The sequence below is a fragment of the Nonomuraea sp. NPDC001831 genome (assembly GCF_042892035.1).
Lineage (GTDB): Bacteria > Actinomycetota > Actinomycetes > Streptosporangiales > Streptosporangiaceae > Nonomuraea.
The window spans coordinates 228556-284522 of the sequence record NZ_JBIATU010000005.1; the positions used below are offsets into that span (position 1 = coordinate 228556).

46 protein-coding genes and 5 tRNA genes (1 of these 51 running past the window's edge) are annotated in these 55967 nt (G+C 73.9%); 21 read left to right on the forward strand and 30 right to left on the reverse strand.

Features of this window, described 5'->3' with window-relative positions; all coding sequences use genetic code 11:
- A protein-coding gene (locus tag ACFYYW_RS18930) for a crotonase/enoyl-CoA hydratase family protein (RefSeq protein WP_352324227.1) crosses the window boundary here: on the forward strand, positions 1 to 657 show its 3' portion. 87 nt of this gene lie to the left of the window's left edge; the window shows 657 of its 744 coding nt (coding positions 88-744); its start codon lies beyond the left edge, outside the window; its stop codon occupies positions 655 to 657.
- A 39-nt stretch (positions 658 to 696) separates the two neighbouring features.
- On the opposite strand, the gene ACFYYW_RS18935 is transcribed toward ACFYYW_RS18930, so the two are convergent.
- The gene (locus ACFYYW_RS18935) at positions 697 to 1677 is read right to left on the reverse strand and encodes a helix-turn-helix transcriptional regulator (RefSeq protein WP_387650240.1); all 981 of its coding nucleotides are present in this window, start codon (positions 1675 to 1677) and stop codon (positions 697 to 699) included.
- A gap of 62 nt (positions 1678 to 1739) precedes the next feature.
- Here ACFYYW_RS18935 and ACFYYW_RS18940 point away from each other — a divergent pair, with 62 nt between their 5' ends.
- Positions 1740 to 2912 carry an epoxide hydrolase family protein gene (locus ACFYYW_RS18940; RefSeq protein WP_387650242.1) on the forward strand — a complete coding sequence of 391 codons (1173 nt, stop codon included), beginning with the start codon at positions 1740 to 1742 and terminating at the stop codon, positions 2910 to 2912.
- 5 nt (positions 2913 to 2917) lie between these two features.
- Positions 2918 to 3361, forward strand: coding sequence for a DNA glycosylase AlkZ-like family protein (locus tag ACFYYW_RS18945; RefSeq protein ID WP_387650244.1), 444 nt, complete (start codon positions 2918 to 2920; stop codon positions 3359 to 3361).
- Positions 3362 to 3366: 5 nt separating this feature from the next.
- Here ACFYYW_RS18945 and ACFYYW_RS18950 read toward each other — a convergent pair whose 3' ends face one another.
- On the reverse strand, positions 3367 to 4647 hold the full coding sequence (locus ACFYYW_RS18950) for an FAD-binding oxidoreductase (protein ID WP_387650245.1): 1281 nt from the start codon (positions 4645 to 4647) through the stop codon (positions 3367 to 3369).
- 55 nt (positions 4648 to 4702) lie between these two features.
- Between ACFYYW_RS18950 and ACFYYW_RS18955 the strand changes: the two genes are divergently transcribed.
- Positions 4703 to 7903, forward strand: coding sequence for a BTAD domain-containing putative transcriptional regulator (locus tag ACFYYW_RS18955; protein ID WP_387650247.1), 3201 nt, complete (start codon positions 4703 to 4705; stop codon positions 7901 to 7903).
- 29 nt (positions 7904 to 7932) lie between these two features.
- Complete coding sequence (ligD, locus tag ACFYYW_RS18960) at positions 7933 to 9129, forward strand: non-homologous end-joining DNA ligase (RefSeq protein WP_387650249.1); 1197 nt, start codon at positions 7933 to 7935, stop codon at positions 9127 to 9129.
- A 21-nt stretch (positions 9130 to 9150) separates the two neighbouring features.
- Here the strand turns inward: ligD and ACFYYW_RS18965 are convergent, their stop codons facing one another.
- The 3 genes from ACFYYW_RS18965 to ACFYYW_RS18975 form a co-directional block, all read right to left on the reverse strand.
- Positions 9151 to 10569 carry an FAD-binding oxidoreductase gene (locus ACFYYW_RS18965; RefSeq protein WP_352324236.1) on the reverse strand — a complete coding sequence of 473 codons (1419 nt, stop codon included), beginning with the start codon at positions 10567 to 10569 and terminating at the stop codon, positions 9151 to 9153.
- On the reverse strand, positions 10566 to 11237 hold the full coding sequence (locus tag ACFYYW_RS18970) for a helix-turn-helix domain-containing protein (RefSeq protein WP_387650250.1): 672 nt from the start codon (positions 11235 to 11237) through the stop codon (positions 10566 to 10568). The genes ACFYYW_RS18965 and ACFYYW_RS18970 overlap by 4 nt, the downstream gene beginning before the upstream one ends.
- Before the next feature lie 156 nt (positions 11238 to 11393).
- A complete protein-coding gene (locus ACFYYW_RS18975; RefSeq protein ID WP_364390048.1) occupies positions 11394 to 12281 on the reverse strand; it encodes an SDR family oxidoreductase in 888 nt (295 codons plus the stop codon).
- 87 nt (positions 12282 to 12368) lie between these two features.
- Here ACFYYW_RS18975 and ACFYYW_RS18980 point away from each other — a divergent pair, with 87 nt between their 5' ends.
- Positions 12369 to 14135, forward strand: a complete 1767-nt coding sequence (locus ACFYYW_RS18980) for a thiamine pyrophosphate-dependent enzyme (RefSeq protein ID WP_387650252.1) — start codon at positions 12369 to 12371, stop codon at positions 14133 to 14135.
- Between the two features lie 18 nt (positions 14136 to 14153).
- Here ACFYYW_RS18980 and ACFYYW_RS18985 read toward each other — a convergent pair whose 3' ends face one another.
- Complete coding sequence (locus ACFYYW_RS18985; protein ID WP_352330259.1) at positions 14154 to 14906, reverse strand: IclR family transcriptional regulator; 753 nt, start codon at positions 14904 to 14906, stop codon at positions 14154 to 14156.
- 80 nt (positions 14907 to 14986) lie between these two features.
- On the opposite strand from ACFYYW_RS18985, the gene ACFYYW_RS18990 reads away from it, so the two are divergent.
- Both ACFYYW_RS18990 and ACFYYW_RS18995 read left to right on the forward strand, forming a co-directional pair.
- Entirely contained in the window at positions 14987 to 16147 is a 1161-nt protein-coding gene (locus ACFYYW_RS18990) for a 4-hydroxybenzoate 3-monooxygenase (protein WP_387650254.1), read from the forward strand.
- 66 nt (positions 16148 to 16213) lie between these two features.
- Positions 16214 to 16519: a DUF6401 family natural product biosynthesis protein gene (locus ACFYYW_RS18995; protein WP_357706747.1), complete on the forward strand. Its 306-nt coding sequence runs from the start codon at positions 16214 to 16216 to the stop codon at positions 16517 to 16519.
- A 79-nt stretch (positions 16520 to 16598) separates the two neighbouring features.
- Here the strand turns inward: ACFYYW_RS18995 and ACFYYW_RS19000 are convergent, their stop codons facing one another.
- The 3 genes from ACFYYW_RS19000 to ACFYYW_RS19010 form a co-directional block, all read right to left on the reverse strand.
- A complete protein-coding gene (locus tag ACFYYW_RS19000) occupies positions 16599 to 17438 on the reverse strand; it encodes a hypothetical protein (protein ID WP_387650589.1) in 840 nt (279 codons plus the stop codon).
- Positions 17439 to 17560: 122 nt separating this feature from the next.
- Positions 17561 to 18109: a hypothetical protein gene (locus ACFYYW_RS19005; protein WP_387650255.1), complete on the reverse strand. Its 549-nt coding sequence runs from the start codon at positions 18107 to 18109 to the stop codon at positions 17561 to 17563.
- On the reverse strand, positions 18106 to 19482 hold the full coding sequence (locus tag ACFYYW_RS19010; RefSeq protein WP_387650257.1) for an NAD(P)/FAD-dependent oxidoreductase: 1377 nt from the start codon (positions 19480 to 19482) through the stop codon (positions 18106 to 18108). Before ACFYYW_RS19010 ends, ACFYYW_RS19005 begins: the two co-directional genes overlap by 4 nt.
- Positions 19483 to 19646: 164 nt before the next feature.
- Here ACFYYW_RS19010 and ACFYYW_RS19015 point away from each other — a divergent pair, with 164 nt between their 5' ends.
- Positions 19647 to 19808, forward strand: coding sequence for a hypothetical protein (locus tag ACFYYW_RS19015; RefSeq protein WP_352329725.1), 162 nt, complete (start codon positions 19647 to 19649; stop codon positions 19806 to 19808).
- On the opposite strand, the gene ACFYYW_RS19020 is transcribed toward ACFYYW_RS19015, so the two are convergent.
- The 4 genes from ACFYYW_RS19020 to ACFYYW_RS19035 are packed head-to-tail and all read right to left on the reverse strand — an operon-like array spanning position 19791 to position 23392.
- The gene (locus ACFYYW_RS19020; protein ID WP_387650259.1) at positions 19791 to 20426 is read right to left on the reverse strand and encodes a VOC family protein; all 636 of its coding nucleotides are present in this window, start codon (positions 20424 to 20426) and stop codon (positions 19791 to 19793) included. The genes ACFYYW_RS19015 and ACFYYW_RS19020 overlap by 18 nt on opposite strands.
- Entirely contained in the window at positions 20404 to 21231 is an 828-nt protein-coding gene (locus ACFYYW_RS19025) for an alpha/beta fold hydrolase (RefSeq protein WP_387650260.1), read from the reverse strand. The genes ACFYYW_RS19020 and ACFYYW_RS19025 overlap by 23 nt, the downstream gene beginning before the upstream one ends.
- Positions 21228 to 22151 carry a Rieske 2Fe-2S domain-containing protein gene (locus ACFYYW_RS19030; RefSeq protein ID WP_387650262.1) on the reverse strand — a complete coding sequence of 308 codons (924 nt, stop codon included), beginning with the start codon at positions 22149 to 22151 and terminating at the stop codon, positions 21228 to 21230. Before ACFYYW_RS19030 ends, ACFYYW_RS19025 begins: the two co-directional genes overlap by 4 nt.
- Positions 22148 to 23392 (reverse strand): flavin monoamine oxidase family protein, encoded by a 1245-nt coding sequence (locus ACFYYW_RS19035; protein ID WP_387650264.1) that lies wholly within the window; start codon positions 23390 to 23392, stop codon positions 22148 to 22150. The genes ACFYYW_RS19030 and ACFYYW_RS19035 overlap by 4 nt, the downstream gene beginning before the upstream one ends.
- A 51-nt stretch (positions 23393 to 23443) precedes the next feature.
- Here ACFYYW_RS19035 and ACFYYW_RS19040 point away from each other — a divergent pair, with 51 nt between their 5' ends.
- The gene (locus ACFYYW_RS19040) at positions 23444 to 24643 is read left to right on the forward strand and encodes a cytochrome P450 (RefSeq protein ID WP_387650266.1); all 1200 of its coding nucleotides are present in this window, start codon (positions 23444 to 23446) and stop codon (positions 24641 to 24643) included.
- A 13-nt stretch (positions 24644 to 24656) separates the two neighbouring features.
- Here the strand turns inward: ACFYYW_RS19040 and ACFYYW_RS19045 are convergent, their stop codons facing one another.
- The 3 genes from ACFYYW_RS19045 to ACFYYW_RS19055 are packed head-to-tail and all read right to left on the reverse strand — an operon-like array spanning position 24657 to position 26882.
- Complete coding sequence (locus ACFYYW_RS19045) at positions 24657 to 25514, reverse strand: ABC transporter permease (RefSeq protein ID WP_352326161.1); 858 nt, start codon at positions 25512 to 25514, stop codon at positions 24657 to 24659.
- Positions 25511 to 26467, reverse strand: coding sequence for an ABC transporter ATP-binding protein (locus ACFYYW_RS19050; RefSeq protein ID WP_387650268.1), 957 nt, complete (start codon positions 26465 to 26467; stop codon positions 25511 to 25513). The genes ACFYYW_RS19045 and ACFYYW_RS19050 overlap by 4 nt, the downstream gene beginning before the upstream one ends.
- Positions 26468 to 26507: 40 nt before the next feature.
- Positions 26508 to 26882, reverse strand: a complete 375-nt coding sequence (locus ACFYYW_RS19055; protein ID WP_357706732.1) for a hypothetical protein — start codon at positions 26880 to 26882, stop codon at positions 26508 to 26510.
- Between the two features lie 306 nt (positions 26883 to 27188).
- On the opposite strand from ACFYYW_RS19055, the gene ACFYYW_RS19060 reads away from it, so the two are divergent.
- The 3 genes from ACFYYW_RS19060 to ACFYYW_RS19070 are packed head-to-tail and all read left to right on the forward strand — an operon-like array spanning position 27189 to position 29493.
- Positions 27189 to 28445 carry a cytochrome P450 gene (locus ACFYYW_RS19060; protein WP_387650270.1) on the forward strand — a complete coding sequence of 419 codons (1257 nt, stop codon included), beginning with the start codon at positions 27189 to 27191 and terminating at the stop codon, positions 28443 to 28445.
- Positions 28442 to 29311 (forward strand): class I SAM-dependent methyltransferase, encoded by an 870-nt coding sequence (locus ACFYYW_RS19065; RefSeq protein ID WP_387650271.1) that lies wholly within the window; start codon positions 28442 to 28444, stop codon positions 29309 to 29311. The genes ACFYYW_RS19060 and ACFYYW_RS19065 overlap by 4 nt, the downstream gene beginning before the upstream one ends.
- Positions 29308 to 29493 (forward strand): hypothetical protein, encoded by a 186-nt coding sequence (locus ACFYYW_RS19070; protein WP_352326166.1) that lies wholly within the window; start codon positions 29308 to 29310, stop codon positions 29491 to 29493. Before ACFYYW_RS19065 ends, ACFYYW_RS19070 begins: the two co-directional genes overlap by 4 nt.
- Positions 29494 to 29515: 22 nt before the next feature.
- Here the strand turns inward: ACFYYW_RS19070 and ACFYYW_RS19075 are convergent, their stop codons facing one another.
- The 7 genes from ACFYYW_RS19075 to ACFYYW_RS19105 all read right to left on the reverse strand — a co-directional run bounded on the left by ACFYYW_RS19075 (position 29516) and on the right by ACFYYW_RS19105 (position 40172).
- Positions 29516 to 29860 (reverse strand): YciI family protein, encoded by a 345-nt coding sequence (locus ACFYYW_RS19075; protein WP_352326167.1) that lies wholly within the window; start codon positions 29858 to 29860, stop codon positions 29516 to 29518.
- 69 nt (positions 29861 to 29929) lie between these two features.
- Positions 29930 to 30256, reverse strand: coding sequence for a YciI family protein (locus tag ACFYYW_RS19080; RefSeq protein ID WP_387650273.1), 327 nt, complete (start codon positions 30254 to 30256; stop codon positions 29930 to 29932).
- A 19-nt stretch (positions 30257 to 30275) separates the two neighbouring features.
- Positions 30276 to 33203 (reverse strand): NHLP bacteriocin export ABC transporter permease/ATPase subunit, encoded by a 2928-nt coding sequence (locus tag ACFYYW_RS19085; protein ID WP_387650274.1) that lies wholly within the window; start codon positions 33201 to 33203, stop codon positions 30276 to 30278.
- A 63-nt stretch (positions 33204 to 33266) separates the two neighbouring features.
- A complete protein-coding gene (locus ACFYYW_RS19090) occupies positions 33267 to 35591 on the reverse strand; it encodes an NHLP family bacteriocin export ABC transporter peptidase/permease/ATPase subunit (protein ID WP_387650275.1) in 2325 nt (774 codons plus the stop codon).
- Between the two features lie 42 nt (positions 35592 to 35633).
- Positions 35634 to 36446, reverse strand: a complete 813-nt coding sequence (locus ACFYYW_RS19095; RefSeq protein WP_352326172.1) for an HlyD family efflux transporter periplasmic adaptor subunit — start codon at positions 36444 to 36446, stop codon at positions 35634 to 35636.
- A 54-nt stretch (positions 36447 to 36500) separates the two neighbouring features.
- Positions 36501 to 37850: a SagB family peptide dehydrogenase gene (locus ACFYYW_RS19100; protein WP_387650276.1), complete on the reverse strand. Its 1350-nt coding sequence runs from the start codon at positions 37848 to 37850 to the stop codon at positions 36501 to 36503.
- Between the two features lie 39 nt (positions 37851 to 37889).
- Positions 37890 to 40172: a TOMM precursor leader peptide-binding protein gene (locus ACFYYW_RS19105; RefSeq protein ID WP_387650277.1), complete on the reverse strand. Its 2283-nt coding sequence runs from the start codon at positions 40170 to 40172 to the stop codon at positions 37890 to 37892.
- Positions 40173 to 40457: 285 nt separating this feature from the next.
- Between ACFYYW_RS19105 and ACFYYW_RS19110 the strand changes: the two genes are divergently transcribed.
- Positions 40458 to 43328, forward strand: coding sequence for an AAA family ATPase (locus ACFYYW_RS19110; protein ID WP_387650279.1), 2871 nt, complete (start codon positions 40458 to 40460; stop codon positions 43326 to 43328).
- Positions 43325 to 43855 carry a tetratricopeptide repeat protein gene (locus tag ACFYYW_RS19115; RefSeq protein ID WP_387650281.1) on the forward strand — a complete coding sequence of 177 codons (531 nt, stop codon included), beginning with the start codon at positions 43325 to 43327 and terminating at the stop codon, positions 43853 to 43855. Before ACFYYW_RS19110 ends, ACFYYW_RS19115 begins: the two co-directional genes overlap by 4 nt.
- A gap of 26 nt (positions 43856 to 43881) precedes the next feature.
- Here ACFYYW_RS19115 and ACFYYW_RS19120 read toward each other — a convergent pair whose 3' ends face one another.
- From ACFYYW_RS19120 to ACFYYW_RS19145, 6 genes are all read right to left on the reverse strand, one after another.
- The gene (locus ACFYYW_RS19120) at positions 43882 to 45117 is read right to left on the reverse strand and encodes a serine hydrolase domain-containing protein (RefSeq protein WP_387650283.1); all 1236 of its coding nucleotides are present in this window, start codon (positions 45115 to 45117) and stop codon (positions 43882 to 43884) included.
- Between the two features lie 641 nt (positions 45118 to 45758).
- Positions 45759 to 45830: transfer RNA gene (locus ACFYYW_RS19125), tRNA-Val, on the reverse strand.
- Between the two features lie 19 nt (positions 45831 to 45849).
- Positions 45850 to 45921 (reverse strand) — tRNA-Gly (locus ACFYYW_RS19130).
- A 48-nt stretch (positions 45922 to 45969) separates the two neighbouring features.
- Positions 45970 to 46040: transfer RNA gene (locus tag ACFYYW_RS19135), tRNA-Cys, on the reverse strand.
- Between the two features lie 15 nt (positions 46041 to 46055).
- A tRNA-Gly gene (locus ACFYYW_RS19140) sits at positions 46056 to 46127 on the reverse strand.
- A gap of 90 nt (positions 46128 to 46217) precedes the next feature.
- Positions 46218 to 48482 carry an N-acetylmuramoyl-L-alanine amidase gene (locus ACFYYW_RS19145; protein WP_387650285.1) on the reverse strand — a complete coding sequence of 755 codons (2265 nt, stop codon included), beginning with the start codon at positions 48480 to 48482 and terminating at the stop codon, positions 46218 to 46220.
- Between the two features lie 201 nt (positions 48483 to 48683).
- Between ACFYYW_RS19145 and ACFYYW_RS19150 the strand changes: the two genes are divergently transcribed.
- The 6 genes from ACFYYW_RS19150 to ACFYYW_RS19175 all read left to right on the forward strand — a co-directional run bounded on the left by ACFYYW_RS19150 (position 48684) and on the right by ACFYYW_RS19175 (position 54174).
- On the forward strand, positions 48684 to 48971 hold the full coding sequence (locus ACFYYW_RS19150; protein WP_352328428.1) for a hypothetical protein: 288 nt from the start codon (positions 48684 to 48686) through the stop codon (positions 48969 to 48971).
- Between the two features lie 13 nt (positions 48972 to 48984).
- Complete coding sequence (glmS, locus tag ACFYYW_RS19155; RefSeq protein ID WP_352328429.1) at positions 48985 to 50805, forward strand: glutamine--fructose-6-phosphate transaminase (isomerizing); 1821 nt, start codon at positions 48985 to 48987, stop codon at positions 50803 to 50805.
- Between the two features lie 61 nt (positions 50806 to 50866).
- Positions 50867 to 51640 carry an SAM-dependent methyltransferase gene (locus ACFYYW_RS19160; protein ID WP_387650287.1) on the forward strand — a complete coding sequence of 258 codons (774 nt, stop codon included), beginning with the start codon at positions 50867 to 50869 and terminating at the stop codon, positions 51638 to 51640.
- Positions 51641 to 51749: 109 nt separating this feature from the next.
- On the forward strand, positions 51750 to 52700 hold the full coding sequence (locus ACFYYW_RS19165; protein WP_352328431.1) for a tripartite tricarboxylate transporter substrate-binding protein: 951 nt from the start codon (positions 51750 to 51752) through the stop codon (positions 52698 to 52700).
- Between the two features lie 87 nt (positions 52701 to 52787).
- Complete coding sequence (locus ACFYYW_RS19170) at positions 52788 to 53876, forward strand: mechanosensitive ion channel family protein (protein ID WP_387650288.1); 1089 nt, start codon at positions 52788 to 52790, stop codon at positions 53874 to 53876.
- A 222-nt stretch (positions 53877 to 54098) separates the two neighbouring features.
- A tRNA-Pro gene (locus ACFYYW_RS19175) sits at positions 54099 to 54174 on the forward strand.
- A 128-nt stretch (positions 54175 to 54302) separates the two neighbouring features.
- On the opposite strand, the gene ACFYYW_RS19180 is transcribed toward ACFYYW_RS19175, so the two are convergent.
- A complete protein-coding gene (locus ACFYYW_RS19180) occupies positions 54303 to 55643 on the reverse strand; it encodes an amidase (protein ID WP_387650289.1) in 1341 nt (446 codons plus the stop codon).
- Positions 55644 to 55967: the final 324 nt, after the last annotated feature.

Sequence of the window (55967 nt, forward strand, 5' to 3'; positions counted from 1 at the left end):
GCCGACGCGCTCACCGACGCGTTCGCCGGCTTCGAGCGCTCCGACGCGGCCGTGGCGGTGTTGTGGGGCGAGGGCGGCACGTTCTGCGCCGGGGCCGACCTCAAGGCGCTGGACAACCACGTCGGCGAGGACGGCGACGGCCCCATGGGGCCCACCAGGATGCGCCTGTCCAAGCCGGTGATCGCGGCCGTCGCCGGGCACGCCGTGGCCGGCGGGCTGGAGCTCGCCCTCTGGTGCGACCTGCGGGTGGCCGAGCAGGACGCGGTGTTCGGCGTCTTCTGCCGCCGCTGGGGCGTGCCGCTGATCGACGGCGGCACGGTGCGGCTGCCCCGGCTCGTCGGCGCCTCCCGCGCCATGGACATGATCCTGACCGGCCGCGCGGTGAGCGCCCCGGAGGCCCGTGACATGGGCCTGGTCAACCGCCTGGTGCCCACCGGCACGGCCCGGCGGGAGGCCGAGGAGCTGGCCGCGCGGATCGCCGCGTTCCCGCAGGCGTGCCTGCGCGGCGACCGCATGTCGCTGCTGGAGCAGCACGGCCTGCCCGAGGACGAGGCCATGCGCAACGAGCTGCGCCACGGCCTGGTCTCGCTGCCGGACGCGGCGGAGGGCGCCGCCAGATTCGCCGCCGGCGCCGGCCGCCACGGCGCCCCCGCCTGACACGGCGCCGGCCGGCGTCGCCTGGCCGGGCGCGGCCTTCTAAGGCGTGCCGGGTGGCTGGTCGGCGGCGTCGATCGCGCGCTGGTAGCGGGTCGTCAGCGTGCGCAGCGCGGCCACCAGCTCCGGCGAGTCCTCGACCGTGAAGTCCGCCTCCAGCATGCCCAGGTGGAGGGCGAGCATCACCGGGTGGTCCGAGCCCGGCTCGAACACGCACCGGTCCTCGCCCAGCGGCCGCACGTCCACTGGGATCGGCAGCCGGTCGCGCACGTGCGAGGCGGGCGCGTGCACGATCACCCGCGCGCGGTAGCGCCAGGTCGCCTCGCCGGCCCCGCGGGCCACCCGCGCCGTGATCTCGTGGTCGGGCGGCAGCTCGCGGGGCGTGAAGCGCGGGCCCGTCGGCGTCCGCGGTTCGATCCGGTCGGCCCGGAAGGTGCGCCAGTCGTCCCGGTCGAGGTCCCAGGCCACCAGGTACCAGCGCCGCCGGTCGTGCACCAGGCGGTACGGCTCCACCGAGCGCCTGCCGGCCGCCCCGGAATGCGCCCGGTAGTCGAACCGCAGCCGCTCATGGTCGCGGCACGCGCTCGCGATCACGGTCAGCACGTCCGGATCCACCTGCGCGCCGCGCGACGGCATCGGCAGCGCGTACGACTGGAAGGCGCTCACCCGGTGCCGCAGCCGCGCGGGCAGCACCTGCTGGAGCTTGGCCAGCGCCCGCATCGAGGTCTCCTCCATCCCCGCGATCGAGCCGCTCGCGGCGGTGCGCAGGCCGATCGCGACGGCCACCGCCTCGTCGTCGTCCAGCAGCAGCGGAGGCAGGGCGCCGTCCGAGCCGAGCCGGTAGCCGCCGGCCACGCCCGGCCGCGCGTCGACCGGGTAGCCGAGCGCGCGCAACCGGCCGACGTCGTTGCGGACGGTGCGGGTGGTGACGCCGAGCCGGGCGGCCAGCTCGGTGCTCGTCCAGTCGCGCCGGGCCTGGAACAGGGACAGCAGACGCAGCAGCCGCGCCGAGGTTTCCAGCATTCTTCGATCCTGACGACAATCTAGGAACGATCCTTTCCGCGAATGTTCCTAGTGTTCTCCGCATGAGCGCAAGAGCACTCATGGCCCTGCCGTTCACGAGGAGAAGCGCCGTGCGCGACGACATCCAGCCCTTCCGCGTCGAGATCCCCCAGGCCGACGTCGACCACCTGCACGACCGGCTCGCCCACGCCCGCTGGCCCGCCGAGCTGCCCGGGGTGGGATGGACCCGCGGCGTGCCGCTCGGCCACCTGAAGGAGCTCGCCGGATACTGGCGCACGCGGTACGACTGGCGCGCCCAGGAGGCGCGGCTCAACCGGTTCCCGCAGTTCACCACCGAGATCGACGGCCAGCGCATCCACTTCCTGCACGTCAGGTCCGACCGGCCCGACGCCAGGCCGCTGCTGATCACCCACGGCTACCCGAGCTCCGTCGCCGAGTTCCTGCACCTGATCGAGCCGCTGGTCGACCCGGACGAGGGCCCGGCCTTCCACGTCGTCGCGCCGTCCCTGCCCGGCTACGCCTTCTCCACGCCGCTGGGCGGGACCGGCTGGTCGATGGGGCGCACCGCCCGCGCCTGGGCCGAGCTGATGGCCCGGCTCGGCTACCAGCGGTACGGCGTGCACGGCGGCGACGTCGGCGCGGGCGTGTCCGGCCTGGTCGCCGGCCTCGACGGCGAGCACGTCGTCGGCGTGCACGTGGTGACCGATCCGTTCACCGCCGCGAACGTCGCCACCTTCATGCCGGGGATCGCCGACCGGCTCGACGCCGGCGACCCGGTCGACAAGCTGATCCTGAGCCGGATGCACGCCTTCCAGCAGGACGGCTCCGGCTACCTGGCCATCCAGAACACCAGGCCGCAGACCATCGGCTACGGCCTGGCCGACTCGCCGCTGCTGCAGCTCGCCTGGATCGCCGAGAAGGTCCACGAGTGGACCGACCTGCCGGTCGACCGCGACCAGCTGCTCACCACGGTCAGCCTGTACTGGTTCACCGGCTCGGGCGCCTCCGCCGCGCACACCCTGTACGAGCAGGCCCACTCCGCCGACTGGGGCGCGCCGCCCGCCGTGCCGCAGGGGTTCGCGGTCTTCGGCGCCGACGAGACCGTGCGCAGGCTGGTGCCCGCGCCGGCCGGCGCGCACTGGAGCGAGTTCGAGCGCGGCAGGCACTTCCCCGCGATGGAGGCCCCCGCCCTGCTGGCGGCCGACCTGCGGGCCTTCTTCGGGCCGCTGCGATGAGCGACGTGCTGAGCCGGCGTCGCCTCAACCGGGCCACGCCGGCCCGCCAGTACCTGCTGGAACGCGCGCCGGAACGGGCGATCGACGCGATCGAGCACCTGGCCGGCATGCAGTCCCAGGCGCCGCTGGCCCCGTACGTGGGGTTGTGGACCCGTCTGCAGGGCTTCGCGCCGGACGAGCTGTCGGCGCTGACCGAGCGGCGCCAGGTGGTGCGGCTGCACCTGATGCGCAACACCGTGCACCTCGTCAGCGCGCGCGACTGCCTGGGCTGGCGCGCGCTGTCCGGTCCGCTGCACGCCGCCGGCTTCCGCGCGCACTTCCGTGACGGCCTCGGCGACGCGGACCGCGAGGCGCTGCTCGAACAGGCCGGGCGGCTGCTGGCCGAGGGGGCGACCGCCCCGTCCCGCTCCCCCCGGGCGACGTGCGACCTGGTCCTCGACGAGCCGTAGGCCGCTCAGCCCAGCACCGGGAAGTTGGACCTGATGACGCTCAGCGGGTCGCGGGCGCGCTTGAGGTCGCGCAGCCGGGCCAGCGTCTCCGGCGAGAACGCCGCCGCCGCCTGCTCCCCGCCGTGCAGCATGGTGAACGGACGCCGCCCGCTGCTGAACGGCACCAGCGACTTGCCGAGCCGCTCCATCCGCTCCGACACCTCCGGCGACGGCAGGCCCAGCGCGTGCACGAGGTACGGCTCCGCCAGCCGCTCCACCGCGCCCCCGCCCTCGACCGGCCTGGCCACGGCCCCGCCCAGGTGCCGGACCTGCACCGCCAGCAGCGGCTCGATGGGCTCGCCGGCCAGCACGCCGGCGACCTCGTCGTCCAGCCTGGTCAGCAGCTCGGTGTGGCCCACTCCCGGGCTCGGGTCGACCGGCTCGTCGCAGATCGAGGCCAGCTCGGCCACCGGCAGCTGCCGCCTGGTGTCGGCGATCGCCCCGCCCACCGCCTCGAACGGCCGCAGCAGCGCCCCGGGGTCGGCCCCGAGGTAGGTGCAGTCGGCCATGACGAAGCCGGGGGCGCCGGGCGGCGTCAGCAGCTGGAACCACACCGACAGCTCCTCCGGCGCGCCGGCGGTGACCTCGCGGAAGGCCGCCATGACCTGCTCGGCGCGGTCGGCCGGCCAGATGATGCGGCCGCCGTACAGGAAGGGCGCGGGCTGCAGGTCGAACTCCAGCGCCGTCACGATCGCGAAGTCGCCGCCGCCGCCGCGCAGCGCCCAGAACAGGTCGGGGTCGCGCTCGGCGGTCACCCTGACCCGGCCGCCGTCGGCGTCCACGGCCTCGACGGCGCGCACGGTGTCGGCGGCGAAGCCGTACTTGCGGCTGAACCAGCTCAGACCGCCGCCCAGGGTGTAACCGGTCACGCTCACCACCGGCGAGCTGCCCGCCAGGCCGGTCAGCCCGAGCGGGCTCGCGGCCGCCAGCACCTCGCCCCACTTCACGCCCGCGCCGACGCGCGCCACGCCGTCGCGGATCTCCACCCCGCCCAGCCGGCCGGTACGCAGCAGGATCGTCCCCTCGGTGTCGCCGGACGCGCCGTGGCCGCTCGGCTGCGCGGTGACCGCCAGGCCGTGCAGGCGGGCGTAGCCGATCACGGCGGCCACGTCGTCGGCGTCGGCGGCCTCGACCACCGCGCGCACCTGCTGGTCCACCGCCAGGTTCCAGGGCCGTCGCGCCTGGTCGAAGCCGTCGTCGCCGGGCAGCAGCACCGGGCCGGCCGTCATGTTCCGCAATTCGTTCATGTGATCGATGATGCCTTGTCCCACTTGCGTGGGAATTGGGGTTGACTTGAGGTCCGTGGAGTTCAGACTTTTCGGGCCGCTCGAGGTGGACGACGCCGACGGCGTCCGCCTCGACCTCGGCACCCGCAAGCAGCGCGCGGTGCTGGCCATGCTCGCGCTGGAACCGGGCCGCATCGTGCCGCTCGACCGGCTGATCGACGAGCTGTGGGCGGGGGAGGCCCCGGCCAGGGCCACCGCCACGCTCCAGGCGTACGTGTCGCACCTGCGGCGGGTGCTCGAACCCGGACGCAGGCCGCGCACGCCGCCCCGCGTGCTGCTCACCCGCGAGCCCGGCTACCTGCTGGACATCGCGCCCGGCCAGACGGACGTCGCCCGCTTCGCCTCCTGGACGGCCGACGGCGCCCGGCTGGTGCGGCAGGGACGGCACGGCGAGGCGGCGCGGGTGCTCGACCGGGCGCTCGGCCTGTGGCGCGGCGAGCCGCTGGCCGAGTTCCCCGGGCTCGCGCCCGAGGTGCCGGCCCGGCTGGAGCAGCTTCGGCTGGCGGCCGAGGAGGACCGGCTGGAGGCGCGGCTGGAGCTGGGCGAGGCCACCGTGCCCGACCTGGAGGCGCTGACCGAGGCGTACCCGTACCGGGAGCGGGCGTGGCGGCTGCTGGTGCTCGGGCTCTACCGGGCGGGCCGGCAGGCCGACGCGCTGGCCGCCCTGCGCCGGGTGCGCGGCCTGCTGGCCGGGCGGCTGGGCATCGAGCCGGGACCGGAGCTCAGACGTCTGGAACAGGCCGTCTTCGACCAGTCCCCGACCCTGGAGGCCCCCGGCGCGACGACCGCCCGCCCGGCGGCGCACCGGGGCGCGGAGCACACGGAGGCCGCTCCGGAGCCGCCGCCGGTGGCGGGCCGCAGCGCCGGGGAGCGGCTGGTGGGACGGGAGGCGGAGCTGCGGACCCTGGAGGAGCTGCTGGGCGCGGCGCGGGCCGGGCGCGGCGGCCTGGCGCTGGTCACCGGCGAGCCCGGCATCGGCAAGACCAGCCTGGTCAGGGCCGCGGCCGAGCTGGCCGCCGCCCGCGGCTTCCGGGTGGAGTGGGGCAGGTGCCTGGACGACGCCAGGGCCCCGGCGTTCTGGCCGTGGACGCGGGCGGGCATGATCCCGCCGTCGCCGCACGCCGAGCTGTTCGACCTCTACGACGGCGTGCTCGACGCGCTGCGCGGCGGCCCGCTGCTGCTGGTGCTGGAGGACCTGCACTGGGCCGACGCCTCCTCGCTGAAGCTGCTCGGCCACGTCGCCGGCGAGCTGGCGGGCACGTCCGCCCTGGTGCTGGCCACGCTCAGGCCCGAGCCCGCCGGCCACCCGGCCCAGCTCCGCGAGACCCTGGCCGCCCTGTCCAGGGAGGGCCGCAGGCTGCCGCTCGCGCCGTTCGACGCCGACGGGGTGCGCGACTTCCTGCGCCTGCGCGAGGTGACCGCCGACCCGGAGGAACTGCTCGACCGCTCCGGCGGCAACCCGTTCTACCTCACCGAGCTGCTGCGGCTGCCCGAACGCGAACGCCATCTCGTCCCGCCCGGCGCACGCGACGTGATCGACCGCAGGCTCGCCCGGCTGCCCGGGCCGACGCTGGACCTGCTCAGGGCCGCCGCCGTCGCGGGCCGCGAGGTCGAGGTGGACCTGCTGGCCGCGCTCGTGGAACAGCCGGTCGAGGACGTCATGACCGGCCTGGAGCCGGCCCTGGCCGCCGGGCTGCTGACCGAGGCCGCCGGCTACCGCTTCTCGCACGCCCTCGTCCGCCAGGCCCTCGACGCCGGGCTGACCACGCTCGCCCGCGCCCGGCTGCACCTGCGCGCCGGCCTGCACCTGGAGAGCGTGCCCGGCGCCGACCCGGCGCTGCTGGCCGGCCACTTCGCCGCGGCGGCCAGGCTGGGCGGCGCGCCCAAGGCCGTCACGCACGCCTGCGAGGCCGCCGCCCAGGCCGCCGCCCGGCACGGTCACCAGGAGGCCGTCGAGCTGTGGGAGCTGGCGCTCGCCCACCTCCCGCCCGGCGACTCGCCGCAGCGCTGCCGGCTGCTCACCGAGCTGGGCCGGGCCCGCCGCAGCCTGGGCGACGCCGCCGGCGCGCACCGCGACCTGGACGAGGCCGTCGCCCAGGCCCAGCGGCTCGGCGACAGGGACGCGCTGGTGGCCGCCGTCTCGGTGTTCGGCGGGTTGTCGGTGTGGAACTGGCGGCCGTACGGCGTCGTGGACGAGACGATGGTCGCGGTGCTGGAGGACCTGCTCGCCGGCGGCCTGGACCCGGCGTCCAGGGCGGCGCTGCTCGGCACGCTCGGCATCGAGCTGCACTACGGCCCGCGCCGCGCGGAGGGCGAGCGGCTGGCGCTGGAGGCCGTCGAGCTGGCCCGCGGCCTGGACGACCCGATGCTGCTGGCCAGGGCGCTGAACAACTACCTGATCGCCGGGTTCGTCCCGGGCCGCAACGACGCGCGGCGCCGGGCGGCCGAGGAGATGCTGGCCGTGCCCGGCCTGCCCAGGGAGGCCCGGCTGGTCGGGCGCGTCCTGCGCATGTCGTGCCTGCTGCGCGCGGGCGACCTGGCCGAGTGGGCCAGGGACCTGGACCGCTGCGAGCAGCTCCTGCACGAGGTCGCCCGGCCCGAGCTGGAGGCCATGGTCCGCGTCTCCCAGACCGCCGCGCACACCCTGCACGCCCGCTGGGACGAGGCCGAGGCCCTGCTCGGCCGCTTCCCCGGGCTCGCGTTCGGCGGCAGCCTGTGGGGGATCGAGGCGCGCCGCCTGGGCACCCTCTACACCTGCAGGCGCGGCCAGGGCCGGGGCGCGGAGCTGCTGGAGGAGCTGGTGGCGGCGGGGGAGCGGCCGCTGATGAGCCCGGTGCGGCCACTGGCCGTGCTCGCGGCGCTGGAGGCCGGGCGGCCGGAGCTGGCCAGGGAGCTGATCGGCCGCTGGGGGGTGGAGCTGCGCGAGGACTGGGCCGCCGACTTCCTGCACCCCGTCTGGGGGCTGGTGGCCGCCCGCCTCGGCACGCCCGACCCCGCCGAGCTGTACGAACGGCTGCTGCCCAGCGCCGGCCAGCTCATCGTCATGGGCATGGGCAGCGCCGCCTGGGGCTCGGTGCACGACGTGCTGGCCGAGCTGGCCCGGCGGCTCGGCCGCGCACGGGAGGCGCGCGAGCACAACGAGGCCGCCGTCGAGCTGCACCGGCGGCTCGGGCTGACGTACTGGGAGGCGCGCAGCCGGGGGTGGCGTCCCGGCTGACTGTCGGACCCGCCGCGTATCGTGATCTCATGCCTGACATCGAGGTCGCGGGCCGTTCCGTCCGCGTCACCAGCCCCGACAAGGTGGTCTTCCCGCGGTCCGGCCACACCAAGCTCGACCTGATCCGGTTCTACCAGGCGGTCGGCGAGGCGGCGCTGCGCGGCGTGCACGGGCGGCCGATGGTGCTCAAGCGGTTCGTCCACGGCATCGAGCAGGAGGCGTTCTTCCAGAAGCGCGCGCCGGCCAAGCGGCCCGACTGGATCGAGGTGGCCGAGCTGCGCTACCGGTCCGGGCTCAGCGCCGAAGAGGTGGTCTGCACCGATCTGGCGCAGTTGCTCTGGGTGGTCAACCTCGGATGCGTCGACCTCAACCCCCATCCGGTCCGCGCCGACGACCTGGCCAGGCCCGACGAGCTGCGCATCGACCTCGACCCCGTCCCCGGCGTCGAGTGGGCCGACGTGCTGGCGACCGCGCAGGTGGCGCGCGAGGTGCTGGCCGACCACGGGCTGGTCGCCTGGCCCAAGACGTCCGGGTCGCGGGGGTTCCACGTCTACGCCCGGATCGACCGGCGGTGGTCGTTCGCCCAGGTGCGCAAGGCGGCCGAGACCGTGGCGCGCGAGGTCGAGCGGCGGGCCCCCGACCTGGCGACCAGCCGGTGGTGGAAGGAGGAGCGCCACGGCGTGTTCGTCGACTTCAACCAGAACGCCTACGACCGCACGGTGGCCTCGGCGTACTCGGTGCGCGCGGTGCCCGACGCCCGCGTCTCCACCCCGCTGAGCTGGGAGGAGGTGCCCGGCTGCCGGCCCGAGGAGTTCACCCTCGACAGCGTGCCGAAGCGGCTGGCCGAGCTCGGCGACCCGTGGGAGGACATGGACCTGCACGCCGGCTCGCTCGACGGCCTGCTGGAGCTGGCCGAGGAGCTCGGGCCCGCGCCCAAGCCGCCCAAGGGCAGCGGGCGCCGGCAGCAGACCATGCCGGTCATCGAGATCGCCAGGGCCCAGCACAAGGAGGAGGCCCTGGCCGGGCTCGACCGCTGGAAGGCCCGCCACCCCGAGGTCGCGGCCCTGCTGGAGCCCGCCGACGTGCTGGTCGACGGCATGCGCGGGCGCAGCAGCGTGTGGTACCGGATCCGGGTCAACCTCCAGCACGTGCCGGAGGGCGAGCGGCCGGCGCAGGAGCCGCTGGAGGCCGACTACGACCCCTGGCAGGGCGCGGGCGGCCCCTGACCTCTCACCGACAAGCGGAGGTCAGCGGCCGGAGACCAGGTTGCCGAGGCGGGCGTAGAGCGAGGTGCCGGTGCCGCGGTCGTTCTCGTGGCGGTCGGCGGCCCGGAACAGCGTGTAGATGAGCTGCACGCCCGCCCACCGCAGCGGCTCCGGCTCCCACTGCCGCACCTGCCGGCCCACCCACGGCAGCGCCGTCAGCTCGGTGTCCCGCCGCAGCACCAGGTCGCGCAGCGTGCGCCCGGCCAGGTTCGTGGTGGTGACGCCGCTGCCGACGTACCCGCCGGCCCAGCCCAGCCCGCTCGCGTGGTCGAGGTGCACGGTCGAGCACCAGTCGCGCGGCACGCCGAGCACGCCGCACCACGAGTGCTGCACCCGCGCGTCGGCCGCCGCAGGGAAGAGCTTCACCAGCATCCGCCACAGCAGCGCCACCGTCCGCGCCTGGGTGGCCCCTCGGTGGTCGGTACGCGACCCGAACCGGTACGGCACCCCGCGCCCGCCGATCGCGATCCGGTCGTCGGCCGTGCGCTGGGCGTAGACGTAGGCGTGGGCCTGGTCGCCGAGCAGTTCGTGCCCGGCCCAGCCGATGTGCTTCCACACCTCGGCGGGCAGCGGCTCGGTGACGATCATGGAGCTGTTCATCGGCAGCCACTGCCGGTGCTGCCCGGCCAGCGACGCGGTGAAGCCCTCGGTGGCGCGGATGACGTAGTCGGCCGAGACGATGCCGAGCGGCGTGTGCGCGGTCGCCTTGCCGCCGCCCACGCGCGGCCGGATCTCGGTCACCGTCGTGCCCTCGAAGACGTCCACGCCCAGCGCGGCCACGGCCGAGGCCAGCCCGACGGCGAGCTTGGCCGGCTGCACGCGGGCGCAGTGCGGCGAGTACGCGGCCTCCAGCGTGCCCGCCACCTGGACGCGTTCGCGCTGCTCGTCGCGGTCCATCAGCCGCATGTCGTCCTCGCCGTAGCCCCAGGAGCGCAGGTCGGCGACCTCCTCGCGGAGCCGCCGCCGCTGGGCCGGGTTGGTCGCCACGTGCACGAGGCCGCCCTTGTGCACGTCGGCGTCGATGCCCTCGGCGCGGGTGACGTCGATGACCTCGTCCACCGCGCGGAACATGGCGTGCTGGAGGTCGATCATGGCCTGCCGGCCGCGGGCCTGGGCGTGCCGCTCGCGGGAGCCGGCGAACTCGGCCGACAGCCAGCCGCCGTTGCGCCCGGAGGCGCCGAACCCGGCGAACTCCTTCTCCAGGATCGCGATCCGCAGGTCGGGCTGGGCCTTCTTCAGGTAGTACGCCGTCCACAGGCCGGTGTAGCCGCCGCCGACGATCGCCACGTCGTACTCGCGGGAGCCGGGCAGCGCGGGCCGCCTGGCGGGCAGGCCGATCTGCCGGTACCAGAACGAGACGCCCCCGTTGGCGTAGTCGTCGGTGAGCGGGATGCCTGTCATGACTGTTCTGCCTCCACGGCTGCTACGTGCCCCTCCGCTGATTCCCCGTCCGCTCTGTCCCCGTCTGCTCTGTCTCCGTCTGCTCTGTCTCCGTCCGCTCTGTCCCCGGCGGACGGGGTGGGCGGGCTGATCACCCAGAGCACCTCGGCGGTCTCGTCGCCGTCGTTGACCACCCGGTGCGGGACCGATGTGCGGTACTCCACGCTGTCGCCGGGCCCCAGCGGGTGCGCGGCGGCGGACCCGGCGGGGCCCAGCCAGAGCGTGAGGCTGCCGCGCAGCACGAGGAAGATCTCCTGCGAGGCGCCGTGCGTGTACGGCTCGTCGCCGGTGGAGGCGCCGGGGTCGAACTCGCCGGCGTACATCTCCACGGTGCGCAGCGGGCGCTGGGAGATCAGGAACTTGCGGGTGCCCGGCGCGGTGGCCAGCTCGGGACGCTCGGCGCGGCGCACCACCCGGTGGGCGGGCTCGTCGTCCTCGTTGAACAGGTCGGCCACGGTGATGCCGAGCGCGGAGGCGATCCGGCGCAGCATGCCGATGCTCGCGCTGGTCTGCCCGCGTTCGAGCTGGCTGATGAAGCTGGGGCTCGCCTTGGCCTCGCCGGCCAGGGCGCGCACGGTCATGCCGCGCATGCCTCGGTAGACCCGGATGCGGGTGCCCAGGTCCGTCATCGAACCTCTCGATCGGTCAGGCTGAACAAGTTGTTCAGTGACGGTACCGACGGCGGAGAAAGCCCAGCAAGAGGGGGGTGCCTAACGAATCGGTAACCGGTCCCAGCCGCGGGCCGGCGCGGATCGGCTGCGGATCGGCTGTGGATCGGCTGTGGGTCAGCCGCGGGTCGGCCGCTGGTAGCCCTCGTCGCCGCCGTAGACGCGTACCGACGGGTCCCGCTCGGGCTGCGTGGCCGGGCTGGTCGGCGAGGCGGTGTGCTCCTCGGCGAAGTCGTCCGAGGGCACGGGCGGCGGCGGGAACAGGTAGTCGTGCCAGGTGATCCGGCCCTTGGGATCGGCCTCGACGGTGAACGCGCCCGCGCGCTGGGCGGCGGCCAGCCGGCCCGGGATGCGCACCGGCAGGCACAGGCGGCGCAGGCGGCGGGCGTCCAGCCAGGTCCTGGTCAGCTCCTCGGTGCCGAGGACCTGCGGGCCGCCGTACTCGACGACGGCGCAGGCCGGGCCGCCGGCCAGCAGCGCGGCCAGGCGGGCGGCGACGTCGTCCACGTGCACCGGCTGCCACAGCAGCGAGCGGTCCACGGGCAGCACGGGCAGCGCCGCCAGGTCGCGCAGCAGCCGGTCCACCGACTGGTGGAACGGGGTGGCGCGGACGACCGTCCAGGCCATGCCGCTCTCCCTGACCAGCCGTTCGGCCTCCAGCTTGTGCCGGTGGCCGGGCGCGCGGTCCGCGCCGGCGATCGAGGGCAGCAGCAGGTGCGCGGCCCCGGCCGCGCGGGCCGCCGCGGTCAGCGTGCGGGTGCCGGCCAGGTCCACCTGGGCGCGGCCCTGCCGGCCGCCGGTGGCCAGGTGCGCGACGGCCTCGACCTGCCGGACGGCCTCGGCGACGCCCTTGCCCGAGGCCAGATCGCCCCACACCCACTCCACGCCCCCGCGGTCCTCGTGCCGGGTACGGCTGAGCGCCCGTACCCGATGTCCCGCCTTGAGCAGGACGGGCACCAGGGCCCTGCCGAGGGTGCCGGTGGCTCCTGTGACCAGAATGCGCATGCCCGGTCCATACCCCCGAATCCCCAGAGATGACAATGATTTTCGTGACGAGGTCTGTGGACGGCGGTGCGGGGTAGAGCCGCCAATATGGCTCGTATCGCATCCGAATCCCTGATCGAACGGCTCGCCGAGTGGGGCGTGGACACCGTCTTCGGCCTGCCGGGCGACGGCATCAACGGCATCATGGAGGGGCTGCGCCGTCATCGTGACCGGGTGCGGTTCGTGCTGGTGCACCACGAGGAGGCTGCCGCCTTCATGGCCACCGGCTACGCCAAGGCCACGGGACGGATCGGCGTCTGCCTGGCCACCTCCGGCCCCGGCGGCATCCACCTGCTCAACGGCCTCTACGACGCCAAGCTCGACCACGTCCCCGTGCTGGCCATCACCGGCATGCAGGAGACCGCCGTGCTCGGCACCGGCTACCAGCAGGAGGTCCACCTCGACAAGCTGTTCGCCGACGTGGCCGAGTACAACATGATGATCACCAACCCGGCCCAGCTGCCCTCGCTGGTGGACCTGGCCGTCCGGACGGCCTACGCGCGGCGCGGCGTCGCCCATCTCACGCTGCCCAACGACATCCAGGTGGCCGAGGCGGGGGAGGACCCGTACCGGACGGTCGCGCCGGTGCGCGCGCCGGAGACCGCGCCGATCTACCTGCGGCCCCCGGGGCTGCCGCGCCAGGAGGACCTGGCGCGGGCCGCCGAGGTGCTCAACGCCGCCGAACGGCCCGCCATCCTGGCCGGGCAGGGCGCGCTGCACGCCCGGCAGGAGGTGCTGGCCGTGGCCGAGGCGCTGGCCGCGCCGGTGGTCAAGACGCTGCCCGGCAAGGCCGTCGTCCCGGACGACTCGCCGTACACGACGGGCGGGATCGGGCTGCTCGGCACCAAGCCGAGCGAGGAGCTGATGGACGAGGCCGACGTCCTGTTCATGATCGGCACGAACTTCCCCTACTCGAAGTTCCTCCCCGAGCCGGGCAAGGCGCGGGTGGTGCAGTTCGAGGCCGAGCCGACCAGGGCCGGGGCGCGGGTGCCGACCGACGTGCCCGTGGTGTGCGACGCCAAGGAGGGCCTGCGCGAGCTGCTGCCGCTGCTCACCCGGCGCGACGGCGGCGGACACCTGGCCAAGTACCAGAAGCTCATGGCCAAGTGGCGCTCCGACATGGACAGCCTGGAGAACCCCGACAGGGACCCGATCGCCCCCCAGTACGCCATGTCCGTCCTGGACGACCTGGCCGCCGACGACGCCATCCTGACCTGCGACAGCGGCACGATCGCCACCTGGGCCGCCCGCCACTGGACGATCCGCGGCGGGCGCGAGTTCTACCTGTCGGGCACGCTGGCCACGATGGCGCCCGGCCTGCCGTACGCCATCGCCATGCAGCACGCCTTCCCCGGCCGGCAGGTCATCGCCTACGTCGGCGACGGCGGTTTCGCGATGCTGATGGCCGAGTTCCTGACCGCCGCCCAGCACCGGCTGCCGGTCAAGGTCGTCATCAACAACAACAACTCGCTCGGCCAGATCCTGTGGGAGCAGATGGTCCTCGGCTACCCCGAGCACGGCGTGCGCTTCGCCCAGCCGGAGGCCGACTACTCGGTCTGGGCCAGGGCGTGCGGCGGGTTCGGCGCCAAGGTCACCAAGTCCGGGGACGTGGCCGCGGCGATCAGGCAGGCGCTCGCCCACGACGGCCCCGCCCTGGTGGACGTGGACGTCAACCCGAACGAGCCGCCCATGCCCGGCAAGGTCTCCTACGACCAGGCCAAGAGCTTCGCCCAGGCGTTCCTGAAGGGGCAGCCGCACAAGGCGGCCATCGCGACCACCCTGTTCAAGGACCGCATCCAGAAGTTCACCGACTGACCGCCCGCCGGGGGCCGGTCACGAGGACCGGCAGGCGGCGGCGATCCGGGCGGCGGTCTCCAGCAGCGGGTCCACCAGCCGGGGCAGCTCGCGGGCGCGCCGCGAGGCCAGCACGATCCCGACGGCCGCCACCGCCCGCCCGTCCACGACGACCGGCGCCGCCGCCGAGCACGAGCCGAGCGTCATCTCCTCGTGGGTCAGCGCGTAGCCCTGCGCCCGCACCGCCGCCAGCTCCCTGGCCAGCCGGCCCGGCTCGGTGACGGTGTGCGGCGTGGGCCGTTCGAGCGCGCGGGCCAGGTACGCCTGCACGAACCACTCCGGCTCGTGGGCCAGCAGCGCCTTGCCCACCCCGGTCGGGTGCATCGGCAGCCGCCCGCCCGTGCGCGAGACGATGGGCACGGCCCGCCTGCCGTACACCTTGTCCACGTACAGGACCTCCAGGCCGTCGCGGACGGCGAGGTGCACGTTCTCGCCGGTGGTGGCGAACAGCTCCTGGAGCCAGGGGTGCGCGCGGCCCTGGAGGCTGCCGGGCGCGAGCTGGCCCAGCTCCCACAGCCGCAGCCCCACCCGCAGCCGCCCGTCGGGGGAGCGGCTGAGCGCCTGCCACTCCTCCAGCTCGGCCACCAGCCGGTGGGCCGTGCTGAGCGGCACCCCGCTCCGCCTGGCCAGGTCGGTCAGCGTGAGCTGCGGATGGGCCGCGTCGAACGCCCCCAGGATGGCCAGCACCTTGGACGTCACCGTCTGCCCCGGACGCCGGGCTCCTCCGGACATGACCACACTCCTGCGCACATCTTCCACTCAGTGGAAGAGGCTACTCGGCTCCGGAGGCCGGCAGGCAGCAGACTTCCCTCATGCGAACTCAGGTCGGGATCATCGGCGCGGGCCCCGCGGGCCTGCTGCTGTCTCATCTGCTCCACCTGCGCGGCATCTCTTCGGTGGTGCTGGAGAAGCGCAGCCGCGCCTACGTCGAGCGGCGGGTCCGCGCGGGCGTCCTGGAGCAGGGCACGGTGGACACGCTCGTCGAGGCGGGCGTCGGCGCGCGCCTGCTGCGCGAGGGCCTGCCCCACCACGGCATCGAGCTGCGGTACGGCGGCGCGGGCCACCGTATCGCCTTCGACGAGCTCGTCCCCGGCCGGGCCATCACCGTCTACGGGCAGCAGGAGGTCGTCAAGGACCTGATCGCGGCCCGGCTGGCGGCGGGCGGCGACCTGCGGTTCGAGGTCGAGGACGTCGAGGTGCACTCCCCGGAGTCCGAGCCGTACCTCACCTTCGGCGGGCAGCGGCTCGACTGCGACGTGATCGCCGGGTGCGACGGCTTCCACGGCGTCTCGCGGCCGAGCGTCCCCGACGGGGTCCTGGAGGTGTTCGAGCGGGACTACCCCTTCGCCTGGCTGGGCGTCCTGGCGAAGGTGGCGCCCTCGTCGGAGGAGCTGATCTACGCCAGGACCGAGCGCGGCTTCGCGCTGCACAGCATGCGCTCGCCCACAGTCAGCCGCTTCTACCTCCAGGTCCCGGCCGACGCCGACGTGGCGCAGTGGCCCGACGAGCGCGTCTGGGCCGAGCTGAAGGCCCGCCTGGAGACCGTCCCCGGCTTCGAGCTGGCCACGGGCGAGATCATCGAGAAGGGCGTCACGCCGATGCGCTCGTTCGTCGCCGAGCCCATGCAGTACGGGCGGCTCTACCTGGCCGGGGACGCCGCCCACATCGTGCCGCCGACCGGCGCCAAGGGGCTGAACCTGGCCGTGGCCGACGTCCGGGTGCTGACCGAGGCGCTGGCGGCCTTCTTCGAGCACGGCTCGACGGAGCTGCTCGACGGCTACTCGACGGCGTGCCTGAAGCGGGTGTGGCGGGCGCAGCACTTCTCGTGGTGGATGACGACGCTGCTGCACACCTTCGACGAGGACGACGCGTACGGACGGCGGCTCCAGACCTCCTACCTGGACTACGTCACCTCCTCGGAGGCGGCGGCGACCACGCTGGCGGAGAACTACGTCGGCCTGCCCTTCGACTGACCGCACGACCGGCCGCGCGACCGCCCCCGGGTGGGCTGACCTCGGGCGATGCCTTAAGGTTGGCGCGTGGTTTTCGAGGAGGGCTGGGCGCGTTCGCCCCTGCGGTGGTTGATGGACACGCTGGGCCATGCCCAGCTCGCCAGGATGGAGTCCGAGCCGGCGCTGGTCGCGGCCGTGGATCAGCACGCGGCGCTGCTGCGTGACGCGATCCCGCTCGACCGCGAGACCCTCGGCGACTACCTGCTGGGCTTCCTCGACGAGCTGCGCCACCTCGGCTGGATCTTCAGCGGCGACCACGACGCGCCCGCGCTGCGGCTGACGGCGGTCTGCTGGCTCGCCCGCGAACAGGGCTTCCTCGCCGAACCCGCCTGACCCCGCGCCGGACGTCCCGCGCCGGTCGGCCGTCCGTGAGGGTCCGCGTGACCGGGCGCTTGTCCCGGTCACACGGAGCTCAGCTCTCCGGCGGGAGGTCCGCGCGGGTGGCCCCGCCGGTCGGGCCCGTGGTCGGGCCGGTCGGGCCGGTCGTGCCGGGCGTGCCGGGCGCGCCGGGTGTGGTGCGGGCCGGTTCGGCGGGACGGGCCATCGTGCGGGCGTCCTCACGCCCCCGCTGGTACGCCTCGGCGTGCGCCCTGGCCTGCGGCGCCTCCGCCTCGATCCGGCCGATCCAGCGCTCCCAGCGCTGCTGCATCGGGCGGACGAGCCCGCCGCCGAGCCCGATCGCGATGATCGCGCCGATGGTGGCGAGGACGGTGATGAGCACCGGGGTCGTGACGGTCGTGGCGACGCCGATCTGGTTGAGCGCGGCGATGATGCCCAGCGCCCAGATGAAGACGGCCGCCGCGATGCCGAGCCAGCGCCCGTAGGACAGCCCGCCGAGCGCGCCGTCGACGAGATCCCGGACGGCCCGGGCGATCGCCCCGGCGATCACGATGATCACGATGGCGACCACGGCCTTGGGCAGCCAGCCCACCACCCCGTTGAGCAGCGCCGAGATCGGGTTGGGCCCGAAGACGCTGAAGGCGATCTGCAGGGTGATCAGCAGGATCGCGTAGTAGACGAGCTTGGCGAGCAGCCCGCTGGCGTCGTACCGGCTGCTTTCGAGCCAGCGCTGGACGCCGCTGCGGTGCACCGCGCGTTCGAACCCGACGCGGTCGAGGATCTTGTCCACGAGCTTCTGCAGCGCCTTCGCCACGATCCACCCGATGATCAGGATCACCAGGAACGCGACCAGCCTGGGCACGAACGTCGCGACCTGTCGCCAGGCGTCCGTCAGGCCTTGGCCAATATTGATGTCCACGGTTTCCTCCAAAACGAGGAGCTCATGGAGTCGCGGTACCCGGCTGAACTGGGACTATGCACGCATTGCTACCAAATTTTCGCTCAGTGTTACATTTGTACAAGTGTGCGCAGGGGTCAGGAGAGCCGGCGCAGGTCCATCTGGAAGTTCTGGTGCCAGCTCTGGCCGCCGTCCACGGTGGTCTCGCCGATCTCGTGCCAGGCGGTGCCGGTGAACGTCAGCGTGTAGCGGCTGGTGTAGCCGGGCGTCTGGAGGCTCCACTGGAAGGTGTCGTCGCCGACCACCGGCACCACCGTGGTGACGTAGCCGCGGGAGAACGCCTCCCAGCGGTACTGGCCGGTCGCCTCGGAGTAGTTGATCACCGCCAGGGCGCTGTCCACGATCGTGCGCGGGTCGGCCCTGTCGCGGCCCTGGCCCTCGACCGAGATCACCAGGTCGCCCGCCTGCCGGCGCACCCGCTCGGTCTGCAGGAACTCCTGCCGGGTGCCGGACGGCGTGACGGTCCACCCCGTCCCGGCCCACGTGCCGATCATGAACGACAGCCGCCGCATGGCCTCCGCCTGCCCGACCGGCGCGGTGGACGTGCGGGCGGCCGTCGCCGGGCCGGGGGAGAGCAGGGCCGCCAGCAAGGCGAGCGGCAGGAGCAGGCGGACCAGTGACTTCATCGAGGCGTCCTCGTCAGTGAGCGGCTGATGCCGAGCCGGGGGTGAGCGGTCAGGTAGAGGCCGGTGGCGGCGTCGTACAGGTCGTTGGCGTCCATGCGCATGGGGGCCAGGGTGCTGCCGGCGGGCGTGACGTCGCGCAGGGCGCGCAGCCCCGCGTCGTGGGCGGCGGCCACCAGCTCGCTCATCGGCGCGGTGCCGCCGGCGGTGGTGGCGTCGGTCAGGTCGGACAGCCCGGCCGTGATCGCGGCGAACGCGTGGCCGGACCGCTCGCCCCTGACCAGGTGCTGGGCCAGCCAGAAGTAGCTGGCCCGGCCGCGGTACTGCCGGTAGACCGACGAGACCATGGTCAGCAGCCGCTGGTAGGCGTTGCGGTACAGGGACTCGTAGAAGCCCTGGGCCTCCTGCTCGCTCACCTCGCCGCGTTCGGCGGCCGTGATCGAGGCCGCGGCCAGCAGGGCGCTGTACATGGCCAGGTGCACCCCGGTCGACAGCAGCGGGTCGAGGAAGCAGGCGGCGTCGCCGGCGATGCGGTAGCCGGGGCCGCAGAAGGAGCCGGCCGCGTACGAGAAGTCCTGCTCGACGCGCACCGGGCCGGTGAACCTGCCGATCAGCCCCGCCACGGCCGGCGACTCGGCCACCACCGCGTGGAACATCTCCTCCAGTGACCGGTGGTGGGGACGCCGCTCCAGGAAGCGGGTCTGGTGGGTGACGAAGCCGACGCTGAACACCTCGCCGCGCAGCGGGATCACCCAGTACCAGCCCTCCGGCGAGGAGATCACGTTGATGCCGCCGCCCGGCGTGCCGGGAAGGAGGCCGCCGCCCTGGTAGTAGCCCCAGATCGCGACGTTCCTGAAGACGTCGTGCGGTCGCCGGTCATGGAAGTGCTGCGCCGACAGCACCCCGGCGCGTCCGGAGGCGTCGACCAGGTGATCGAAGCGCTCCAGGCCGCGGTCCCACTCGGCGGCGCAGGCGCGGCCGTCCTCGAACAGCACGCGCCTGACCCTGGCTTGCTGGATCACCTCCACGCCCTGGGAGGCGGCGTGGTCCAGCAGCACCTGGTCGAAGTCGTCCCGGTCCACCTGCCAGGAGCGCACCTCGGGGCCGAACGTGGCCGCCCAGTTCACCGTCCAGTCGCGCTCGGCGCCCCAGCGCAGCAGCAGGCCCTCCTTGACGGGATAGCCGCGCTCCTCGACCTTCTCGTGCGCCCCGGCGTAGTCGATGATCGTCCGGCAGGACGGCGAGACCGACTCGCCGATGTGGTAACGCGGAAATCGTTCGCGTTCCAGCAGCCGGACGTCCATTCCGTTACGGGCCAGCAGCGTCGCGGCGATCGAGCCCGCCGGGCCGCCGCCGATCACTAATACCCTGGTCATCGCGAGCCCTTCCGATAATCGATACGTATTACGCAGCGACGGGCCCGGCGTGCGGGGCCCAATACGTAGGCCGATACGTATATTCCGGCGTTATTCTGGACCGCCGGCCCGGCCTGTTCGATGATGCGTCTGAGTTCCGTTCCGTCTTTCTGCAAGGAGCGCGCATGGGATTGAACCTCCGGCTGGTCGTTCCCCTGGTCTACGCCGCCGCGGTGGTCGTGGCCTTCCTGATCGGCAAGACGGTCGGCTCGGTGGTCGTCATCGCCGGCGCCGTCCTGGTGGCCCTGTTCTTCGTGTTGTCCGGCCGGTCACGTCAGCGCGAATAGGCCCCCCCACGGGTCGCGCACGATCGTCGCCCGGGGATGCCCGGGGGCGGTCGTGGCGCCCAGCCGGGCCGCCGCCGCGGCGGTCGCGGCACGGTCGGCGGTCGCGAAGAACGTCATCCACCGCGGCCGCACCCCCGTCCCCTCCCGGACCGCGGGCGCGGCGCCGAGCAGGTCCCGGTAGAACGCGGCGCCGGCCGACCACAACTCGTGGGCGCACCACGTGCCGGGCTCGCCGGCCAGCACGATCCCGGCCGGCCGGCGCCCCTCCCAGAAGCCGACGGCCGCCCCCGCCGGGTCGGTCGCGAACAGCACGCGCCCGTCCTCGCCGGCCGCCATCGGGCCGAGGACGACGCCGCCGCCCAGCTCCTTCACCCGTACGGCCAGGGCGTCCACGTCCGGGGCCGCCAGGTAGGTGTTCCAGGAGGCGGGCAGGCCCGGCGGCACCCGGCCGAAACCGGCCACGACCCGGCCGCCCAGCTCGACGAAGGAGTAGCCGCCCTCCTCGCGGAAGGTCCAGCCGAACAGCTCCCCGTAGAAGGCCCGCGCGCCGGCCGGGTCGAGCGCCCCGTAGTCCACCCAGCACGGCTCGCCCGGCTCATAGTGCTCGTGAATCGGCACGCCCGGCCTCCTCCGTCTCGTCGGTTCCCAGGGCCGACAGCCGCAGGTGCGCGGCGACCAGCGGCGCCACGGCCTCGGGCCGCTCGATCAGGCACAGGTGCCCAGCTCCGGGGACGGTGACCGTGCGGCACCGGGGGACCGACTCGCGCAGCAGCGCCGCGCCGGCCCGGAACGTCGGCATGTCCCGGTCGCCGACGACCACCAGGGTGCGCGCCCGGATGCCGCGCAGGTCCTCCACCGTGTGCACGTGCCTGCTCAGCCCGTGCATCGCGCCGTCGCGCAGCTCCCGCCACGAGTGCCGGGCCACGATCGCCCGCAGCCCGGCCCGCAGCCCGGGATGGTCCTCGGTGCCGCGGAAGATGTCGGGCGGCGAGGACATCCACAGGTCGGCGAGCTGCTCGCCGTCCGCGCCCATCCGGGCCAGCCCGGCCAGCGCCCGGTAACGCTCGGCGGTGCCCGGCTCGGGAGGCGCGCCGGCGATGGTCGGGGAGCCGACGATCAGCCCGCGCACGTCGCCGGGGTGGTCGACGGCCAGCTGCAGGGCGATCATCGAGCCGATCGACTCGGCCACCACCAGCGTGGCCGACTCCGCCCTGGCCAGCCCGGCCAGCTCGGCCGCCAGCGCGGGCAGCGACGTGCCCGGCCGCAGCGGCCCGGACCGCCCGTGCCCCGGCAGGTCCACGCCGACGTGCCGCCAGCCGGGCAGCAGGTTCCACAGCGGCTCCCACACCGAGGCGTCCATCGTGTAGCCGTGGATCCACAACACGGCCCGGCCCTCGCCGGTCGAGCGCACGTACAGGCTCATGAGGACGCTCCGGCGGAGGCGGGGACGGGGGCGAAGCCCTGGCAGAAGCGGCGGAAGGCGATGACCGGGGTGTCGCCGGCGTCCAGCCGCTGCGGGGCGCCGGTGTCCAGGTGGTCCCAGACGACGCGGTCCTGGTCGAAGGCGTAGCGGGCGCCGTGCACGAGCGCGGGCAGCGAGTCCCGCCGGTCCGGCCGCACGCCGATGGCCACCCGTCCCACGCAGCCCGTCCCGTCCGGCACCGCGCCGGTGACGATCGTGTACGGCGCCGACTCCGTGCCCAGCTCGGTCACCACGAGGTGCGGGCTGTAGGCGCGGGCCACGAACCGGGAGGCGAAGTCGAGCCGCCGCTCCCGCTCCCACGGCGGCGCCTTGGTCCGGAACTCGCCCTCGATGACCAGCTCGTCGTGCCCGCCCATGCTGACCCGCATGCCGCGCACCGAGGGCACCAGGTGGACGGCGCCGAAGTGCTGGGCGTCGAAGGCGTTCTCGACGACGTACTCGGCCGGGACCGCCACCGGCTGGTTGACCGCCGCCACGATCACCAGGTCCTCGGCCGCCTGCTTGATCACCTGCTCGAAGCCGCGGTCGTCGCCGGGGTCGCCGGACAGCCGGGCGAACAGCGCCGCTCCGGCCCGCAGCGTCCGCAGCTCGCCCACCGACCAGCGGCGGCCGGAGTCGCCCAGCGAGACGCGCTTGCCGTGGAAGGGGCAGATCACGCAGTCGCCGTCCAGCTTGCCGCCGTGGGCCAGATGGGCGCCCCGGTGGGGGCAGGTGGCCTCGAACACCCGGATCCGCTCGCCGTCGCGCACCGCCATCAGGCGCGCGCCGCCCAGCCGCAGCGGGGTGATCCCCGGGCCGATCTCGTCGTCGAGGGCGAGCAGGAACCACCCGCCGTGCAGCTCCCCGTTTCCGGCCGTCATCTCTCCAGCGCCCCAATCACCTCTGTGGCCGCGCGCTCCCCGCTGGCCATCGCCATGTGCGCCATGGGCGGGCCGGACAGGCCGACGGTGGCCTCCCCGGCGAAGAAGACCGTCCCGCCCAGCGGCTCGGCCCAGGCCGGGGACGCCCACAACGTCCCCACACCCGGGTAGGTGTACGCGCCGCCCGCCCACGGGTCGGCGCCCCAGTCGGACACCACCACCTCCGCCTTCAGCCCCTTGGTCCACGGCAGGGCGCGGGCCAGCAGCGCGGCCAGGCCGCCCGGCTCGGCCCACGCGCTCCGGGCCGCCGCGGCGGCCCGGCCCTTGGCCATCACCAGCACCTCGGGACGCCCGGCGGTCGTGCTGACGAACCCCAGACGGCCGCCGGCGTCGAAGACCACGACGGACTCGGGGGCGGCCACGGGATGGACGGCCAGCCCGCACCAGGCGTCGCCGGGCCGCAGCTCGCCGGCCGCCGCCTGCTTGCGCACCGGCAGGTCGTCCAGCACGAGCCGCCCCTCGGCGACCACCGGCGGCGGCACGGTCACCACGGCGGCGGCGGCGCTCTCCACCCGCCCCGCGGCGGTCAGCGCCCGCACCCGGCCCGGTCTCCAGGACAGGCGGACGACCGCGTCGCCGAGCCGCACCCGCAGCCCCTCGGCCAGCCGCGCGGGCAGCCGGTCGAAGCCGCCGGGCAGCGCGAACTCGCCCCGCCCCGACCGGTCGGCCCGGCGCAGCGCGGCCAGCGCGGGCGCGCTCAGCGCCTCCGGCTCGGCCGCCCAGTTCTGCCGGAACCACTCCGCCGCCGGCTCCAGGGCCTGCGGGCACTGCGCGGTCTCCTCCTTGAGCCACGTCGCGACCGGCACGTCCCAGGGGCTCGCGCCCGCCAGGCGGCGCAGCGGCTCCCGGGCCGCGCCCGACGTCAGCCGCTCCTCCAGCAGCGGCGGCGTGGGCCGCAGCGCGGTCAGCGGGCGCGGCCCGCCGGGCAGCAGCACCCGGGCCGCGCGCCGCGGCACCGGCACCGGCGCCGCCAGGCCGGGCAGCGCCGCGATCGGGTTGCGGTCGCCGTGGATCACCTGCGCGCCCAGCTCCAGCAGGGTCGGCCGGTGGGTGCGGATCCGGCCGCCCACCCGCTCCCTGGCCTCCAGCACCGTGACCGCCAGCCCGGCGGCGGCCAGCCGCGCGGCCGCCGCCAGCCCGCTCACCCCGGCGCCGATCACGACGACGTCAAGCTCTGCCACCGGCACATCCTCTGTAGTAGTTTGTCCTCGGCCTGATCACGAGGAGACGCCATGACGGCACCCCGAACGCTGCCCGGCCACCTGGCGCACCCGTTCTCTCCTCGCGGGCGGCTCGACCCGTATCCGGCGTACCGCTGGCTGCGCGAGCACGATCCCGTGCACTTCGACGTCACCTCGCGCATGTGGCTGCTGACCGCGCACGCCGACTGCGCGCTCGCGCTGCGCGACCCGCGCTTCTCGGCCGCGCTCGGGCAGCGGGAGCGGGTCAGGGACGACGAGCTGCCGCCGTCGATGCTGACCACCGATCCCCCCGAGCACCAGCGCCTGCGCTCGCCCGGCGCGCTGCTGATGGGCCCGGCCGCGATCCGCGGAATCGCCGGCGACATCGAGGCCGTGATCGGCGCGGTGCTCGACGGGCTGGCCGGCCGGGAGGAGTTCGAGGCCACCGCCGACCTCGGCGAGCCGCTGGCCACCGGCGTGCTGGCCAGGCTGTTCGGCCTGCCGGCCGCCGACGTGCCGGCCTTCGCCGGGCTGGCCGCCCGCGTGTCGGTCAACCTCGACCCGCTGGCCGGGCCGCAGGCCGCCGCGGCCGGGCGGGCCGCGATGGGCGAGCTCACCCGCTTCCTCGGCGAGCGCGCCGACGCCGCCGCAGAAGCCGCCGGAGCCGCCGGGAACGGGCCGGGCGGCTCGCCGTTCGGGCGGCTGGCCGCCGACGACCGGCTGACCAGGGCCGAGATCCTCGGCATCGCCGCGCTCACGGTCGTCGGCGGCTGGAAGCCGCTGGCCGAGATGGTGGGCAACGCCCTCCACTGGCTGCTGCCGCGCGAAGAGGCCGCCGGCCTGATCAGGGACGGCGGCCCGCAGGCGGCCGAGGCGGCCGTCGACGAGCTGCTGCGGCTGGAGTCGCCGATCCCGTTCACCGCCCGGGTGACCACCGAGGCGGTCCCGCTGGACGGCGGCGTGATCCCGGCCGGGGCGAGGGTGCTGGCCCTGGTCGGGGCGGCCAACCGCGATCCGGCGGTGTTCGACCGGCCCGACGAGCTGCTGGTCACCCGTTCGCCCAACCCCCATCTGGCCTTCGGCGCCGGCACCCATCTGTGCCTGGGCGCGCCGCTGGTCAGGCAGGCCGGGGGGCTGCTGCTGAGCGGGCTGCTGGAGCGGTATCCCGGGCTGCGCCGCACGGGGAAGCCGCCCGCCTGGGCGCCGGGCCTGGTGCCCAGGAGGCTGACCGGCTTCACCCTCGCCATCTGAGCCCCTTCCCCGGTCAGCGGACGTTGGCGCCGCGCCAGCGGAAGGTCAGCAGGCTCAGCAGCAGCGCCGCCAGGCACCAGCCGCCCAGCACCGCGGCGGTCCTGCCCAGCTCCCACGCGCCGGCGGGCTCCACCACCGCGAAGTCGGCCGGCAGGAACACCGAGCGCAGGCCCTGCGTCATCCACTTCAGCGGGAAGAACGCCGCCAGGCTCTGCATCCAGGCCGGCAGCTCGCTGTAGGGGAAGAACACCCCGGAGATGAACTGCAGCACCAGGAACGGCAGCGTGACGATCGCCGCGGCCGAGCGGGCGTTCGGGATGATCGCGCTGAAGGCCACCGCCAGCAGCGAGCAGGACGTCGCCCCGAGCAGCAGCACCCAGGCGAAGGTCAGCCAGTGCCCGGCGTCGGGCGGCAGCGGCAGGCGGAACAGCGCGACGCCGACGCCCAGCAGGATCGCCGCCTCCAGCACCCCGGTCACCACCACCCGGACGATCTTGCCGACGAAGTACGCCGTCTTCGGCATCGGCGAGGAGGCCAGGCGGCGGATCATGCCGTTGTCCCGCTCGATCGCGATGTTGATGGCCAGCCCGTTGAAGCTGACGCTCATGATGCCGCAGGCGATGATCCCGGCCACGAACATCTGCTTGAAGTCGGTGTGCGTGCCGGGGACCGTGCCGGAGAAGATCGAGCCGAGCACCAGCAGCAGCACGATCGGCAGCAGCAGCGTGAAGAACAACGACTGCCGGTTGCGGAAGAACGACTTCAGCTCCACCGACGAACGGGCCGCCGACGCCCGCCACAGCCCCGACCCGCCGCCCGGCGCGCGCACGGGACGGCCCTGCTCGGCCACGATCGCGTTCGAGCTGGTCATGCCTGGGCCCCCTGGTTCTCGCGGATCAGCTTGAGGTAGACGTCCTCCAGCGTGGGCCGGTGGACGCGCAGGTCGGGCAGCTCGTCGGCGCCCGCGCGGGCGGCCCAGGGCAGCAGCGCGGCCAGGGCCCGCGTGGGCGTGTGGGTGAGCAGCGTGAGCGTGCCGCCGGGCACGCCGGGCGTGCAGGACGGGTCGAGCGCGGTGCCCGCGGGCAGGTCCGGCAGGCCGGCCGCGCTCAGCTCGGGGGTGAGGGTGAAGCTCACCGCTGCGGGCGTGTCACGCCGTCCGCCCAGCTCGCTCACCGGCCCGGTCTCGACGATCCGGCCGGCCACGATCACGGCCGCGCGCTGCGCCAGCGCCTCCACCTCGTCGAGGTAGTGGGTGGTCAGCACGGTCGTCTTGCCCTGGTCGGCGAAGAAGCGGACCAGGTCCCATGCCTCCATCCGGGCCTCCGGGTCCAGCCCGGTGGTCGGCTCGTCGAGGAAGATCAGGTCGGGGTCGCCGACCACGCCGACGGCCACGTCCAGGCGGCGCAGCTGGCCGCCCGAGAGGGTCTGGGCCTGCTTGCGCTCCTTGGCGCCGAGGCCCACCATGTCGATCACCTGCGCCGCGGGCAGCGGCGCGGGGTAGAAGGCGGCGAAGTGCTCGACGACCTCGCGGACGGTCAGGTCCGCGTAGGCGCCCGTCGTCTGCGGCACGATGCCGAGCCGCGCCCGCCACTGCGGGGCGTCCTCGGCCGGGTCACGGCCGAGGACTCGCACGTCGCCGCCCGAACGCCTGCGCACGCCTTCGAGGATCTCGACCGTGGTCGTCTTGCCCGCGCCGTTGGGGCCGAGCAAGGCGAACACCTCTCCGGGACGAACGTCCAGGTCCACACCCTGCAGGATGAGAGCGGGACCGTACTGCTTGCGCAGCCCCCGTACGTGGACGGGGTTCGCCTGGTCGTCGGACATGATCTCCTCTACCTCCTCTTGGCGTGCGTGGCTCCCGGCGTCAGGTGCAGCAGCAGCAGGGGCAGCAGCAGCAGTTGACGTCGACGCCGGCCGCGATCGAGTCGAGGTCGCCCTCGCTCAGCTCGGCCATGTCGATCTGCGGCGTCTCGGGGATGTGGAACTCGAACGTCCCGGTCTCCAGCCCGCGCTCCCACAGCGAGACCTGCACGTCGAGGTTCGTGTCGTGGTGGCCGTCGGGAACGTTGCGCACGAGGGTGATCTGGGCGCCCGCGGGAACCTCGAGGCCGGCCTCGGCCAGCGCCTCACGGGGGTTGCTGTCCAGCTTCGCCGAGAATTCCTCGCTCGACCACGCGGTGATCAGGACTCGGGTGTAGGCGTTGACGAATTCGGTCCGCTCTCTGGGGTTCAGGGCCATTGCGTCCTCCTGGAGCTTTTCCCCTTCGGCGCGGTGCGCCGTCTCGGAACGGAGTCTTACACAGCCGAATTCGCAGTGCCTAGACTTAATTTCCGGGGCCCCGGATTAAGTATTGAGAGCCCTCTGCTTAAAAGGTACTCTGCAAATACGCCGACCGGAACAATACGAAGCGATATACGTATTCGATGGCCGGAAATGCGTATCGAGAATATTCGTCTGCGTAAGCCATCGGGAGAACCCATGTCCGGGACGTACGTATCCCCCCGGGTGCCGCCGGGACCCGCCGGAACCCAGAGCCTGAGGGCCATGCGCGACGCTCCGCTGGAGTTCGTCACCGCCATGGCGGCCCTCGGCGACGTCACCCGCCACGACGCCGACGGCGAGCCGGTCTACATGCTGAACCGCCCCGACCTGGCCAGGCACGTGCTGAAGGACAACGGCGCCGCCTACACCAAGGAACGCACGCCGGACGACGACATGCTCCGCCCCCTGCTCGGCAACGGCCTGCTGACCAGCGACGGCGCCGAGTGGGCGGCCCAGCGCAGGATGTGCGCGCCCGCGTTCCGGCCCGCGGAGGTGGACCGGTTCGACCGGGTCATCGTGGAGGCGGCCGAGAACCTGGTGGCCCACTGGGCCGGCGGCCGGCCCGTACGCGTCGACCACGACCTGACCTCGCTCACCCTCACCGTGATCGTGAAGGCCATGCTGGGCACCGACATCGGCGTCGCGGGCGAGGGCTTCGGCCGCGCAGTGGACGCGGTCAACCGCTTCATCGGCCACTACGTACCCGGCGACGACCCCGACCCGGCCGACACGGCCGCCCGGCACGCCGGCTTCCTGCGCGCGCGGGCCTTCCTCGACCGGGTCACCAGGCTCATCATCGCCGCCCGCCGGGCCGGCGGCGCGGGCGACGACCTGCTCGGCGCGCTGCTGGCCGAGGGGCACGCGATGTCCGACGCCGACCTGCGCGACCAGGTGCTGACCATCGTCATGGCCGGGCACGAGACCACCGCCAAGTCGCTGACCTGGACGCTCCACCTGCTCGACCGCAACCCGGAGGCGGCCGATGCCGTGCACGCCGAGATCGACGAGGTGCTGGCCGGCCGCTCGCCCACCGCCGCCGACCTGCCCAGGCTGCGGCAATGCCGGCAGGCCGTCCAGGAGGCCATGCGGCTCTACCCGCCGGTCTGGCTGATCTCGCGCCGCGGGACGGCCGACGACGTCCTGGACGGCTATGACGTACCGGCCGGGTCGCTGGTGTGCGTCAGCCCGTGGGTGCTGCACCGGGATCCGAGGTACTGGGCGGAGCCGGAGGCGTACCGGCCGGAGCGGTTCGACCCCGACCGGGCCGCCCGGCTGCTCAGCCACCAGTACCTGCCCTTCGGCGGCGGCCCGCGCATCTGCGTCGGGCGGCACTTCGCGCTGGCCGAGGCCACGCTCGTGCTCGCGGTGATCCTGCGCGGGCTGCGCATGGAGCTGGTGCCGGGCTTCCCCGTCGAGCCGGAGGCGCTGGTCACGCTGCGGCCCCGGCACGGCCTGATGATGACCCCGAGGCCCCGGTGAAGGGCCCGCTGAAGGACCCGCTGAAGGACCGCCCGACCGGCTCCTACGACGCCGCCAACACCACCTGGGGCGGCGTGGCGGGCGAGCTGGCCCGGCTGGAGGCCCAGGCGGCGCTCTCCTTCGAGGAGGAGCTGCGCATCATGCGCGACCTCGGACTGACCGGCCAGGGCCCGCTGCTGGAGCTCGGCGCCGGTTCCGGCGCGGTCACCCGCAGGCTGCGCGCCGCCGAGCCCGGACTGCCGGTCATCGCGCTCGACGTGGACGCCGCCCTGCTGCGCAACGCGGGCGGCTGCGGCGCGCCGCTGGTCACCGCCGACGGCGCCCGGCTGCCGTTGCGTACCGGCAGCGTGGGCGGCGTGCTGCTGCGGTACGTACTGCAGCACGTGGGCGACCCGGCGCCGATGCTGGCCGAGGCGCTGCGCGTGCTGCGACCCGGCGGCCGGATCGTGGTCGTCGAGGTGGACAGCATGTTGTGGGGGCTGACCGACCCGATGTACCCGGAGCTGGCCTCCGTCCACGCCACCATGGCGCAGGCCCAGCGGGGCGCCGGGGGCGACCGGCAGATCGGCAGGAAGCTCACCCGGCTGCTGCGCCGCGGCGGGTTCGCCGACGTGGTGCTGCGCCCGTTCGCCACCACCAACGACACCCACCCCACCGCGGCCTTCGCCCCGCACCTGGGGCCCGAACGCCTGGCGCCGCTCGTCGCCTCGGGCGCGCTGCCGATGGCGGGGCTGGCCCTGGCCGCCGACCGCTGGCGGCGCTTCCTGGCCGACCCGGACGCCTGGGTCATGCTGCTCGGCTTCGTCGTCGCCGGGACCGCACCGTACGGACCGGCTCAGCACCCATCGGAAGGAAGCACGTCATGAGTCCGTTCTGGAAGATCTTCATCGCGATCTTCAGCTACATCAGCGCGATCGTGGGCCTCGGGCTGGCCGTCGTGAACGCCAGCGAGAAGCCGCCCTCGACCTCGCTGGCCATCGTGTACGGCGCCGCCGGCCTGCTGTTCCTGGCCGTGGGCGTGCTGCTCAGCCGCAGAGCCCGCTACTGAGGGCGGCCCGGGGCCCGGCCCCTCAGGAGGCCGGGTCGCAGGGACGCACCTCGACGATGTCGCCGGGCGCGTAGGGCATCTTGCGCGCCCACGACTCGGCCTCCTCGGCCGACTGGACCTCGATGACCCAGATGCCGCCGATCTGCTCCCGCCCGACCGCGTACGGCCCGTCGACGGCGGGCCCGTCCGGCCTGACCAGCTTGCCCTCCCTGGACCTGGTCAGCCCCGCGCCGTACTTCACCTTGACCCCCGCCATCGCCATCGCCCGGCCGAACTGGCGGTGGGCCTCGGCCATCCGCTCCCGCTCGCTCTCGCTGAAGGCGTCCCAGAGCGTCTCGTCGCCGTGGATCAGCAGCACGAAGTCCATGAGTCGTCTACCTCCCTGTGGGTTCTGCCCCAAAGGCGTGGTGGGGTGCGGGCAGAGCCCCGGTCGGCACTATCGTGACATCCTTCCACGGTCGCAGCGCCGTAACTCGACCCGGTCGCCGGGCCCGGCCGGCAGGCGTCCGGCCCACTCCAGCGCCGCCTCCTCCGAGGGCAGGTCGAGGATCCACATGCCGCCCAGCTCCGGACGGCCGTCCTCGCGCGGCTCCCCCTTCGCCACGTCCGGGCGGGCCAGCCGCGCGCCGAACAGCACCGTGACGCCGGACTCCCGCAGCTGCCGCCCGAAGTCGAGGTAGGCGGCGAACAGCGCGGCGCGGTCCTGCTCCGGCAGCTCTGACCAGGCCCGTTCCGGCCCGTGGATCAGCAGCGCGAACTCCATGACGGCTCCTCCCGTGCGCTCACATCTGCCGCCGCGCCAGCCGCGCGAACAGCCCCTGCTCCTCGGCGAGCAGTTCGTCGTAGGTGCCCTGCTGGACGATGCGCCCGCCGTCGAGCACCAGGATCTTGTCGGCGTCCCGGACGGTGGACAGCCGGTGGGCGATGACCACGCGCGTGGCGTTGAGCCGCCGCGTGCTCTCGGCGATGACGTTCTGGGCGGGGTTGTCCAGGGCGCTGGTCGCCTCGTCGAAGAAGACGATGCGGGGCCGCGAGACCAGCGCCCTGGCGATCATGATGCGCTGCCGCTGGCCGCCGGAGAGCGTGTTCGTGCCCTCCGACAGGACGGTGTGCATGCCCATCGGCATGGCCGTGATGTCGTCGGCGATGCCGGCCATCGCCGCCGCCTCCCAGGCGTCGTCGACGGTGTGGTTCGTGCTGCCGACGATGTTCTGCCTGATGTCGCCGGCCAGCAGGGCGCCGTTCTGCAGCACCACGCCGCACTGCCGGCGCACCGCGCCGAGGTCCAGCTCGCCCAGGTCCTGGCCGTCGTAGAGGACCGAGCCGACGTCGGGCTGCTCGAAGCCGAGCAGCAGGCGCAGGATCGTGGACTTCCCGCTGCCGGTCGGGCCCACGATGGCGACGAACTCGCCGGGCTCGATCGACAGGTCGATGTCGGTGAGCACCGCGGGGCCGTCCTCGCCGTAGCGGAAGGAGACGCGCGACAGGCTGACGCGGCCCGACAGGTCGCCGGGGTCGGCTTTGCCTGCGTGGTCCTCCGGCTCGGCCTCCAGCACCGGCGCCAGCTTCTCCAGCATCGGCACGACGCCCATGGCCGTGATGGCCGCCCCGGTGAACTGCAGCACCGAGGCGATGAGCAGGCTGAACGCGGCGAAGAAGGCCAGGAACGCGCTGATCGGGAGCTGCCCGCGCAGCGGCCCGGCGGCCACGGCGAAGATCACGACCGAGCAGACCAGCGGGAACCCGGCGTTGAAGGTGGTCACCACGTTCTGCAGCCGCCGGGCCGCGGCCGAGGTGGTCCTGGTGGCCATGAAGTCGCGCGTCCACACGCCGAACGCCTGGTCCTCCGCGGCCGCCACGCGCAGCTTGGGCACCGCCGACAGCAGCTGGAACACCCGCGAGGACAGCCGCTGCTCCTGCTCGTACAGGCGGCGTTGCAGGCGCACCTCGAAGAAGCCGGCGACCGCGCACACCAGCACGCCGGCCAGCACCAGCAGGGTCGCCAGCAGCGCCAGGCCGACGTCGTAGACGTACACCAGCGCCAGGTTGGCCAGCCCGCCGAACAGCCCGAGCGTCGCCGTGGTCATCACGCCCGACAGCGTCTCCTGCGCCGCGCTCACGCCCAGCACGGTCGTGCCCAGCTCGCCGGTGGAGTACCGGCCGAAGAACGTGACGGGCAGCGACAGCAGCCGCGTCCACGCGCCCGCCTGCACCCGGGCCGACGAACGGCCCTCGATGCGCAGGGCCGCGACGTTCTGCACGATCGACAGCGCCCCCGCCACCAGCGCGCCGCCGATCACCAGCGCCGCGCCCTGCACGATGAGGTCGCGCTCGGCCCGCTGCACGAACGTCCCCAGCACCAGCCCGGTCATCGCGGGCACCAGCAGGCCGATGACCGCCACCAGCGTGCCCAGGGAGGCCAGCACCCACAGGTCGCGGCCGTTGCGGGCCAGGCCGAAGCGCAGCAGCCCGGCCACGGTCCGCACCTCGCGCGGCAGCGGCTGGTACAGCACGTCGGCCTTGCCGCTCAGCGTGGCGGCCACCGCCTTGGTGACCGGCGTGACCCGGCTGTGGCCCGGCTGGGCCACCACGTACCGGGAGCCGATCGGCAGCAGGGCCACCGGCGTCCCGTCGTCGGACCGGTAGCCCACCATGGGCCCGATGTCGCGTTTCCACCAGCCGTCGTCCAGCCGGACCGAGCGCGTGCGCACCCCGGAGGCCAGCGCGACGGCCTGCAGCGGGTCGGCCCCCCGGCCCTGGCCGGGCGGCGGCGCGGTCACGGTGAACCCGCCGTGCGAGGCCACCAGCCTGGCCGCGGCCAGCGTCGGCGGGTCGGCGGTGACGTCGGCCAGGCGCACCTTGGCCTCGGTGTCGCGGAGCAGCGTGTCGAAGCCGCGGCGGGCCGCCCGCGTCGTGCCGGCCTCGCGTTCCTTGCGCCGCCGCAACGCCTCCAGCTCCTGCGCCCGCCGCCGCTCGACCCGGCGGTCCACGGTGTAGAGGAAACGGATGGCGTGCTCGACCCAGCGGGCCCAGATCGTCTCGTTGGCCAGCAACTGCCAGGTCGAACGGGCGCGCAGCCGGGCGGGCGCGTCGGCGACCAGCCAGTCCCGCTCGGTCACCGCCAGCTCGGCGCCCGCGGTCAGCACGCCGGCCACCCCGTCGGGCATCTCGACCGCGCCCGCCTCGACGGTCATCCACCGCACGCCGTCCACCGACCGGGCGGCGCGCCCGGCGGGCAGCTCGGTCACGGCGTCGGGCAGCAGCGGGACGAACTCGCGCGGCGGCAGCGCGTCGCGCAGGGCGGTGGCCAGCGCGATCATCCCCGCCTCCAGCCCGCGGACGAACTGCCGCACGGCCAGCCCGTACTCGGCGGTGGACATCGTCGCCGACCGGTTGGTGCCCGACAGCTCGCCCAGCCGGGCCAGCGGCAGGCGCGAGACGCGGGTGCCGAGCACCGGACGGCCCACGATGCCGTGCCGGGGCCCCTTGGGCGAGCCCGGCAGCAGCGTGCCCTGCCGGACCCGGCACAGGTAGTGCCACCGGCCGACCGGACGGCCGCCCTCCAGCCGCACCGCGAACAGGTCGACCGCGCCCTCCTCCACCAGCAGCACCTCGCGCACGCCCGACACCACGAACAGGTTCTCCGCCGAGTAGTCCACCGGCGTGGCGGCGTCGGTGAAGAACGGGGCGAAACCGGCCACCTTCAGCACTGCGCCACCCTCCGTGTCATCCGCCCTGTCATCCGCCCTGTCACCGCCGCGTCACCCGTCCCGTCATCCGGCGTCGCCGTTCTTGCGCGAGCTCCTGAGCAGCTCGGCGTAGTGGCCGTCGAGCGCCAGCAGCTCGGCGTGCCTGCCGCGTTCGACCACCTCGCCGCGGTCGAGCACGATGATCTCGTCGGCGTCGCGCACGGTGGACAGCCGGTGCGCGATGATCAGGCAGCCGCAGCCGCGCCTGCGCAGGTTGTCGGCGATGGTCCGCTCGGTCTCGGGGTCCAGGGCGCTGGTCGCCTCGTCCAGGATCAGCAGCGTGGGCTGGATCGACAGGGCGCGCGCCAGCTCCAGCCGCTGCCGCTGGCCGCCGCTGAGGTTCCTGCCGCCCTCCAGCACCCGGCTGTTCAGGCCGCCGGGCCGGGCCGCGATCAGGTCGAACAGCGCCGCGTCGCGCAGCGCCGAGACCGCCACCTCGTCGGGCACGTCGTCGCTCCACAACGTCAGGTTGTCGCGCACGGTGCCCTCGAACAGGGTGATGTCCTGGTCCACGTAGGCGACGGAGGCGGCCACGACGGCCCGCGGCAGGTCGTCGCGCGGCCGGTCGTCCAGCAGCACCCGGCCGCCGGTCGGCGTGTACAGGCCGGCGGCCAGCTTGCCGGCGGTGGACTTGCCGCTGCCGGAGTTGCCGACGATCGCCACCCGGCGGCCCGGCACCACGGTGAACGACAGGTTCCTGACCACGGGGGCGGCGAGCGCGTTGTAGCCGAAGGTCACGTCGGCGAACTCCAGCCGCCCGTCCAGGCGCCCGCCCGGGTCGGCCTGCTCGCCGCCGCCGGCGGCCCGCTCGAACGTCCTGGCCATCGGGTACTTCTCGACGTCGTACAGGCGGCAGATGTCGGCCGAGATGTCCTGCAACTGGCCGCCCAGGTTGGTGAGCTGGGTGACCGGCCTGGACAGGGCGGTCAGCAGCGTCTGGAACGCCACCAGCATGCCGACGCTGATCACCCCGTCCACCACGCGCAGCCCGCCGATCAGCAGGATCAGCCCGCTGTTGACGCCGGCCAGCAGCGGCGGCACGACGGTCAGCGTCGCCGTGGCCACGCCCAGCCGCTGCTTGGCGGTGACCGCCTTGGCCAGGAACCCGGCCCAGCGCTGGAACGCCGTCGGCTCGGCGCCCGTCGCCTTGACGGTCTCCACGAGCTGCAGCGTGTTGAACGTGGTGGAGGTCAGGTTCCCCAGGTCGGCCCGCAGCGCCGCCACCGCGTCCGTCCGCGCCCGCGACACCTGGCGCAGCACCGCGATGTTCAGCAGCGCCATCGACACCCCGACCAGCCCGAGCAGCAGGTCGTAGCGGATGAGGACGGCCGCGTAGAACAGCACCAGGACCAGGTTCACCAGCGTGACGGCCAGGTCCCGGGACAGGATCTCGGCCACGCCGTCGTTGGCCTGCACCCGTTTGGCCACCTCGGCCGGACGGCGCTGGAGGAAGAACTCCACCGGCAGCCGCAGCAGATGGCGGAAGAAGCGGGCCGAGCTGACCAGGCCGAGCCGGATCTCCAGCCGCAGCAGGTAGTGCCGCTGCACCGAGGTCAGCACGAACACCACGACCGCGGTGACCCCCATCGCGAACAGCAGCGGCACCAGGTAGCCCGGGTCGCGCCCGGTCAGGATCCGGTCGATGAACACCCGGCTGAACGCCGGCCCGATGATGCCCGGCACGACCAGCAGCAGGCTGGCCAGCAGCACCAGCGGGAGCGCCCGGCCCGACGGCATCCGCCGGGCCAGCAGGGCCTGCCCGACCCGGGCGGGCCGGCCGCCGGGCCGGAAGTCCGGCCCCGGCTCGAACGTCAGGACCACGCCGGTGAAGCCGGAGTCGAAGTCGTCCCAGTCGATCATCCGGGGGCCGCTCGCCGGGTCGTTGACCGCGACGGCCTTCCTGCCGAACCGGCTGCGCACCCCCTCCAGGACCATGAAGTGCTGGAACGCCCAGAACACGATGGCCGGCTCGGTCAGCGAGCGCAGGTCCGCGGCCTCCATCTGGAAGCCCCTGGCGATCAGCCCGTAGCGGCGGGCGGCGGCCACCACGCTGGAGGCCTTGGCGCCGTCTCGGGAGACGCCGCAGGCCGAGCGGAGCTCCTCCAGCGGCACGAACTTGCCGTGGTAGCCGAGGATCATCGCCAGCGAGGCGGCCCCGCACTCCACGGCCTCCATCTGGATCACCGTCGGCGTGCGCCGCCGCCACCTCCACCGCCGCCGCCGCCGTACGGGGGCCGCCGGGGGAGCGGGCGCGGCGGCCTCCCCGGGGGCCCGGTCCGCATGCCCCTGCTCGGGGACGCCGGTGGTGGTCACACGTCCCTCCCGGGGGCGCTGGTCGTGGTCACGCATCCCTCCTCCGGCCGGGCGGCGGCGCACTTCACGCGGCCCACCTCAGCGCCCGAGCAGCAGGTCGAACAGCGTCTGGCTGCCCAGCCCGATCGCGCCGCTGACGGACACCTGCGACTGCAGGCCCACCGGCGGCCCCGTCCTGGTCGACCAGGCGTAGCCGGACGGCGTGCCGGCGTCGCGCACCAGGTCCACGATCACCAGCCGGGACGGCGTGCCGCGCAGGTAGCCGCGCGCCGGGTCCTCGCCGCCCACCAGGTCGGCGGCCTGCTCGGTCATCACGGGGTAGGCGCTGACCGACGCGACCCGGCCGCGCAGCAGCCCGTACGCGCCGGGCGGCGCCGAGGAGACCGCCAGATCGACCGGCTTGCCCGGCACCACGCCCATCGCCCGGTCGACCGGCACGAACAACATCGCCACCAGCCGGTCGCCCGGCGCGTCCGTACGCTCGATGAGCAGCAGCTCCTCGCCCTCCCTGACCACGTGCCCCGGCACGGCGGAGCCGGCGACCACCCGCCCGCCGAACGGGCTGCGCACCACCTGCTCCGACCCGCCGTCGGCGGCGATGACCGCCACCGCCTGGCCCTGCCGCACCGCCTCGGCCGGCTGGACGAGCATCGAGCGCACCGTCCCGCCGTACGGGCTCTGCAGCCGCGCCGTGCCGCCGGGATGCGTCAGCAGCCCCGCCGCGGGCACCGTGACCGGCAGCCGTCCGGCGAAGAACCACACCCCCGCGGCCATCACGATGATCAGCACCACGAACGTGGCGATCCACCCGCGCGGAGAGGCCAGCAGCGTCGGCGAGTCCAGCTCGTCGGGCTCCCGCATGCGCTGCAACGCCTTGAACCGGAACTTCATCACGCCGTCCCCTGGGAGCGGCCGCCGGGCCGCCGTCGTGCCGTCATGTGCCCATCACCGCCGGCTGCCGACGATCAGCTCGCCGACGCTGCCCTCGGTCAGGTAGTCCAGGCCGCTGGCCAGCGCGAAGTCGGCGGCGTCCCCGCCGCCCAGCGCGCACACGGCCAGGTCCATGGCCGTGCCGGCCAGGTAGAGCGTCTGGTAGAGCACGCCCACGTGCTTGAGGACCAGCGAGTAGCCGATCGTCTCGTACTTCCACATCACCCGGCCGAAGCGGGCGGTGACGGTCAGCACCACCTGCGGGTCGCCGGTGAGCTGGGCCGCCGACCTGGCCCGCTCGACCAGCGCCCGCACGGCGGGGGTGGGCGGCGAGACCAGCTCCAGGGCGTGCCCGGCGGTGTCGTAGTGCCACAGCCCCGGCTCGGCCCCCTGGCAGGACACGATCAGCGGATAGACCTCCAGCTCGTGCACCGAGCCGCCGGAGGGGTAGGGCCGGTCGGTCAGCTCCTGGCCGTCCGGCGAGGTGAACACGGCCCGCTGCCGCATCGTCCGGTAGAGCAGCTCGCCGAGCTGAGCCAGGGTGATGGGCGCGGCCGGGTCGTGCTCGCGCAGGGAGCGGCGGCGTTCCAGCGTGTCGGTCAGGCTGGGGTCGGTCTTGGCCAGCAGCTCCAGGTCGGGGCGGGGCAGCTCGATCCGCTCGCCGGTGAACGGCGGGGGATCGGCGGGCACCGGGTCGAAGCGGGGGGTGAAGGCGTACGTGCCGCCGTAGCGGCCGGTGCAGCGGGGGCCGCGGCTGTGGGCGTGCAGCCACAGGTCGCGCGGGTGCCACTGGGCCTGGCGCAGGTCGTCGTCCTCGGGGCCGGTGGCGAGCACGCCCGCCGCCGCCAGGAACCGCAGCACCTGCGCCCGCCCCTGGCCGCCGTCGTTCGCCAGTTCCGCCGGGGTCGTCCAGGATGCCAGCGCGCCGAGCAGCCCGCAGGCATCGGGCGACAGCTCGACCGCCGCCGGGCTGCGCGGTGAGCGCACGGTCAGCACGCCCTCCCCGGCGGTGACGACGGCGAAGCGCGACAGCCTGATCGGCGTGTCCACCGCCGGCGCGGGCGCGGGCTGCACGCTCCCGGCGCCGACCGGGCGCAGCCGGGCCCCCGCCGCGGCGTACTCCAGCAGGCCGGCCCTGGACAGGCGGCGTACCAGCAGGTTCCAGCGCAGCAGCCCGGCCTCGCCCACCGTCGCCGCCAGGGCGGTCTCGCCCGCGTCGCCGCCGGCCAGGATCCGCAGGGCGGCCGCGGCGCCGGCGTCGAGCCCGCGCAGGCCGAGCGAGCCGGCCGGCATGGAGACGCGCACCTCGCCGTCCGCCTCGGTCAGCTCCGCGTCGCGCCGCAGCCGCAGCTTGGTCTCGTCCATGGCCCGCTCCTCTCCGTCACCAGGGGCCCCGCGAACCGGTCAGAAGAAGACGCTGGTCGGGTTGAGCTCGTCCTCGGCGCGGGGCTCGGGGACCCAGCCGAGCGCGACCGGCACGTCGTACAGCCGGCCGGGGCCGAGCCGCCGCCAGAAGTGCCGCATGCCGGGCGCGATCACCCGGACCACGCTGAGCTCCAGGTCCGGACGGCTCTGGTCGAGCGCGATGACCTCGATCCCGGCCGCGGCGGCCCTGGCCACGCAGGTCTGCACGTCACCGGCCAGGTCGCCGCCGTCCGAGCGGGCGTAGTCGGCCAGGGTGCGGGGACGCGCGGCGGGGTCGGGCACCAGCCACGGCTCCGCGGCCAGCTTGGTCTCCTTCCACCAGGCCAGCGTGGCGACGTCGTCGTCCAGGTAGAGCGTCTCGCCGTGCTCGTCGCGCCGCTCCACCGAGGGCAGGAACTGGTTGACCTCGGTCAGCGTCCTGATGGCGGCGATGCGCGGGTCGAGGTGCGCGCCGAACCCGACGATGACGTCCTCCACCGGGTGCCCCAGCCGGTGCGAGACCCCGACGAACGCCGGGATGCCGAGGTCGGTCGTGATGTCGAGCAGCCACAGGTCGCGGTCCATGCCGCGGTAGAACTCGCGCACGGTGTCGACGTACGGGTCGCGCAGCGAGTCCAGGTCGAAGGCCGGCCGCCGGGCCCGGTTGTACCACCACAGGGCCACCGCGTCGCGCTCGACCAGCTCGCAGAAGCCCTGCAGGACGGCCTCCTCGATCGAGTTGCCCGAGGCGTTGCCGTTGGAGTCGCCCACGCAGTAGAAGTGGCGCTCCAGGTCGGGGTGGCCGTACCAGGCGTAGCCGGCGGGCACCAGCCGCTCCCGCTCCTCGGTCAGCGACCAGGCGGGCGACCAGTCGATCGGCAGGTCCGTACGGAACCGCTCGGGCACCAGGTGCAGCCGGTGCGCGGGGTCCTTGTTCCAGTCCTCGCGGCCGGCGTACTGGGCGTCGGAGAAGTGCAGCAGCGACTCGGGATGGACGGCCACCGCCGGGTCGAGGTCGGCGTAGGCGGCCTCGGTGACCGGCTCCTCGCCGCGCCAGACCCCCGAGTAGCGCTCGATGGCCTCGCACAGCGCGCTCACCTTGGCCTGCACCTCGGTCCGGCCCTTGCCGCCGCTCTGCCCCCGCAGGTTGCGCCGCAGCAGGTCCATGTTGTCGCCGATCATGGCGAAGTTGTGGCCCGCGGTGAAGCTGTAGGTGACGCCGTTGTCCTCCTCGGCGAAGGTGTGCAGCCGGGTGACCGCGCCGATCAGCGGGCTGATGTGCTTCTCCAGCCGGGCGTACGTGCGCGCGGGCGGCTCGATGCGGTAGCCGCCGTCGGTGACGTGCCGGGCGCTGCGCGCCGACAGCGCGACCTTGGGGCTGCGCTGGCTGATCAGCGTGGGATCGCCGCAGGCCGGGCACTGCGGCAGCCGGACCAGGGTGTGCTCCATGACGCCGAGCGTGCGCAGGTCGACGGTGGTCATCCGGCCTTCCAGCCGCGAGGGGGCCGCCCCAGCGGCGATCCGCGCCAGCTCCACGGCCAGCAGCCCGCCCGCCACGGCCGGACCGGCGGGCGCCGACTCCCGCGCCGGGTGGAAGGGCGCCCCGCCGCCGCGCTTGCCCGCCAGGTACCGCTCGACCTGCCGGTTCCCGGCCAGCCGCTGCGCCAGGCAGGCCCAGCAGCCGGTACGTCCCGGCTGGAGCACCGGGCCGACCCACAGCGTGATCCCGCCCGGCTTCACCAGCGCCCACGGGTGCCCGGCGGCCAGGTAGGCGGCGTTGAGCCGGTCGAGCGCCGGATCGAGGTAGTCGCCGGCCACCACGACCGACATCGTCCCGCCGGGCTCGGCGGCCGCCTCGTCCACGCTCGCCGTACGTATGCGTAGTCCGTGCTCGCGCAGCACCGGGAGCAGCGCCGCGGCGTCGGCCCCCGCGCAGGGCACGACGGTGAATTCGGCGCGGGAGAGCGCGTCGTGGGCGTGGACCGGGTCAATTCCCTGCGCGTCCCAGAATGCCAGCGTGCTGTCCGGCCAATCCGGGCGGCCATTGGCGAGATGGCCGAATGCGGCGAATTTGCGAATGGCGATCAGCGTCTGCGGCAGCGGCACTTCGTCGCTCAGCGCGCTCGCGATCTCCGCGACGGTACGCCGTCCGTCCAGGTAGGGAAGGAGTTTCCCGGCCCCCGCCGACCGGACGAGGTAGTGCTGACCCTCGGCCAGGAGAAACACCTTCGACCCGTCGATGACCTGGGGTGTGAAGTGCGCCTTGAGACGTGGGCGGTCCATGGCCCTCCCCGTGTCGGGTCCATATCGGTTGATCGCAGAGTCGCATCGGGCCGGATCCGGTGTAAAGACGTAATTCCGGCGTACGCATTTCACCGGTACGACGGGCGAAAATACGTATTGGTCCGTCGGGAATGCGCATGCGCCGCGGCATGGGCCGACTGTTGAACCTGGTGCCAATAGTCCGGATTAGTCGGATTCGTGCGCCCAGGTATTGACAGCCCGCCCGCCTGAGGCGGCATGATCCTGGTGGACAGTTTCAGGGGGGCCGAACTGTGGGGAGTGGCGATGTCTTCGGGACAGCCGCTGCTACACCGTGACGTCGAGACCGCCGCGATGCGGGAGGCGTTGTCGAGGGTCCGTGCCGGCGGCCCCTCCGTCCTGCTGATCCAGGGGTCCCGGGGCATGGGAAAGACGACCTTGCTCAACGCCGCGCTGGCGGCCAGGGGCGAGGTGGGGGCGCTGCTGCTGATGGCCCGGGGCCACCCCACCGAGCGCGACCACCCGTTCGGCGTGGTCCGCCAGCTCTTCGAACCGCTCATGACCGCCGGGCGCGCGCCGCCGTCCGGCGGGAGCGCCGTCGTCGGCCCCGACCTGGGCGGCGGGCTCGACCGGGGCCACCCCGTCACCCCCGACCTGCTGCACGGCCTCTACCGGGCCACCCGCTCCTTCACCGGCGACCGGCCGCTGATCATCGCCGTCGACGACGTGCACCACACCGATCCGCAGTCCTCGCAGTGGTGCTCCTACATCGCCCGGCGGCTCGACGGCCTGCCCATCGCGATGGTCCTCACCACCGCCGGCGCCGGCGCCGACTCCGGCGGCCCCGATGACCTGGTCAGGGACCTGGCGGCGCTGCCGTACACGCGGCTGCTGCGGCCCGCGCCCCTGTGCGCCCAGTGCGCCGCCCGGCTCATGGAGTCCGTGCTCGGCGGCGGCAGGGAGACCGGGGAGGAGATCGGCGAGGACGTCGCCGCCGCCTGCCACCGGCTCACCCAGGGCAACCCGCTGCTGCTGCGGGAGCTGGCCGGGCGGCTCGGCCGGTCCGGCGTGCGCCCGGTGAGCGGCGAGCTGCCCCGGGTGCTGGAGATCGGCGCGCTGGCGCTGACCGAGACCGCGCTCGGCTGGTTGTCCGGCAGCGGCTCCGGCGTGGACGCCGCGGGCGTCGACCTGCTGCGCAGCCTGGCCATCGTGGCGCCCGAGGACGGCATGGAGGTCGCCTCCATGATCGCCGGGCACGGCCAGGACACCGCCAGGGCGGCGGGGGAGACGCTGCGCCGCGCCGGGCTGGTCACCGGCACGCCGCCCGACCGCTTCGCCCATCCGCGCATCCAGCAGGCGGTGCTGGCCGGGATGGACCCGGGCGAGCGCGACCGGCTGCACCGCCGTACCGCGGCGTTGCTGTACCGGCTGGGCGCGCCGCTGCGCCGCTCGGCCCGCCACCTGATGTCGGCCGGCCCGACCGGCGACCCGCTCACCGTCACCGTGCTGCGCGAGGCGGCCGGCGAGGCCGCCGCCAGGCACTCGTGGCAGGACGCGACCGGCTACCTGCACCGCGCGCTGGCCGAGAGCGACGACCAGGACACCGTGCTGGAGGTCACCGCCGAGCTGGGCGCCGTGGAGAAGCACCGTGACCTGCCCGCCTGCCTGCGCCACCTGCGCACGGCCTACGGCCGGGTCAGGACGGCCCCGCACGCCCTGATGTCGCTGGCGCCGTTCGCCGACATCCTGGTCACCGCGAACTCCGCCGAGGCCGCCGAGGTCTTCGCCGGCGCGGCCGAGAGCGCCGCCGCCGCCCCGCAGTTCGGCGGGGCCGACCTGCTGCTCGTGTTCGCCGCCCAGGCGCTGCTGTGGGGCCGCTCGGCCGGACGGCTCGGCCTGCGCCGGCTCGGACGCTCCCTCGGCGCGCTGGTCAGCCCGGCGGCCCGGGAGTTCCTCAGCGTGCTGGCCCTGGCCACCGGCGCGCGGGGCCGCAGCCTGCCGCGCACGCTGGCCCAGACCCGGCGCTGCCTCGACGGCCAGGGCCCGGTGCCGGCGGCCGCCGTGCTGCCGCTGGTGTGGGGCGACCGCCTCGACGAGGCCTCCTACTGGGCCGAACGCCTGGTCAGCGAGACCCAGGAGGCCGGCTCCGGCACCGGACTGGCGCTGGCGCTGCTGACCAGGGCCGAGGTGCGCTACCAGCTCGGCAGCCTGGAGGCCGGGCTGGCCGACGCCGAGGCCGCCGTCGCCAGCGCGCGCGAGTGCCAGGCCGAGGGCTTCCACGTGGCCGCCGCCGCCTGCGCCGCCCGGGTGCTGGTGGAGTTCGGCGACCTGGAGGCCGCGGAGTCCGCGCTGAAGTCGGTCGCCCCCTACGGAGACTGGCACCCGCTGATCTCCGGACAGGCCCTCGACGTCCTGGGCCGCCTCCGGCTCGCGCAGGGCCGCCCGCGCGACGGCCTGCTGACCCTGCTGGAGTGCGGCCGCCGCCTGACCGCCGCCGGCATCACCAACCCGGCCTGCGTGCCCTGGGGCACGAACTCGATCCTGGCCTACGTCCTGTCCGGGGAGCGCTCGGCGGCCCGCATCGTGGCCGAACGGGAGCTGGAGCTGGCCCGCGCCTGGGGCGCGCCCACCGTCGTCGCCCGCGCGCTCAGCGCGGGCAGCCTCGCCCACGAGGGCCGGGTCCGGCTCGACATGCTGCACGAGGCCGTCGCCCTGCTGGGCAGCCGGGGCGCCCGGCTCGAACACGCCAGGGCCCTGCTGCGCCTCGGCATCGCCCAGCGGCAGGCCGGCGACGACGGTAAGGCCCACGAGACGCTGGCCCTGGCGCTGCGGCTGGCCGCCGACTGCGGCGCGGCCCGCCTGGCCGCGCTGGCCGACAAGCACCGCGCCGCCACCGCCCCGGCCCGCGTCGCCACCCTCACCCCCGGCCAGGACGACCACGTGCTGACCGTCGGCGAACGCCGGGTCACCGACCTGGTGCTGCGCGGGATGAGCAACCTGGAGGTGGCCACGACGCTGTCGATCAGCAAACGCACCGTGGACACCCATCTGGCCCGCATCTACCGCAAGCTCGGCATCCACACCCGCGCCGAACTCGCCGTCATCCTCACCGGCCTGTCCGACGACGACCCGCCCGCCGCCGAACCCGTGCCCACCGGCCCCCACGAATACCTGTGAACCACCCAGACCTGTTCCAGGCAGTCAACCGGCTCGTCACCCACGACGAACGCCAGCGGATGGTCCCCCGCGACCGCGGCCTGCTCACCGCGCTCGTCGACGCGGCCCGCGCCCGGGCCCCCGCCGACCACACCACGCTGCGCGCGCTCGGGATCGGGCTGCTGGTTCTGGGCGAGTACGGCGACGCGATCCACTACCTGAACCGTGCGCTCGACCTGGCGGACACGAGCGGCAGGCGGATCGCCGCGTCGATCAACCTGGCCGACGCCCATCGGTACGCAGGGGACGCGGCAGCCTCGGAAGCCCTGTGCCGCGCGATGCTCGCCCTCGCCAGGAAGGAGGTGCCGGAGATGGTGTGCTTCTCGCTCCAGCATCTCGGCAAGACCCTGGCCGACCTGGGCCGCACGCAGGAGGCACGCGAGGTGCTGCAGGAGGCCCTGGCCCTGCGCACGGCCGGAGGCGACCCCCAGCTGATCGCCAGCACCCGGGCGGCCCTGCGATCACTCGACGCGGGCGCCGATCGCTGACTGATCCGCCGGTCGGCCGGTCCGCCTCAGCCGCCCCCGCCCCCGCCAGGCGTGCCGCCGGTGACAGCCTGTATCTCCCGCCCGGTCAGCTCCTGCAGCGCCCCGCCGTCGGTGTTGCTGAGGATGACACCGACCCAGCCGGTGTACGGGTAGATGTTCCAGCTGGCGCCGACACCGGGGTTGGCGCCGGCGCGCCCGTGCACCCACTGACCGCTGACGATGCGGACCGGCATGTGGTAGGCCCCGAACGACTGCGGCCCGTGGGGGGACCTGGGCGCGGTGAGCACCTCGGCCCAGGGCCGTTCCAGCACCGTGCCTTCGCTCAGGGCGTGCGCGAACCGGACCAGATCCGGTGCGGTGGCGAAGCCCCCGTCCCCCGGGGCGTCGATGAAGCCGCGGCCCGGGTTCTTGCCTGGCGTGGACCGGTTCGAGCTGCTCTTGCCCAGGTTGCGGACGGCGTCCACCACACTGCCGTCAGCCAGCGTCATGTGAGGGTGCGCGATGTGCGCATCGGTGAGCCACTGCCGCCTGGTGTAGAACGCCGAGCCGGTCATGCCGCAGCGCTTGAAGATGTTCTCCTCGACGTAGTCCCAGTACGTCCTGCCGGTCACCGCCTCCACGATCAGCGCCGGAATGACGACGTCGGCGCCGGCGTGGTCGGTGGGGGTGCCAGGGGCGGCCACCAGCTTCGCCTTCCGGGCCCACCGCTCGTAGAACTCGTGCACCTCCTCCCGGCTCCGGAAGATGCGCTGCGGGTCCTCCTCCGGGGTGCTCAGCCCGGAGGTGCCGGAGAGCAGGTGGTGGACGGTCACCTGCTCGGCGACGTCCTTGGCGTAGCCGGTCAGGTGGGTGCCCACCGTGTCGGACAGCTTCACCTTGCCCTGCTGCACCAGCTGCAGGACGGCCACCGCGCCGAACGGCTTGCCCGCCGAACTGAGGCTGAACGCGGTGCCTACGTGATTGCGGATCCCCTTCTCCTTGTCCGCCATGCCGTAGCTGCGGGACAGCACCGTCCGGCCCCGGTGCGACAGCAGCACCACGCCGGAGAACCTGCCGTCCGCGGCCAGCTTCGCCACGTACCGGTCGTAGGCTCCGCCGGGACGGGTGTCCGGCGGGATGCCGGGGCCGGTCGCGGCCGGACGGCGCTGCCGGTTGCCGGGCCGCCCGCCCACCAGCGGCGCGCCGGCCGCCACCACGCCGGCCGCTGCGAGCCCGCTCCACCCGAGCAGCCGCCGCCGGCCGACGCCACCTGCAGAGTCCATGATCACGGTCCTTTCCTGACGACGAACCGACCGCTGCAGGTCTGACCGCGCCCGCCGTCGGCAGCCGATCACCACCATGTGGCCGGTGGGACTACTGAAGATGGAGGACGGTTGCGGTGGCGTATGCGCTTTTCGATACGTCCGCGATACATCGAATCCCCGACATCAGGGCACTGGCGCAGGCCGCGCGACAGCCCGGGGCTGTGGCCGGCGGCCCTGGCAGGCCGTCGAACATGGGGGACCTCGCCGACGAAGAACGGTCCCTGATCGGGCTGCGCTCACCGCTGGGCGAGCGCGGCCCGAGGCCGGATCTGCGCCGGCTGGGCAACACGGTGACGTGGCGGTTTCGTACCGACGACCTGGGGGACGTGACCTGCCGGACGAGTGCGAGCCGCCGATCGGCCTGGAGGTCCGAACTCCGTACAGGCCACGGGGCCGGCGGTCCAACGGCCTGGGGACGGGCTTCCGCAGCCGCGGGCGGGCTTCGCCCGGAAAGGCAGGGTGGTCTTGGTGCCTGGGAGGAGGCCGGCGGCACGGTCGCCGAAACGAAGAAGCCCCAGTCGTCCGGCGTCTGCCGTCCGCTGGGGCTTGACCGCTGTCCGGACCGGACCGAAACCCGGCCTGACTCCGAAGAGCGTGGGTGGACGATACTGGGATTGAACCAGTGACCTCTTCCGTGTCAGGGAAGCGCTCTCCCGCTGAGCTAATCGTCCTTGTTGAGTTGTCACTCAGAGCGGAAGACGGGATTCGAACCCGCGACCCTCACCTTGGCAAGGTGATGCTCTACCACTGAGCCACTTCCGCATGGCGCACTTAACTTTACCGGACCCAGGAGAGTCCGTTGTACCACCGAGGTGGAGACGGGATTTGAACCCGTGTAGACGGCTTTGCAGGCCGCTGCCTCGCCTCTCGGCCACTCCACCAGGAGTATGACTCCGAGCGGAAGACGGGATTCGAACCCGCGACCCTCACCTTGGCAAGGTGATGCTCTACCACTGAGCCACTTCCGCGTGAATCCCCCGCGAACTCGCGGGGCCACGGGAAAACCATATCGTCTTCGCGGAGTGCCCGTGCGCAGCCCGAGCCCCGTGGGGCGAAATTCAGCGGATGACGCGCACATCCTTGGCCTGGACGAACATGACACGATGCCCGAGCTGGATCTGGTGGTACCGGACGGACCCCGTGACCCGCACGTGCCTGGCCGGGTTGAAGGCGCCGGCCGAGTAGAAGGAGCCGGTGAAGGTGCCGCCCAGCGAGTACGACTGCCCCGGCCCGATCCGGTACTGCAGCGGCGTCAGCGGCTGGACCCCGCCCCCGTGGTACGCCGACCGCTCCGGGTAGGCGCGGCCGTACACCTTGGTGCCCGCGGCCAGCGGCGTGACCAGCGGGCCCTTCGCCGGCACGGCCGTGGGGGCGGAGGACGGGTTGAGGAACCAGGCCCGCTGCCCCAGGTACCAGATCGCCGTCCAGTCGCCCTGCCGTCCGGCCACCGCGAACCGCTGCCCGGTCGAGGCACGCGCGCTGTGGTCGTAGACGCTGTACGTGCTCGGCTTCCCGGGGTGCTTGCCGGCGTCGGTGACCAGCGGGGCGCTCTCGCTCGGCCGGGTGTGCAGCCACACGCTGGCCGCGCCGTGCTCCGGGCACCGGCGGCCGGGCTTGGTGCTGACGCAGCCGGTGTAGTACGGCCGGTTGTCCTCGTAGGACGGCCGGATGATCACCGACGAACCCGTCCCGTCGCCCTTGATCGGGTGGTTCATCAGCTCGAAGTAGTGCGCCCAGTCCCAGTAGGGGCCAGGGTCCTCGTGCATGCCGGCGACCGCCTGGGCCGTGGCGCCCGGCACGTTGTCGTGGCCCAGGATGTGGGCGCGGTCGAGCGGGATGCCGTACCGGCCGGCGAGGTAGCGCACCAGCCTGGCCGACGACCGGTACATCGCCTCGGTGTACCAGGAGCCCCTGGCCAGGTAGCCCTCGTGCTCGATGCCGATCGAGCGGGCGTTGAAGTCCCAGTTGCCGGCGTGCCAGGCGATGTCGTTCGTCGGGACGTGCTGGGCGACGTGCCCGTCCCGGGAGCGGACCGTGTAGTGCCAGCTCACGTACCTCGGGTTGCCGACCATCGACGGGATGCCCTGGTAGCCGCCCTCGGTGTCGTGGATGACGATGTAGTCGACCTGGCGGCGGCCCGCGACCCGGTCGTGGTTGCCGTAGCCGCGGTCCTTCTTCCTGCCGTACCTCTCGTGCGCGGCCGGCATCCACTCACACCTGAGGCTGCTCGGGCACTCGGCCGACGATCCGGGGGAGTCGGCGGCGGTCAGCGGCTGCTCGTCCTGGGCGGGCACGTCCCAGTCGGACTCGTCGGCCGACTCCGAGTCGTCGTCGCCCTCGGGCTCCATGTCGGAGAAGAAGAACGGGTCGTCGTCCTCGTCGGAGTCGTCGCCGGTCGCGCTCTTGGCCGGGGCCGCGGGCGGGCGCAGGCCGGGCACGGCGTCCAGCCGTACGTCGAAGCCGTCGTCCGTGCGGCGCGCGACGCCCTCGCGCAGCACCGCGAACACCTCGTCGGCGAACGACCGCGCGGCGAGCGGGTCGCGCGTGCCCGAGTAGCGGGCGACGGCCCCGTACCAGTCGGCCGGGTCAGGGCTGGGACGGCGCTGGTAGGAGGCGAGCAGGGCGGCGCCGCCCCTGATGTTGGCGCGCGGGTCCGCGCGCAGCGCCCGCGGCGCGACCCCGGCCAGCCGCCCGGCCAGGGCAAGCGTCGCCTCCGGCACCGCACCCGCCACCGCACCCGCCACCGCACCCGCCACCGCGCCCGCCTCCGCGCCCGCCGACGTGCCGGCCCCCGCCTTCAGCCGCGCCGCCGACTGCGCTTCCGACCGTCCCCCCGAGCGGGCCTCCGGCTGCGAAGCCGACCGGGAAGTCGGCTGGGGCGGCCGCGAAACCGGCCGGCTGACCGCCCGCGTCGCCGAGCGGGGGAGCGGGCGGCTGTCGTCGCCCCTGGCGTCGCCCGGCGCGAAGCCCTCCGGGGCCGGGGCCGCCTGCTCGGCGGCCACGACGTCCACCAGGTGCATCGGGCCGTATCCGCCCGCCGTGCTGGGACGGCCGCCGTTGGCGTCCCACCGCGACTCCAGGTACGACACCCCGAGCAGCACGCTCACCGGCACCCCGAACTCCGCCGCGGCCGCCGCGAAGTCGGCCTGCCGCCCCTGCTCCCGGACGCCCGCGCCGCCCGCGCCGCCCGCGCCGCCCGCGCCGCCCGCGCCGCCCGCGCCGCCCGTGACGGCGGGCGCGGCCGGAACGGCCGGGCCGCCGACGACGACGCCCACCCCGGCGGACAAGCTGGCGGCCAGGACGGCGGCAAGCCGAAGCTGCATGACATCTCCCCACGGAAAGGCACTGGTCGATCACCGAACGTAACCATTCCCAGAAAGGGATGTGTCAGACGGGTCGGATGATACGGATGAGAATCGCTGGCCCGCCGCCCGGAGATCGGCAAGGGGAGAAGTGAAGCGTCCTGAAGTTAAATCCTGCCCGATTCCGGGCAGGATGTTGGCGTGTCTCGCTCCAGGTGCGTAATGTCCTCGTCTGTGTCCACGGCGCGGCATCCCTACGAAGACCTCATCGCCCATCTCACCCGGACGAGCGCGCTCGACCCAGGAGAGGCGGCCCGCGTGGTCGCCGACGTGTTGTCGTACTTCTCCGAGCCGGTCGAGGAGTTCGTACGCCGCCGTCACGGCGAGCTCAAGGCCCGCGGCCTGACCAACGACGAGATCTTCCCCCGGATCGCCGCCGAGTTACCCGCACGCCGGGTAGCGGCACCAGAGCTGTCGCTGCGGCAGCTCCGCAGGATCGTCTACGGATAAAGAGGAGACCTCGATGTGCGGAATCGTGGCCTACGTGGGCCCCAAGGACGCGGCGCCCATCCTGCTGGAAGGGTTGCAGCGGCTTGAGTACCGGGGCTACGACTCCGCCGGGGTCGTGGTGTCGAACAAGGGACTCAAGGTCCGCAAGGTCAAGGGCCGCGTCGCCGACCTGGCCAAGGTCGTGCCGGTGCGGTTCAAGGGCAACCACGGCATCGGCCACACCCGCTGGGCCACCCACGGCGTGCCCAGCGACGAGAACGCCCACCCGCACCTGTCGGCCGACCAGCGCATCGCGGTCGTGCACAACGGCATCATCGAGAACGCCGGCGAGCTGCGCGCCAAGCTTGAGGCCGACGGCGTGAAGTTCCTGTCCGAGACCGACACCGAGGTCCTGGCCCACCTGATCGCCCGCGCCGCCGACGAGAACGACTCCCTGGAGGAGGCGGTCAGGAAGACGCTCAAGACCATCGTCGGCACGTACGGCATCGCGGTGATCGACGCCGAGCGGCCCGGCGAGGTGGTCGTGGCGCGCAACGGCAGCCCGATCGTGCTCGGCATCGGCGAGAAGGAGATGTTCGCCGCCTCCGACGTCGCCGCCCTGGTCCGCTACACCCGCCAGGTCGTGCACCTGGAGGACGGCGAGCTGGCCGTGCTCAAGGCCGACGGCTTCCACACCTTCGCCAGCGACGCCCGCGAGACCGCCAAGGAGCCGCTGACCGTCGACTGGGACGCCGGCCACTACGACACCGGCGGCTACGAGCACTACCTGCTCAAGGAAATCTCCGAGCAGCCCGAGACGATGACCCGCACGATGAGCGGCCGCCTCGACGAGCGCTTCCACGTCGCCCACCTCGGCGGCCTGAACATGGACGCCCGCGAGACGCGCTCGTTCCGCCGCGTGAAGATCATCGGCTGCGGGTCGGCGTACTACTCGGGGCAGATCGGCGCGCAGCTCATCGAGGAGCTGGCGCGCATCCCGGCCGACGCCGAGCCGGCCAGCGAGTTCCGCTACCGCAACCCCGTCGTGGACCCCGACACCCTCTACGTCGCGATCAGCCAGTCGGGCGAGACCTACGACACGCTGGCCGCCGTCCAGGAGCTCAAGCGCAAGGGCGGCCGGGTGATCGGCATCGTCAACGCCGTGGGCAGCGCCATCGCCCGCGAGGTCGACGGCGGCATCTACCTGCACGCCGGGCCCGAGGTGTCGGTCGCCTCGACCAAGGCGTTCACCTCGACCTCGGTCGCCTTCGCGCTGCTGGCGCTGCACCTGGGCCGGGTGCGCGACCTGTCGCCGGCCGACGGGCGGCGCATCGTGGAGGGCCTGCGCCGGCTGCCCGGCCAGATCGAGGAGATCCTCGCCCAGGGCGACAAGATCGCCGAGTTGGCGCAGAAGTACGCCAAGCACCCGAGCATGATGTTCGTCGGCCGGGTCAGGGGCTACCCGGTGGCCCGCGAGGGCGCGCAGAAGCTCAAGGAGATCTCGTACGTGCACGCCGAGGCGTACCCGGCCAGCGAGCTCAAGCACGGCCCGCTCGCGCTGATCGGCCCGGACATGCCGACGGTCGCGATCGTCCCCGACGACGAGCTGCTCGACAAGAACCTCACCACGCTCGGCGAGATCCGCGCCCGCGGCGGCCAGGTGCTCATGGTCGGCCACCGCGAGCCCGACGCCAAGCTGGCCGACGACGTGATCGTGATCCCGAAGAACGAGATCGAGCTCGACCCGCTGCTGCTGACGATCCCGCTCCAGCTGCTGGCCTACCACGCGGCGGTCGCCCTCGGCAGGGACGTGGACAAGCCTCGCAATCTCGCCAAGAGCGTGACTGTGGAATAAATTCAGCCACAATCCTCGCAGGGTAGTGTTATCCGGCTGCGTACCACATAAATTCATTACTGTGCGGCAGTTCGACCCCCACACTCCGAATCTCGCACGCATGTACGACTACATGCTCGGCGGGACGGACAACTTCGCGGTCGACCGCCTGGCGATCGACCAGCTCGCCGAGCTGGTCCCGGAGGCGGTCCCGCTGGCCCGCGCGAACCGGGCCTTCCTCCAGCGTGCCGTGCGCTACGTCGCCGCCGCGGGGATCACCCAGTTCATCGACCTGGGCAGCGGGCTGCCGACGCAGGGCAGCGTGCACGAGGTCGCGCCGTCGGCCAGGGTCGTCTACGTCGACGACGACCCGGTCGTCGCCGCGCACGCCAGGGCCCTGCTCGCCGGCACGGACCGGGCCGCCTTCCTGGAAGCCGACCTGCTCGACCACGAGGAGGTGCTGGCCCGCGCGGGCCGGTTCCTGGACCTGTCGCGGCCGGTCGCGATCGTGCTGGTGTCGATCCTGCACTTCCTGCCCGACGCGGCCGATCCGCAGGGCGCGGTGGCGGCGCTGCGCGAGGCGGTCGCGCCCGGCAGCCGTCTGGTGATCTCCCACGCCACCTCGATGGGACGCCTGTCGGAGGAGGAGAGCCCGCGCAGGGGCCGGCGCGGCTCGTCCGGCTCGGGCGGGGCCGACCGCAGCCCGGCCGAGATCCGCGCCTTCTTCGGCGGCTTCGCGCTCGACCCGCCCGGCCTGGTGCAGGCCGTGGACTGGCGGCCGGACCGGCCCAAGCTGGTGGGCGACTGGTCGCTGCCGTCGTCCCTGATGGCCGGGGTGGCCACGAAGCAGGACTGACTCCGGTATAGGCCGAAATTTCGGTTAACCGTATCCCGATGTGTAACAGCGAGTGAACTGTCAATAACTTCAGGTAATGGCGGTACTCGCGAAGGTCGGGGGAGGGCGGATGCGCCGTCGGCGGTTCTTGGCATGGACCCTGGGCGCGGCGGCGTGCGCGGCCGGATGCGGGACGGAACACGTCGCCGGCGGCCCGGCCGGCGCGAGGGGGCGGTTCTCGATCGTCGCGGGCGGCGACCGCTGGGCCCGGGTCGGCGAGGCGTTCGCCGCCGCCGCGCGCGCCTCGGGCGTCGGCGCGTCGCCCACCGGCACGCGGATCACCGTGACCGGCCTGCCCGCGCTGGCGGCCTCCGAGCTGAACAACGGGCAGACGCTGCTCGACACCTCGACCCCGCTGTCCAGGCTCACCGGCGACGTCGAGGTCGTCGTCGTGCCCGCCAACTCCCGCTTCGCCGACTTCGACGACTTCGGCGCCCACCTGCGGGCCGACCCGAGCGGGACGATGCTGGCCGGCGGGCCGCAGGGCGAGCCGGACCACCTGCTGTTCGGCCTGATCGCCAAGGGGCTCGGGGCCGACACCAGGCAGATGGACTACACCGGCTACCCCAGCAGCCACGAAGCCGTCTCGGCGCTGCTCGGCGGCAAGGCGGCGGCCGCGGCCGGCCTGCTCGGCGACTGGCGCGCGGCCATCGGCGGCGGCCGGGTCAGGGCCCTGGCCGTCTCCTGCGCCCGCCGGGTGCCGGGGCTCGACGTGCCGACCCTGCTGGAGTCGGGCGTCCGGGTGGACTTCGCGGACTGGGCCGCGGCCGTCGGGCCCGAGAACATGCCGGAGGACAGCAGGGAGTCGGCCGTGCGCATGTGTGACGAGGTGACCTCCTCGGCCTCGTGGCGGCGGGCGTGCCGGAGGGCGGGGTGGATCTCGATCCCGCTCAGCGGGGACGACTTCCGGCTCTGGCTGACCTCCGAGGTCGAGCGCACCCAGGCCGTGCTGCGCGATCTCGGGCTGCTGGCCAGCACCAGAGCCACGACGTGCTGGGGCAGTTGCGGCAACGGCCACTAGCCGAAACGGCGTGTCCGTGCGTATGGAGTGGCGCTTGAGGGCAATGTGACCTTGAAGCGACGTTCTACGACATAGGGGGCGCGAAACGTGCAGTCGCCGGCAGCCTGGCCGATCCTCGTCATCTCGGTGATCGGAGCGGTGCTCCTGGTGGAGGTGGTCCGCCGGGTGCTGATCCGGGTCGGACGAAAATGGGCGCTGGCCCGCCACCTGGTCGAGCACTGCACGTGGCCGGCGTTCTGCGTGGCCGCCACGGTGGCCTGCAACCTGGTCTTCGCCCCCGGCATCTTCGGCGACACCGCCGACGAGCGCGGCCTGGCCCAGTCGGTGGACCGGGTCATCGGCCTGGCCACCATCGGCACGGTGACCTGGCTGATCATCCAGGCCACGTACGCGCTGACGGACGTCGTGCTCGACCGGCTGGTGCTCGTCGAGGGCGAGCGCAACCGCCGGGCGCGGCGGATCAGGACGCAGATCGCGCTGGTGCGCCGCATCGCCGCCGCGGTCATCATCGTCATCGCGCTCGGGGCCATGCTGTTCTCCTTCCCGCAGGTGCGGGCGCTCGGCGCCGGGCTGCTGGCCTCGGCCGGCATCGCCGGCGCCATCGTCGGCATCGCGGCCCAGCCGACCATCGGCAACATGCTGGCCGGGCTGCAACTGGCCTTCAGCGACGCGCTGCGGCTGGACGACGTGGTCGTGGTGGAGGAGGAGTGGGGCAGGATCGAGGAGCTCACGCTCACGTACGTGGTGCTGCGCCTGTGGGACGAGCGGCGGCTGGTGCTGCCCGTCTCCTATTTCACCCAGAACCCGTTCGAGAACTGGACCAGGCACGGCAGCCGGGTGCTCGCCGTGGTGTTCCTGCGGGTCGACTGGGCGGTGCCGGTGCCCAAACTGCGCGACGCCCTGTACGAGTTCCTCCAGGGCAACCCGCTGTGGGACCAGAAGGACTGGACGCTCCAGGTCACCGACGTGCTGCCCAACGGCCTGGTCGAGCTGCGCGCCCTGATGAGCGCCGCCGACTCGCCCTCCTCCTGGGACCTCAAGTGCGACGTCCGCGAATTCCTCGTCAATTTCGTCCGCGACAACTATCCGGACGCCCTTCCCCGGTTCCGCGTCGAGGCCCCGGAAACGCGCGCCGGGGTGGCCTGGACCAACGACCAGGACCGCGACCGGCGATAAATACGTGGCATTTCCGGCGGCCCCCGGTCTACCGTTGATCTCGTTCCGGAGCGACATTCCACGAAACCACGAGAAAGGCGGCGGCCATGCGCGGACCTCGGCACTCCAGGCCGTCCGGCAACCGGCCTGAGCTGCGGCCAAGGCTTTTCCGGTGATTCCGCGGAGAATCGACCAGGAAAGCCGTCCCGGGCCTCCGCCGGGGCGGCTTCGGTGATTTCATGGCCGAGTGTGGGGCAGTTCGGTCAGCCCGCCTGCCTTGGGAGCAGGAGCATCGCAGGTTCGAATCCTGCCACTCGGACGTACGGCCCTGAAAGAAAAGGGCCGTGGGCTTCGGCCTGGCCGACGGGAATGGCGCCCCCCGGCCGGACACGAGCCCCCGCCCCCGGGTCCGGCCTGCGCCGGGCCGGACCCGGGGCCCACCTTTCCTCAGCCGCCCGGTGAGCCGGCCACCCGGAACAGCAGCTCCTCCCGGCCGGGCCGGCAGACGAGCTGCAACCCGACCGGCAGCCCGTCCACCGAGCCGGCCGGCACGGTCAGCGCGGGCAGGCCGAGCACGTTCCACGGGCTGGTCAGGGCCAGCAGCGCGGCCCGGACGGCGACGGCCCGCCCGTCCAGCTCGGTCTGGCGCTGCTCCAGCGGCGGCGCGACGAGCGGCACGGCCGGCAGCGCCAGCACGTCATGGTCGTCGAACAGCGACTCCGCCGCGGCGGCCAGCGCGGGCCGCTCGTCCAGGGCCTTGACGTAGGCCCAGGCGGGCAGGTCCATGGCCGCGCGCAGCCGGTCGAGCACCTCGGGGTCGAACAGTTCGGGCGCCCTGGCCATCCGGTCGGCGTGCACGGCGGACGCCTCCGCGCCCTGCACCGTCGCGTACGTCTCCCGCAGCGCCTCGGCCAGCTCCCCGGGCAGCCGGACCTCCGCCGGTTCCGCGCCCGCCGCCGCCCGCGCCACCTCCACGACGCGCGGATCGCAGGGCGACAGGACGGCGGGGTCGAGCCACCCCACCCGCACCGCCGCCGCCTCACCGGCACCGTCACGGGCGGGCGGCGGCCCGCCGGTCGCGAGCTGCCGGTAGGCGATCAGGCAGTCCAGCGGGGCGGCGGCCAGCACGCCGACGTGGTCGAACGTCCGGGACAGGGGGAACACCCCGGCGGCCGGGATCGCGTCGTAGGCGGGCTTGAACCCGGCGATCCCGCACAGGGCGGCCGGGATGCGCACCGACCCGCCCGTGTCGGTGCCGATCGCCAGCGGCACCATGCCGGCCGCCACGGCCGCCGCGCTGCCGCCGCTCGACCCGCCGGACATGCGCCGGGGGTCGCGCGGGTTGCGCGAGGGGCCGTTGGCCGAGCGGTCGCCGGTGGGGCCGTAGGCGAACTCGTGGGTCGTGGTCTTGCCGACGATCACCGCCCCGGCCTGGCGCAGCAGCGTCACGCAGGCGGCGTCGGACTCGGCGACATGGCCGGCGAAGTGCCGCGACCCCATCGTGCAGGGCAGCCCCGCGACGTCGATGAGGTCCTTCACGGCGACCGGCACGCCGTGCAGTGGGCCGCGGTCGGCGCCCGCGGCCAGCTCCTGGTCCGCCCGCCGGGCGGCGGCCGCCGCGCCCACCGGGTCCACGGTGACGAAGGCGCCGAGCGCGGGGTCCAGGGTGACGGCCGCGTCGAGCGCCAGCCTGGCCAGCTCGGCGGCGGTGGTCCGGCCGGCGCGCAGGTCACGGGCCAGGTCGGTGACGGAGCGGCCGGTGAAGGGGCCGGGCGGTGTGGGCGGCATGAGGTCCTCTCCGGACGGTTCACGGCGACCCCGCCGTGAACGGACGGGCGTGCGGAGCAGACTACGCGTCCCGGCCCGCCGACCGGCGTTCCGGGGGCGCGGCGGGGCTTCCGCCGGAGCAGGCCGGGGTCTGGGGCCGCGGCGGGGCTTCCGCCGGGAGAAAGCCGGGTTCTGGGGCCGCGGCGGGGCTTCCGGAGTGGCCGGAGAAGGCCGGACTTCGCCGGGGTGGCACCGGAAAGCGCCGAGTCCTTTCCTGGCGTGGCGTTACACGGCGGTACGGAGGCGATTACGTACAGTGATCAGCGATGTCACTTCGTGATCCAG

What these genes read in the sequence shown, in the direction of transcription:
- ACFYYW_RS19080 (WP_387650273.1), bottom strand. Translation starts at nt 30,256, where the DNA reads ATGGAGTTCGCGCTGCTGATCCACGGGCCGGAACGGGCCTGGTCAGAG.
- ACFYYW_RS19110 (WP_387650279.1), top strand. Translation starts at nt 40,458, where the DNA reads ATGTCTTCGGGACAGCCGCTGCTACACCGTGACGTCGAGACCGCCGCG.
- ACFYYW_RS19025 (WP_387650260.1), bottom strand. Translation starts at nt 21,231, where the DNA reads ATGAGCCTGTACGTGCGCTCGACCGGCGAGGGCCGGGCCGTGTTGTGG.
- ACFYYW_RS19100 (WP_387650276.1), bottom strand. Translation starts at nt 37,850, where the DNA reads ATGGACGAGACCAAGCTGCGGCTGCGGCGCGACGCGGAGCTGACCGAG.
- ACFYYW_RS18935 (WP_387650240.1), bottom strand. Translation starts at nt 1,677, where the DNA reads ATGCTGGAAACCTCGGCGCGGCTGCTGCGTCTGCTGTCCCTGTTCCAG.
- glmS (WP_352328429.1), top strand. Translation starts at nt 48,985, where the DNA reads ATGTGCGGAATCGTGGCCTACGTGGGCCCCAAGGACGCGGCGCCCATC.
- ACFYYW_RS18980 (WP_387650252.1), top strand. Translation starts at nt 12,369, where the DNA reads ATGGCTCGTATCGCATCCGAATCCCTGATCGAACGGCTCGCCGAGTGG.
- ACFYYW_RS19180 (WP_387650289.1), bottom strand. Translation starts at nt 55,643, where the DNA reads ATGCCGCCCACACCGCCCGGCCCCTTCACCGGCCGCTCCGTCACCGAC.
- ACFYYW_RS19070 (WP_352326166.1), top strand. Translation starts at nt 29,308, where the DNA reads ATGAGTCCGTTCTGGAAGATCTTCATCGCGATCTTCAGCTACATCAGC.
- ACFYYW_RS19050 (WP_387650268.1), bottom strand. Translation starts at nt 26,467, where the DNA reads ATGTCCGACGACCAGGCGAACCCCGTCCACGTACGGGGGCTGCGCAAG.
- ACFYYW_RS18970 (WP_387650250.1), bottom strand. Translation starts at nt 11,237, where the DNA reads ATGACGGACCTGGGCACCCGCATCCGGGTCTACCGAGGCATGCGCGGC.
- ACFYYW_RS19005 (WP_387650255.1), bottom strand. Translation starts at nt 18,109, where the DNA reads ATGAAGTCACTGGTCCGCCTGCTCCTGCCGCTCGCCTTGCTGGCGGCC.
- ACFYYW_RS19165 (WP_352328431.1), top strand. Translation starts at nt 51,750, where the DNA reads ATGCGCCGTCGGCGGTTCTTGGCATGGACCCTGGGCGCGGCGGCGTGC.
- ACFYYW_RS19145 (WP_387650285.1), bottom strand. Translation starts at nt 48,482, where the DNA reads ATGCAGCTTCGGCTTGCCGCCGTCCTGGCCGCCAGCTTGTCCGCCGGG.
- ACFYYW_RS19060 (WP_387650270.1), top strand. Translation starts at nt 27,189, where the DNA reads ATGCGCGACGCTCCGCTGGAGTTCGTCACCGCCATGGCGGCCCTCGGC.
- ACFYYW_RS19075 (WP_352326167.1), bottom strand. Translation starts at nt 29,860, where the DNA reads ATGGACTTCGTGCTGCTGATCCACGGCGACGAGACGCTCTGGGACGCC.
- ACFYYW_RS18975 (WP_364390048.1), bottom strand. Translation starts at nt 12,281, where the DNA reads ATGCGCATTCTGGTCACAGGAGCCACCGGCACCCTCGGCAGGGCCCTG.
- ACFYYW_RS19105 (WP_387650277.1), bottom strand. Translation starts at nt 40,172, where the DNA reads ATGGACCGCCCACGTCTCAAGGCGCACTTCACACCCCAGGTCATCGAC.
- ACFYYW_RS18965 (WP_352324236.1), bottom strand. Translation starts at nt 10,569, where the DNA reads ATGACAGGCATCCCGCTCACCGACGACTACGCCAACGGGGGCGTCTCG.
- ACFYYW_RS19150 (WP_352328428.1), top strand. Translation starts at nt 48,684, where the DNA reads ATGTCCTCGTCTGTGTCCACGGCGCGGCATCCCTACGAAGACCTCATC.
- ACFYYW_RS18990 (WP_387650254.1), top strand. Translation starts at nt 14,987, where the DNA reads ATGCGAACTCAGGTCGGGATCATCGGCGCGGGCCCCGCGGGCCTGCTG.
- ligD (WP_387650249.1), top strand. Translation starts at nt 7,933, where the DNA reads ATGCCTGACATCGAGGTCGCGGGCCGTTCCGTCCGCGTCACCAGCCCC.
- ACFYYW_RS19015 (WP_352329725.1), top strand. Translation starts at nt 19,647, where the DNA reads ATGGGATTGAACCTCCGGCTGGTCGTTCCCCTGGTCTACGCCGCCGCG.
- ACFYYW_RS19030 (WP_387650262.1), bottom strand. Translation starts at nt 22,151, where the DNA reads ATGACGGCCGGAAACGGGGAGCTGCACGGCGGGTGGTTCCTGCTCGCC.
- ACFYYW_RS18985 (WP_352330259.1), bottom strand. Translation starts at nt 14,906, where the DNA reads ATGTCCGGAGGAGCCCGGCGTCCGGGGCAGACGGTGACGTCCAAGGTG.
- ACFYYW_RS19040 (WP_387650266.1), top strand. Translation starts at nt 23,444, where the DNA reads ATGACGGCACCCCGAACGCTGCCCGGCCACCTGGCGCACCCGTTCTCT.
- ACFYYW_RS19055 (WP_357706732.1), bottom strand. Translation starts at nt 26,882, where the DNA reads ATGGCCCTGAACCCCAGAGAGCGGACCGAATTCGTCAACGCCTACACC.
- ACFYYW_RS18940 (WP_387650242.1), top strand. Translation starts at nt 1,740, where the DNA reads ATGAGCGCAAGAGCACTCATGGCCCTGCCGTTCACGAGGAGAAGCGCC.
- ACFYYW_RS19010 (WP_387650257.1), bottom strand. Translation starts at nt 19,482, where the DNA reads ATGACCAGGGTATTAGTGATCGGCGGCGGCCCGGCGGGCTCGATCGCC.
- ACFYYW_RS19090 (WP_387650275.1), bottom strand. Translation starts at nt 35,591, where the DNA reads ATGCGTGACCACGACCAGCGCCCCCGGGAGGGACGTGTGACCACCACC.
- ACFYYW_RS19045 (WP_352326161.1), bottom strand. Translation starts at nt 25,514, where the DNA reads ATGACCAGCTCGAACGCGATCGTGGCCGAGCAGGGCCGTCCCGTGCGC.
- ACFYYW_RS18950 (WP_387650245.1), bottom strand. Translation starts at nt 4,647, where the DNA reads ATGAACGAATTGCGGAACATGACGGCCGGCCCGGTGCTGCTGCCCGGC.
- ACFYYW_RS19095 (WP_352326172.1), bottom strand. Translation starts at nt 36,446, where the DNA reads ATGAAGTTCCGGTTCAAGGCGTTGCAGCGCATGCGGGAGCCCGACGAG.
- ACFYYW_RS19120 (WP_387650283.1), bottom strand. Translation starts at nt 45,117, where the DNA reads ATGGACTCTGCAGGTGGCGTCGGCCGGCGGCGGCTGCTCGGGTGGAGC.